General features: G+C 63.7%; 49 protein-coding genes and 1 other RNA gene (1 of these 50 cut by a window edge). 37 read left to right on the top strand and 13 right to left on the bottom strand.

Translation table 11 applies throughout. The features are described 5' to 3' along the window. Positions 1-6 precede the first annotated feature (6 nt). From KJQ96_RS17410 to KJQ96_RS17400, 3 genes are all read left to right on the top strand, one after another. Complete coding sequence (locus KJQ96_RS17410; RefSeq protein ID WP_213287812.1) at positions 7-1062, top strand: glycosyltransferase family 1 protein; 1056 nt, start codon at positions 7-9, stop codon at positions 1060-1062. A gap of 60 nt (positions 1063-1122) precedes the next feature. Beyond that, complete coding sequence (locus KJQ96_RS17405) at positions 1123-1812, top strand: class I SAM-dependent methyltransferase (RefSeq protein ID WP_065749648.1); 690 nt, start codon at positions 1123-1125, stop codon at positions 1810-1812. Between the two features lie 119 nt (positions 1813-1931). Next, entirely contained in the window at positions 1932-2549 is a 618-nt protein-coding gene (locus KJQ96_RS17400; RefSeq protein WP_213287811.1) for a hypothetical protein, read from the top strand. 254 nt (positions 2550-2803) lie between these two features. On the opposite strand, the gene KJQ96_RS17395 is transcribed toward KJQ96_RS17400, so the two are convergent. Further along, positions 2804-4468, bottom strand: coding sequence for an aminotransferase class III-fold pyridoxal phosphate-dependent enzyme (locus KJQ96_RS17395; protein WP_213287810.1), 1665 nt, complete (start codon positions 4466-4468; stop codon positions 2804-2806). 34 nt (positions 4469-4502) lie between these two features. On the opposite strand from KJQ96_RS17395, the gene asd reads away from it, so the two are divergent. Beyond that, positions 4503-5372: an archaetidylserine decarboxylase gene (asd, locus tag KJQ96_RS17390; RefSeq protein WP_213287911.1), complete on the top strand. Its 870-nt coding sequence runs from the start codon at positions 4503-4505 to the stop codon at positions 5370-5372. Positions 5373-5442: 70 nt separating this feature from the next. Next, positions 5443-5955 (top strand): NUDIX hydrolase, encoded by a 513-nt coding sequence (locus tag KJQ96_RS17385; RefSeq protein WP_213287809.1) that lies wholly within the window; start codon positions 5443-5445, stop codon positions 5953-5955. Positions 5956-6113: 158 nt separating this feature from the next. On the opposite strand, the gene KJQ96_RS17380 is transcribed toward KJQ96_RS17385, so the two are convergent. Continuing rightward, positions 6114-6851, bottom strand: coding sequence for a DUF2147 domain-containing protein (locus KJQ96_RS17380; protein WP_213287808.1), 738 nt, complete (start codon positions 6849-6851; stop codon positions 6114-6116). Positions 6852-7141: 290 nt separating this feature from the next. Here KJQ96_RS17380 and KJQ96_RS17375 point away from each other — a divergent pair, with 290 nt between their 5' ends. Then, complete coding sequence (locus tag KJQ96_RS17375; protein ID WP_213287807.1) at positions 7142-7975, top strand: DUF2147 domain-containing protein; 834 nt, start codon at positions 7142-7144, stop codon at positions 7973-7975. Between the two features lie 354 nt (positions 7976-8329). Then, positions 8330-9610, top strand: coding sequence for an extensin family protein (locus KJQ96_RS17370; RefSeq protein ID WP_213287806.1), 1281 nt, complete (start codon positions 8330-8332; stop codon positions 9608-9610). 108 nt (positions 9611-9718) lie between these two features. On the opposite strand, the gene KJQ96_RS17365 is transcribed toward KJQ96_RS17370, so the two are convergent. From KJQ96_RS17365 to KJQ96_RS17345, 5 genes are all read right to left on the bottom strand, one after another. After that, positions 9719-10642, bottom strand: coding sequence for an FAD binding domain-containing protein (locus KJQ96_RS17365; RefSeq protein ID WP_213287805.1), 924 nt, complete (start codon positions 10640-10642; stop codon positions 9719-9721). After that, entirely contained in the window at positions 10639-13329 is a 2691-nt protein-coding gene (locus KJQ96_RS17360; protein WP_213287804.1) for a molybdopterin-dependent oxidoreductase, read from the bottom strand. Before KJQ96_RS17360 ends, KJQ96_RS17365 begins: the two co-directional genes overlap by 4 nt. Next, entirely contained in the window at positions 13326-13997 is a 672-nt protein-coding gene (locus KJQ96_RS17355; RefSeq protein WP_213287803.1) for a TetR/AcrR family transcriptional regulator, read from the bottom strand. The genes KJQ96_RS17360 and KJQ96_RS17355 overlap by 4 nt, the downstream gene beginning before the upstream one ends. Positions 13998-14157: 160 nt before the next feature. Next, positions 14158-14430: a KTSC domain-containing protein gene (locus KJQ96_RS17350; RefSeq protein WP_213287802.1), complete on the bottom strand. Its 273-nt coding sequence runs from the start codon at positions 14428-14430 to the stop codon at positions 14158-14160. 53 nt (positions 14431-14483) lie between these two features. After that, positions 14484-14831 (bottom strand): hypothetical protein, encoded by a 348-nt coding sequence (locus KJQ96_RS17345; protein WP_213287801.1) that lies wholly within the window; start codon positions 14829-14831, stop codon positions 14484-14486. A gap of 191 nt (positions 14832-15022) precedes the next feature. Here KJQ96_RS17345 and KJQ96_RS17340 point away from each other — a divergent pair, with 191 nt between their 5' ends. After that, positions 15023-16156: a mandelate racemase/muconate lactonizing enzyme family protein gene (locus tag KJQ96_RS17340; protein ID WP_213287800.1), complete on the top strand. Its 1134-nt coding sequence runs from the start codon at positions 15023-15025 to the stop codon at positions 16154-16156. A gap of 212 nt (positions 16157-16368) precedes the next feature. Here the strand turns inward: KJQ96_RS17340 and KJQ96_RS17335 are convergent, their stop codons facing one another. Next, positions 16369-16878, bottom strand: coding sequence for a ferritin-like domain-containing protein (locus KJQ96_RS17335; RefSeq protein WP_213287799.1), 510 nt, complete (start codon positions 16876-16878; stop codon positions 16369-16371). Here KJQ96_RS17335 and KJQ96_RS17330 point away from each other — a divergent pair. After that, positions 16828-17178 carry a hypothetical protein gene (locus KJQ96_RS17330; protein WP_213287798.1) on the top strand — a complete coding sequence of 117 codons (351 nt, stop codon included), beginning with the start codon at positions 16828-16830 and terminating at the stop codon, positions 17176-17178. The genes KJQ96_RS17335 and KJQ96_RS17330 overlap by 51 nt on opposite strands. A gap of 84 nt (positions 17179-17262) precedes the next feature. After that, positions 17263-19524, top strand: coding sequence for a TonB-dependent siderophore receptor (locus KJQ96_RS17325; RefSeq protein ID WP_213287797.1), 2262 nt, complete (start codon positions 17263-17265; stop codon positions 19522-19524). A 26-nt stretch (positions 19525-19550) separates the two neighbouring features. On the opposite strand, the gene KJQ96_RS17320 is transcribed toward KJQ96_RS17325, so the two are convergent. Further along, the gene (locus tag KJQ96_RS17320; protein WP_213287796.1) at positions 19551-20192 is read right to left on the bottom strand and encodes a TetR/AcrR family transcriptional regulator; all 642 of its coding nucleotides are present in this window, start codon (positions 20190-20192) and stop codon (positions 19551-19553) included. A 187-nt stretch (positions 20193-20379) separates the two neighbouring features. On the opposite strand from KJQ96_RS17320, the gene KJQ96_RS17315 reads away from it, so the two are divergent. The 3 genes from KJQ96_RS17315 (at position 20380) to KJQ96_RS17305 (ending at position 25438) form a co-directional block, all read left to right on the top strand. Continuing rightward, on the top strand, positions 20380-21678 hold the full coding sequence (locus KJQ96_RS17315; RefSeq protein ID WP_213287795.1) for an HlyD family secretion protein: 1299 nt from the start codon (positions 20380-20382) through the stop codon (positions 21676-21678). Between the two features lie 50 nt (positions 21679-21728). Then, positions 21729-23312 (top strand): DHA2 family efflux MFS transporter permease subunit, encoded by a 1584-nt coding sequence (locus KJQ96_RS17310; protein ID WP_213287794.1) that lies wholly within the window; start codon positions 21729-21731, stop codon positions 23310-23312. Between the two features lie 323 nt (positions 23313-23635). Continuing rightward, a complete protein-coding gene (locus KJQ96_RS17305; protein ID WP_213287793.1) occupies positions 23636-25438 on the top strand; it encodes an ABC transporter ATP-binding protein in 1803 nt (600 codons plus the stop codon). Positions 25439-25520: 82 nt separating this feature from the next. Here the strand turns inward: KJQ96_RS17305 and KJQ96_RS17300 are convergent, their stop codons facing one another. Continuing rightward, positions 25521-26453, bottom strand: coding sequence for a DMT family transporter (locus KJQ96_RS17300; RefSeq protein ID WP_213287792.1), 933 nt, complete (start codon positions 26451-26453; stop codon positions 25521-25523). A gap of 72 nt (positions 26454-26525) precedes the next feature. After that, the gene (locus KJQ96_RS17295) at positions 26526-27269 is read right to left on the bottom strand and encodes a sulfite exporter TauE/SafE family protein (protein WP_213287791.1); all 744 of its coding nucleotides are present in this window, start codon (positions 27267-27269) and stop codon (positions 26526-26528) included. A gap of 210 nt (positions 27270-27479) precedes the next feature. Between KJQ96_RS17295 and KJQ96_RS17290 the strand changes: the two genes are divergently transcribed. The 3 genes from KJQ96_RS17290 (at position 27480) to KJQ96_RS17280 (ending at position 30090) form a co-directional block, all read left to right on the top strand. Beyond that, positions 27480-28193 carry an alpha/beta fold hydrolase gene (locus KJQ96_RS17290; protein ID WP_213287790.1) on the top strand — a complete coding sequence of 238 codons (714 nt, stop codon included), beginning with the start codon at positions 27480-27482 and terminating at the stop codon, positions 28191-28193. Positions 28194-28296: 103 nt separating this feature from the next. Beyond that, positions 28297-29262, top strand: coding sequence for an AraC family transcriptional regulator (locus KJQ96_RS17285; protein WP_213287789.1), 966 nt, complete (start codon positions 28297-28299; stop codon positions 29260-29262). A gap of 99 nt (positions 29263-29361) precedes the next feature. Beyond that, positions 29362-30090, top strand: a complete 729-nt coding sequence (locus KJQ96_RS17280; protein WP_213287788.1) for an alpha/beta hydrolase — start codon at positions 29362-29364, stop codon at positions 30088-30090. Positions 30091-30162: 72 nt separating this feature from the next. Here the strand turns inward: KJQ96_RS17280 and rnpB are convergent. Next, an RNA gene (rnpB, locus tag KJQ96_RS17275) (RNase P RNA component class A) lies at positions 30163-30585 on the bottom strand. A 140-nt stretch (positions 30586-30725) separates the two neighbouring features. Here rnpB and KJQ96_RS17270 point away from each other — a divergent pair. The 3 genes from KJQ96_RS17270 (at position 30726) to KJQ96_RS17260 (ending at position 32914) form a co-directional block, all read left to right on the top strand. Beyond that, positions 30726-31157, top strand: coding sequence for a PAS domain S-box protein (locus KJQ96_RS17270; protein ID WP_213287787.1), 432 nt, complete (start codon positions 30726-30728; stop codon positions 31155-31157). Between the two features lie 153 nt (positions 31158-31310). After that, positions 31311-31661: a YciI family protein gene (locus tag KJQ96_RS17265; protein WP_213287786.1), complete on the top strand. Its 351-nt coding sequence runs from the start codon at positions 31311-31313 to the stop codon at positions 31659-31661. Between the two features lie 14 nt (positions 31662-31675). Beyond that, the gene (locus KJQ96_RS17260) at positions 31676-32914 is read left to right on the top strand and encodes an RNA polymerase sigma factor (protein WP_213287785.1); all 1239 of its coding nucleotides are present in this window, start codon (positions 31676-31678) and stop codon (positions 32912-32914) included. A 34-nt stretch (positions 32915-32948) separates the two neighbouring features. Here the strand turns inward: KJQ96_RS17260 and KJQ96_RS17255 are convergent, their stop codons facing one another. Then, the gene (locus KJQ96_RS17255; protein WP_249734148.1) at positions 32949-33734 is read right to left on the bottom strand and encodes an N-acetylmuramoyl-L-alanine amidase; all 786 of its coding nucleotides are present in this window, start codon (positions 33732-33734) and stop codon (positions 32949-32951) included. Between the two features lie 545 nt (positions 33735-34279). Between KJQ96_RS17255 and rsmH the strand changes: the two genes are divergently transcribed. From rsmH to lpxC, 18 genes are all read left to right on the top strand, one after another. After that, positions 34280-35275, top strand: a complete 996-nt coding sequence (rsmH, locus tag KJQ96_RS17250) for a 16S rRNA (cytosine(1402)-N(4))-methyltransferase RsmH (protein WP_213287783.1) — start codon at positions 34280-34282, stop codon at positions 35273-35275. Between the two features lie 2 nt (positions 35276-35277). Then, the gene (locus tag KJQ96_RS17245) at positions 35278-35670 is read left to right on the top strand and encodes a hypothetical protein (RefSeq protein ID WP_213287782.1); all 393 of its coding nucleotides are present in this window, start codon (positions 35278-35280) and stop codon (positions 35668-35670) included. After that, positions 35667-37418 carry a penicillin-binding protein 2 gene (locus KJQ96_RS17240; RefSeq protein WP_028350382.1) on the top strand — a complete coding sequence of 584 codons (1752 nt, stop codon included), beginning with the start codon at positions 35667-35669 and terminating at the stop codon, positions 37416-37418. Before KJQ96_RS17245 ends, KJQ96_RS17240 begins: the two co-directional genes overlap by 4 nt. Positions 37419-37581: 163 nt before the next feature. After that, on the top strand, positions 37582-39039 hold the full coding sequence (locus KJQ96_RS17235) for a UDP-N-acetylmuramoyl-L-alanyl-D-glutamate--2,6-diaminopimelate ligase (protein ID WP_213287781.1): 1458 nt from the start codon (positions 37582-37584) through the stop codon (positions 39037-39039). Continuing rightward, positions 39036-40418 carry a UDP-N-acetylmuramoyl-tripeptide--D-alanyl-D-alanine ligase gene (gene murF, locus KJQ96_RS17230; RefSeq protein ID WP_213287780.1) on the top strand — a complete coding sequence of 461 codons (1383 nt, stop codon included), beginning with the start codon at positions 39036-39038 and terminating at the stop codon, positions 40416-40418. The genes KJQ96_RS17235 and murF overlap by 4 nt, the downstream gene beginning before the upstream one ends. A gap of 157 nt (positions 40419-40575) precedes the next feature. Then, positions 40576-41682: a phospho-N-acetylmuramoyl-pentapeptide-transferase gene (mraY, locus tag KJQ96_RS17225; protein WP_213287779.1), complete on the top strand. Its 1107-nt coding sequence runs from the start codon at positions 40576-40578 to the stop codon at positions 41680-41682. A 4-nt stretch (positions 41683-41686) separates the two neighbouring features. After that, positions 41687-43087: a UDP-N-acetylmuramoyl-L-alanine--D-glutamate ligase gene (gene murD / locus KJQ96_RS17220; protein ID WP_213287778.1), complete on the top strand. Its 1401-nt coding sequence runs from the start codon at positions 41687-41689 to the stop codon at positions 43085-43087. Positions 43088-43465: 378 nt separating this feature from the next. Beyond that, a complete protein-coding gene (locus KJQ96_RS17215; RefSeq protein ID WP_213287777.1) occupies positions 43466-44131 on the top strand; it encodes a nucleotidyl transferase AbiEii/AbiGii toxin family protein in 666 nt (221 codons plus the stop codon). A gap of 75 nt (positions 44132-44206) precedes the next feature. Further along, on the top strand, positions 44207-45643 hold the full coding sequence (locus KJQ96_RS17210) for a DUF5107 domain-containing protein (protein ID WP_213287776.1): 1437 nt from the start codon (positions 44207-44209) through the stop codon (positions 45641-45643). A 117-nt stretch (positions 45644-45760) separates the two neighbouring features. Then, on the top strand, positions 45761-46912 hold the full coding sequence (ftsW, locus tag KJQ96_RS17205; protein WP_213287775.1) for a putative lipid II flippase FtsW: 1152 nt from the start codon (positions 45761-45763) through the stop codon (positions 46910-46912). Between the two features lie 38 nt (positions 46913-46950). Further along, the gene (murG, locus tag KJQ96_RS17200) at positions 46951-48051 is read left to right on the top strand and encodes an undecaprenyldiphospho-muramoylpentapeptide beta-N-acetylglucosaminyltransferase (RefSeq protein WP_213287774.1); all 1101 of its coding nucleotides are present in this window, start codon (positions 46951-46953) and stop codon (positions 48049-48051) included. 175 nt (positions 48052-48226) lie between these two features. Further along, positions 48227-49630 carry a UDP-N-acetylmuramate--L-alanine ligase gene (murC, locus tag KJQ96_RS17195; RefSeq protein ID WP_213287773.1) on the top strand — a complete coding sequence of 468 codons (1404 nt, stop codon included), beginning with the start codon at positions 48227-48229 and terminating at the stop codon, positions 49628-49630. Between the two features lie 79 nt (positions 49631-49709). Continuing rightward, the gene (murB, locus tag KJQ96_RS17190) at positions 49710-50630 is read left to right on the top strand and encodes a UDP-N-acetylmuramate dehydrogenase (RefSeq protein WP_213287772.1); all 921 of its coding nucleotides are present in this window, start codon (positions 49710-49712) and stop codon (positions 50628-50630) included. 133 nt (positions 50631-50763) lie between these two features. Then, a complete protein-coding gene (locus tag KJQ96_RS17185; protein ID WP_213287910.1) occupies positions 50764-51777 on the top strand; it encodes a D-alanine--D-alanine ligase in 1014 nt (337 codons plus the stop codon). Between the two features lie 282 nt (positions 51778-52059). Then, positions 52060-53049: a cell division protein FtsQ/DivIB gene (locus KJQ96_RS17180; RefSeq protein ID WP_213287771.1), complete on the top strand. Its 990-nt coding sequence runs from the start codon at positions 52060-52062 to the stop codon at positions 53047-53049. Then, positions 53046-54365, top strand: a complete 1320-nt coding sequence (ftsA, locus tag KJQ96_RS17175) for a cell division protein FtsA (protein WP_213287770.1) — start codon at positions 53046-53048, stop codon at positions 54363-54365. Before KJQ96_RS17180 ends, ftsA begins: the two co-directional genes overlap by 4 nt. A gap of 87 nt (positions 54366-54452) precedes the next feature. Further along, entirely contained in the window at positions 54453-56249 is a 1797-nt protein-coding gene (gene ftsZ / locus KJQ96_RS17170; protein WP_213287769.1) for a cell division protein FtsZ, read from the top strand. Between the two features lie 351 nt (positions 56250-56600). Next, positions 56601-57113: the 5' portion of a UDP-3-O-acyl-N-acetylglucosamine deacetylase gene (gene lpxC / locus KJQ96_RS17165; protein WP_213287768.1), read on the top strand. 447 nt of this gene lie beyond the right edge of the window; only the first 513 of its 960 coding nucleotides appear in the window; the start codon lies at positions 56601-56603; its stop codon lies beyond the right edge, outside the window.

The raw sequence follows: 57113 nt of genomic DNA, 5'->3' as shown, positions 1-57113 counted from the left end.
CCGTACATGAAGATATTGATTGCGACCGATGCGTGGCATCCGCAGGTGAACGGTGTCGTCCGCACGCTGACGTCGTTGGCGCGCAGCGCCTCTGCGCTCGATGCCGATATCAGCTTCCTGACCCCGGACGGGTTTCCTTCCCTCGGCGTGCCGACCTATCCCGGCTTGCGCGTCGCACTGCCGAACCGGCGCGAGATCGCGCGACGGATCGAAGAGGCGGCGCCCGACGCCATTCACATCGCAACCGAGGGGCCGATCGGCTGGATGGTGCGCGCCTATTGCCGCCGCCGAAAGCTTTCGTTCACCACGTCCTATACGACGCGCTTTCCCGAGTATATCGCCGTCCGCACCGGACTCCCGGCCGCCGTCGGTTATGCAGTGCTGCGGCACTTTCATGCCGCGTCTTCCACGGTCATGGTCGCCACCGACTCGCTGCGGCTGGAACTTTCCGCGCGGGGCTTTCGGAAACTCGGCTTCTGGACGCGCGGCGTCGACACCGAATTGTTCAACCCGCATAATCCAGCGGCGCTCGATCTGCCGCGGCCGATCTTTATGACCATGGGCCGCGTCGCGGTGGAAAAGAATCTCGATGCGTTCCTGTCGCTCGATCTGCCGGGATCGAAAGTGGTTGTCGGCGACGGACCGCAGAAGGCGCAGCTTGCGCCAAAATACCCTGACGCAATTTTCCTCGGCGAGAAGAAGGGCGCGGAGTTGACCGCGCATCTCGCTGCTGCCGACGTCTTCGTGTTTCCGAGCCTTACCGATACGTTCGGCGTCGTGCAGCTCGAGGCACTGGCGTGCGGCACGCCGGTTGCGGCATTCCCGGTCACCGGCCCGAAGGACGTCATTGCCGATCATCCGATCGGCGCAATCGACACCGATCTGCGCAGCGCGTGCCTGCGCGCGCTGACGATGTCGCGCGAGGCCTGCCGGAATTTTGCGCTGGCGCGCTCCTGGGAAAACAGCGCGCGGCAGTTCCTCGGCAATCTGACCGCGCTGCAGCCGAGTCGCGTGTTGCGACCGGTGCGCCGGGCGCCTGCCGCGAGCGCCGTGCAGGGCTGAACCGAAAAGTTCGACCATCAACACAAGTCATACGCGTGAGACGAGAAGGCAGAACCAACCATGGCAGACATCATCAAGCTTGACGGTACCAGATCCCTGGATTTCGACCGCGAAACGGTCGAGCAGGCGTACGATCGCTGGGCACCGGTTTACGACCTCGTGTTCGGGGGCGTGTTCAGCAAGGGCCGCAAAGCGGCGATCCAGGCGACGAACAAGATCGGCGGCCGCGTGCTCGAGGTCGGCGTCGGCACCGGCATTTCGCTACCGCTATACGCGCCGCATCTGCGCATCTTCGGCACCGACATTTCGGAAGCGATGCTGCAAAAGGCGAAGAAGCGCGTCGATGAACTCGGCCTGAAGAACGTTGAGGGCCTCGCCGTCATGGACGCCGAAAACCTCGAATTCCCCGATGATTGTTTCGACGTGGTGATGGCGCAATATGTCGTCACCGCGGTGCCGAACCCGGAAAAGGCGCTCGACGAATTCGCCCGCGTGCTGCGGCCGGGCGGTGAACTCATCATCCTCACCCGCGTCAGCGCCGACGCCGGCATGCGCCGCTTCATCGAGCAGCGGCTGCAGCCAGTGGTGCGTCCGCTCGGCTTCCGCACCGCCGAGTTCGCCTGGTCGCGCTATGCGCAATGGCTGGCGGGCGCGCGCGGCATGGAGCTGGCGGAGCGCCGCCTGGTGCCGCCGCTCGGCCATTTCTCGCTGGTGCGCTTTCGGAAAATCGACGTCGCCGCGGCTGCCTGACGCCCTGATCGCCGTTGCGCCATCGCGCCGCTGCGAACTGTCACATGTCATTATCATGATGTCACATGCCGGACATCGAATCTCAGTAGACCCGATCCCATCGGAATTTGGGGGAGAACATGATCAAGAACTTTCTGCAGGAACTGCGTACCCAGCGCTGGGACGACCATCGCTACTATCACCACAGCCGCATCAACCAGTCGCTGCACTTCGTCAGCGCGGCGAGCTTCCTGTTCGCCTACGCGATGCTGTTCTTCGATCCCGTGGTTTCGGCGCTGGTCGGCTGGCTGGTCTCGATGACGACGCGGCAGGCCGGCCACTTCTTCTTCGAGCCGCGCGGCTACGACCACGTCAACCAGGCGACCCACGAGCACAAGGAAGAGATCAAGGTCGGCTACAATCTGCAGCGCAAGATCGTTCTGATGACGATCTGGGCGCTGTCGCCGCTGGTCCTGTATCTCGACCCGACCTTGTTCGGCCTGTTCACGCCCTGGACGTCGTCTGCGGACTTCATGCGGCAGGTCGCCAAGATCTGGCTTGCGGTCGGCATCGGCGGGCTGTTGTTCCGCACCGTGCACCTGTTCTTCATCCGCGACGTCGAGACCGGTTTGGTCTGGATGACCAAGATCCTCACCGACCCCTTCAGCGACCTGAAGCTGTACTACAAGGCACCGCTGGCTCTGATGAAGGGCGAGCTGATCGATCCGGGTCTGGAGAAGCACGTCAAGCACGCGTGATTGTTGCGGCTTGATCCAGCGAAGCGTCATGGCCGGGCTTGTCCCGGCCATCTACGTCTTGAACGTCAGACGAACTAAGACAGCAATTGTGAGGTCGTTATTGCGAGCGAAGCGACTCGTCCGCCGTAGCTCTAGCGAAGGCGGAAGCAATCCATCTCTCCGTGCGGGGACAGATGGATTGCTTCGTGGCTTCACTCTCGCAATGACGGCAGCCAGCCAGGGCTATGACGGTAAATAGAAGAACGCGAACGCCCTCAGCGCCGAAACCGCTTCCGCAGCATCTCTCTCAGAATCCGCCGCTTGATATTCTTGTTGGTCAGCGAGCCATCATGCCACCACCAGCCATCGCGCTTCATCTTCTCGCTGGCCGCGACAAATCGGTCGGCGACTTCATTGAAATCCGCATCCGTGTAGTTGAGGCTGAAGATCAGCCGGCCGGTGCCGACCCAACTCAGCGCCAGTCCTTCGGCGCGCAGGTAGTATTGCAGCATCCAGTTGTAACGGGATGGCTCGGTATATTGCACCATCCAGATCGAGGAGATGTTGCTGACGCGGACCGGCAGATCCTGCGCGGCCAGCCGCTCGTTCAACGCCTTGGCGCGGCCGTTCCAGGTCTCGTCGAGTCCCTGGTAGACGGCATTGAAGTTCGGGCTGGCGAGGCGGCTGAGGAATTCGTCCATCGCCGTCATCACGTAAGGATGCGAATTGAAGGTGCCGCGGGCAAAGCAGACGTCGGCGGGGCGATCGTCGCGGAAGCGCCGCATCAAGTCCTTAGCGCCGCAGACCACGCCGACCGGCAAGCCGCCGGCGAGGCTCTTGCCGTAGGTCACCATATCGGCGCGGACGCCGAAATATTCCTGCGCGCCGCCGGCGGCGAGGCGGAAGCCGACGAAGACTTCGTCGAAGATCAGAACGATGCCGCGCTGGGTGCAAACCTCGCGCAATTTCTTCAGCCAGTCGGTATAGGCCGCACGATCGAACGCGCCCTTTCGCGAACTGTCGACGAGTGCGGAATCGCCCGGCGCGTTGGCGTTCGGATGCAACGCCTGCAAGGGATTGACCAGCACGCAGGCGATGTCCTTACGCGTTCGCAGCACATGCAGCGTGCGCTCCGACATGTCGGCCAGCGTATAGGTCTCATGCGGCGATACCGGATTGCCGACGCCGGGCTGCACGTCGCCCCACCAGCCGTGATAGGCGCCGGCAAAGCGAACCAGGTGCGTGCGCTTGGTGTGGTAGCGCGCCAGCCGCACCGCCTGCATGACGGCTTCAGTGCCGGACATGTGGAACGAGACTTCGTCGAGGCCGGAGATCTCGCACAGCCGGCGGACGTTGTCGGTGATGACGGGGTGATAGGGGCCGAGCACGGGGCCCAGCGCGCGTGCGCGCTTTTCGGCTTCCGTGATGCACTCCTTGTAAAAGTCGTTGCCGAAAATGTTGACGCCGTAGGAGCCGGTCAGGTCGTAGAAGATGTTGCCGTCGACATCGGTGACGGTGACGCCGGCGGAAGACTGCATGAAGGCACCGGTGCCGAGATTTTCGCGCACCAGCCGGCTGTACTGGAACGGCACCCGGTAGGTTTCCGTAAACTGCAGGTCGGAGATGTGCGTCGCGGCCTCGGCCGTCATCTGCCGGCCCTTGGCGTAGCGCTCCTCGTAGAGGCAGGCGAGCCGGAAGAAGGCGTCCTGCCGCTGCATGGCGACATCGCTGGGCGCGCCGTCGGACGCGAAGAAATCGTCGATATCGAATTCGTAATGCGGCACCAGCCGCGCGACCATTTTGGACATTTTGGAATGCCCGGTCAGCGAGCGGTGTTTGGCGCGCGACAGCGCCAGCCGCGCTTGCAATTTGGGGAACACTGCCGCGGCGCTGGCGACCGCAGCGGCGGACAGGGAAAGAATCGGAAGGGACGAATCCATGCCTGAAGCGCTAGCCAATCCTGCTGACAGATTGATGACAATCCGGCGCCTGATCGCCCGCTTCACCCAGCAGGAAGACCTCAACTTCCTCCTGACCAACCGGGTCCCGCGGGCGGCGCTGACGCGCTTCATGGGCTGGTTCAGCAAGATCGAAAATCCGCTCGTGCGCGATTTTTCGATTGGCTGCTGGCGGCTGTTTTCCGATCTCGATCTGTCGGAAGCGAAGAAGACCGAGTTCAAGAGCCTGCACGATTGCTTTACCCGCGAGCTGCGTCCCGGGCTGCGGCCGGCGGATCCCGACCCGCACGTCGTCGCCAGCCCCTCCGACGGCATCATCGGCGCGTTCGGCAAGATCGCCGATACCGAGCTGTTCCAGATCAAGGGCGCGCCTTACTCGCTGATCGACCTGCTCGGCGATCCCGCGCTGGTCGAGCAGCATCGCAACGGCCGCTTCCTGACGCTCAGGCTGACGTCGAGCATGTATCACCGCTTTCACGCGCCGTATGACGCCACGATCACGAGGGTGACATTCATCCACGGCGATGTCTGGAACGTCAATCCGATCGCGCTGAAGCGGGTTGAGCGTCTGTTCTGCAAGAACGAGCGCGCCGTGCTGCAGGCGCGGTTGCCATCGGGCGAGGCGCTTACGCTGGTACCGGTTGCCGCCATTCTCGTCGCCAGCATCCGCCTGCATTTCCTCGATGTCACACTCAACGCGCAGAGCAGGGGACCGGTGGACTTCGCCTGCCTTGCGCGGGTCAAGAAAGGCGACGAGCTCGGCTGGTTTGAGCACGGCTCGACCATCATCGTGCTGGCGCCGGAGAATTTCGAATTTTGCGACAACGTCGCGGAGGGCGGGCGTATCCGCGCCGGTGAACGACTGTTGCGAAAGCCGCAGGTTTAATCTCGATTCTCCGGGCTATTGCCTCTATATGCTCGCGGTCGCAGTCGCAGTTGCGAAAACGCGGGAAGAGATGGCGAGAGCGCCTGTTATGGCGGCGGGAGGAATCGTGTTGCGGCAGGCGGAGCCGCCGCTGATCGCCGTGGTGCGCCTGCGCAAGCGCAATGAATGGGTCTTGCCGAAGGGCAAGCTCGACGACGGCGAGACGCCGCGCGCCGCTGCCGAACGCGAGGTGATGGAAGAAACCGGCCACGACGTTGCCGTGCATGAATTTCTGGGCACGCTGGCCTATGAATCGCGCGGCGGCGCCAAGGTGGTGCATTACTGGCGCATGGAGGCGGGTGATCTGCCCACGCGCATACCGATGCGCGACGTGAAGGCGGTGGACTGGCTGCCGCTCACTGAGGCCGTCGAACGGCTGTCGCGCGGCTATGAGCGCGCGTTTCTGGAAAATGTCGGACCGATCGCAATGGCGGCGGCGAATGGTGTGGAAGGCGTGGCGTTGCCGATAGCCGCGCAGCCTGTTGAAGTGCCCAAGGCTGGGCGCGTAGGCTTTCTTCAAAATCTGCTTCGGTTGTTCCGCTAACTCTTGTCCCGGGCGCGATGCAGCGCACTCCCGGCGATGCGAAGCATCGTCCGGTAGCGCTGCTTCGCAGAACCGGGATCCAAGCCTCGGCAGATAGTGGACCCCGGCTCTGCGGTGCACCACTGCGTGATGCACCGCGTCCGGGGAATGACGAGCAATCAGCTCACGCGCTTCCAGGTCTGGCCGCCGCAGAACATGCCGCCGAACGCGCAGCCCTGGACGCGCAGTGAGCTGGCGCCTTTCAGCGCGATCGTCGAGTCGTAGTTGCGGCCGCTGTCGGGATCATGAATCCGGCCGGTCCACTTGCTGCCCTGCGGCTTCATGTTGATCAGGATCCTTTCCCCGGTGTTGACGGAATAGCCGCACAGATTGGCGCCGCATTGCTCGATGCGCACGTTGCCCTTGTTCTCTTCCGTCGCCCAGACGCCGATCGGCGAGTCGGCAGCGGGCGCTGCGGCCGCAGCCGGCTGCGGTGCAGGCGCGGCGGCTGGGGCGGGCGGCGGAGGCGGAGCGGGCGGTGCGACTTCGGCTTGTGCAGGTGTTGCGGCCGCGACGGTGGTTTGAGGGGGTGCAGACGTTGCAGTTGGTGCTGCCGCGGGAGTCGCAGGCTGCGCCGCGCCGGCCTGGGCGGGTGCAGGAGCGGGTGTCGCGGGTTTGGCCGGCGCGGTCGCGACGACCTCATCGTCGTCCTTGCTCTTCGAGCCCAGCCCTTTGAGGTCGATATTGCCGAGCGTCCCGTTATAGCCGGGCGCGGTAATCTTGATGCAGGAAATGGCGTTGCAGTTGCGCGGCGATTCGACACGAATGCGCTCGCCATTGATCTGGAGGGTAATGCCGCCCGCATGCGCCGAGGTGGTGGCCATCAACAATGCGGCGAGGATGTACAGCTTCTTCATGAGAGCCTCCTGAGCGGCCTGTGAGCGGGTGGCGGTGAATGTGGGCAGACCCTACGCGGGCGCAGGGACGCGCTCTATGATGCAGGTCACGAAGCGCTAGAGCCTTTTCGGTTCTGATTGAATCAGAACCGGGCTCTAGATTCTTGTTTTGACGCGTTTTCTTGACGCGAACCGGCGTCCACTTCGCTTGAAAACGCTCTAGGCAGCGCCGAAGTGGCTCGGTGATTCAAATCACATCCAGCCGAAGTTCCCCGCGACTAGTTTTCCGCGATCATCCGCGGGAGGCTTCGATGAAACAGCTTTGTTTTCTCGGCATGCTGATGCTGCTTGGTTCTTCCGCCCATGCCGGCGCGATTTCATTCAAGATCGGCGGCCATCGGGTGCACATCGAATCCTCCAGGCATTGCCGTTCGACGTCCTGTACCTCGATGTCGGTCTCCAGAAGCCTCAACTGGCGCCACAAACGCGACCGCCATGACGATGATCGCGATGGGGCCGTGCCGGCGAAGCCTGCACCACAGACGGTTTCGCCGCCTGTGCCGCCATCGGAGCCGCCCAAGGCCATCGTCACCGTGCCCCCGCCGGCCGTCTACACCCCGGCGGCATCGATGACGCAAATCGTCGCTGCGCCGCCGCCACCGCCAACTCCGCCGCCTGCGTCCCCGCCGGCTCAGCAGGTTTCGATTCCGTCGCCGCCGCCACGGCCTGCGAAACCGGCCGAAGCTGTCCAGCCTGCGCTACAGGCTGAACGCGTCTCGCGTCAGGCCGAGGAGGAGCCATCGGATTCGCCGATCGGCGACTGGCAGACGGAAGGCAAGGGTAGGGTGCGGATCGGAAAATGTGGCAGTGCGCTGTGCGGCTATGTGCTCAATTCATCGTCGAACGAGAAGGGTGAGGCTATTCTGATCAACATGAAGCCGAAGACGGAAAGGCAATGGACCGGCGGCGTCTACAGCCAGGACAGCGGCGAGACGTATTACGGCACGATGTCGATGAAGGAGGGCAATACGCTTCGCGTCGAGGCCTGCGCGCTTCTCCGCTTCTACTGCTCCGGCAACAATTGGAGCCGCATCACGCGTCGCGCCGACAGCCTGACGATGGTGTCTGCCGAGCCGCGCTCATGAATGGCTCGCGAAAACGCCCGGTGACTTGGCCACCGGGCGTTCGGGTCCATTGTCTGGACGGGAAGTCTAGAACACGCCAAGCACAATCGCGCCGACGAAGGCGATTGCAACATACGCAGTTACAATGCCAAGTCTGCTGACGAGAGGACTTACGAAATCCATTGGGAAGGCTCCCTGGGTTCACGTCTGCCCGCACCTAACGCTTAAGGTTAGCAAAACGTTCCCGGCCCAAAAAGTCAGCGCCGCTGTCCATCCACGGACTCTGCACCGCCGGCACCCCCGGCAACGTGGTAAAAAAATCGTTAAATCAACATGTTGAAGAGTCTTTAAATAAATTAGTTGAACGTGCGCGGGATGACGCGCGGAGTTCGTTTGTATCTCGTCGGCTCCTTCGTCCTCGTCTCGCTAGCGGGTTGTGGCCGCGGATTTTTTCAGTCCGCTGAGCGCGAACCGTGGCGTACCGAGGCCGAGGTCGCTTGCCTGAAGTCCGGCGCGGTCAAGGAGAGCCCCGACCTGGTCCGGATCGATCCGATTTCCGGTCCCGGCGTGTGCGGCGCGGAATATCCGCTGAAAGTGGCGGCGCTCGGCGAAAACATCACCTCTTTCGGCTTTGCCGACCAAAGCCTGCGGCCGCCCGCCAATATCGGCAATCAGCCGCGCTGGCCGATCGCGCGCGCCCCGGCGGCTCCGCCCCAAGGGGACTATTCTGGGAACTCTTCAGGCAGCTATTCTGGAAACTATCCTGGGAGCCATTCAGGAAACTATCCGAATCCGGCGCCGCGCCAGCCGAACTATGCCGCGCCGTCGAACGGTCCGATCTCGCTCTCCGCGCCGGGTGTCGCCCCGCAGCAGGATGATATCGATCTGCCGCCCGAAGGGGCGCCGACGCCGCACGGCGGCGGTTACGCGGCGCCACCATCCTATCCACCGCGCGACCGGTACACCGCGCCGTCTTCTGCGCCGTACTCGCCGCCATCCCATTCGCCATCGCCGGCTGCGCCGCGGCTCGGTCCCGCGCAGGGCAATTCCGTCAGTGCCTTCGGCCAGGTCTCGATGAAGCCGACGGCGACGCTGGCGTGTCCGATCGTCTCCGCGCTCGACCGCTGGCTCACCGATTCGGTGCAGCCGGCGGCGATGCGCTGGTTCGGCGTGCGCGTCGTCGAGATCAAGCAGATCTCCGCTTATTCCTGCCGCGGCATGAACGGCAATCCGCATGCGCATATTTCCGAGCACGCGTTCGGCAATGCGCTCGACATCGCAGCCTTCACGCTGGCCGACGGCAGGCGCATCACGGTCAAGGGCGGCTGGCGCGGCGTGCCGGAAGAGCAGGGCTTTCTGCGCGACGTGCAGGCGGCCGCCTGCCAGCAGTTCAACACCGTGCTGGCGCCGGGCTCCAACTCCCACCACGAGGATCACCTTCATGTGGACCTGATGCGCCGTCCCTCCCGCCGCACGATCTGTCAGCCCGCCGCGGTATCAGGCGAACAAGTCGCCGCGCGCGCCCAGCGTAACCCTTACGCGTCACGCGATCCCTATTCGACGGGATCGCTCGGAGCCAAGAAGTCGATCTCGCGCTGGTTCAGGGGCAACAGCAAGGTCAACGAGGAAGACGAGTATGAGGATCATTCGCATTGAGCGAATGCCCAACGCGTAGGATGGGTGGAGCGAAGCCATACCCATCAATGCCGACATGCGTAACGATGGGTTTCGCTTCGCTCTACCCATCCTACGAGATCTTCACGCTCACTCTGCAATCTTCTCCAATAAATCCCGCACTACGCCCTTCAGCAGATCGAGCTTGTAGCCCGTCATCGGCAACGGCTTCGCGCCCACCGTCGCCTGCTCGGCGGCGCTAGCGATATTCGCTGCGCTGGCCTGCTTGCCCTGCAACGCAGCTTCCGCAGCCGCAAGCCGTAGCGGCACAGGGGCGATGCCGCCGGCGGCGAGGCGGACGAACTGGAATGCGCCGTCTTTCACCACGGCGCGGGCGCAGACTTCGACCAGCGGCCATTCGGAATGTGTGCGGCTGATCGCGCGCTTGTAGAGCGCGCGCTCGCCTTGTAGCGGTGAAGGAAGCTCGACGCTCTTGATCATCTCGCCCGGCAGCAGCGCGTTGTCGGAGCCGCCGTTGCGGCCGTCGCCGAGGAGCTCGCCGATCGTCAGGGCGCTCCGTTGGTCGGTCATCACTTTCGCATCATAGGCAAGCAGTGCCGCGGCCATCGTCGAGGGATGCGGCGCCACGCAGGGGCCGAGGTCGAACGCGACGTGGTAGAGATGATTGCCGGACCGCGCCGGACAATCCGGTCCGCCCTTCCTGAGACAGGCGATGTGCGGATTTCGGAAATACCAGCAGCGCGAACGTTGCGCGAGATTGCCGCCGAGGGTCGCGAGATGACGGACCTGCGGCGTCGCCAACCCTTGCGCGGATGCGGCGATGCCCGGATACGCCGCGGCGAGGCGTGCATCGGCCGCGATGGCGGCAATGGTGGTGAAGGCGCCGAGGCGCACACTGCCGTCGGCGCCCCAATGCATGCCGATCGTATCTGATGTGGCGGCAATATCGATCAACGGCCCCGTCGAGACGCCGCTGCGGCGCCGCTCGGAGAGGTCGGTGCCGGCGGCGCGGAATTCGCCGGCTTGCGTCGAAGTCATGGCTGATGCTGTCATGCGGCGGCCCTCCCTTTGAGCGCGGCGACGAGACGGTCAGGGCGGATCGGCAACTCGGTCAGCCGAACGCCGGTGGCGTGGTGAATGGCATTGGCGACTGCGGGCGAAGTCGGCACGGTTGCGACCTCGCCGATGCCGACACTGCCGCCGAGCACGTGATCGAATCCGCCCTGGTCGAAATGCACGTCGATCATGGGCGTGTCCGCAATGCCGGGAATGCGATAGTCCTCCATGCCGCCGCTGAGCACGTCGCCGGTGCGGGAATCGACCTCGCGTGCTTCATAGAGCGCGTAGCCGATGCCTTGAATGACCGCGCCGGTGGCCTGGCTTCGCGCCAGCGCCGGCGCTGCGATCTTGCCGACCGCGATGCCGGTATGAACGTTGACGACGCTGACATGGCCGAGCCAGGTATCGATTTCGAGTTCGACAACCTGCACCGAGCTCGGCACGCCGGCGCCGATCGCAAGATTGGAAAAGCGCCGCATCATCCAGCCGAAGATCCAACCCATGAAGCCGGCCTGCTTGAGCGGCGACTGGATGCCCGGCGCCATCCGCCTGGAGTCTTCCGGCCGCACGCCTGATGCGGAGAGGTCGGGCGAGGCCGCGAGCATTTCGCGCCATGGCGCGTTGGAGCCGGGGACCGGTTGCCGTTTTGCGTTCTGCTGGATCGCGGCTTTCAACTGCTCGATCGCCAGCAGCATCGGCGGGATCACCGAAGCGGTGACACGGCTGCCGCCCGAGCCCGGCCCTTCCGGCAGCTTTGAATCGCCGATCCGGACCTCGACCTCATGCGGCTCCAGCCCGAACTCGCGTGCGAGCGTATTGGCGATCACGGTGCGGGTGCCGGTGCCGATGTCCTGCGTCGCGGTACTCGCGATCAGGCGTCCACCCTTCACGGCTACTTCGACCTTCGAGCCAGGCTGCCATAGATAGAGCCAGTAGCCGGTGGCGACGCCGACGCCGCGGCGATAACGGCCGCTTTGCGCGGCGACCGGCTTGCGGTTGCGCCAGACCTCGAGGCTCGAAGCCCAATCGTACAGCCGCTGACGGTTGGGATCGGGATCCCAGCGTTTACGCAGCGCAATCGGATCAATGTTCATGCGCACCGCCGCTTCGTCGATCGCCTGCTCCAGCGCAAACGCCATTGGGGGCCCGCCTGGGCCGCGGAAGGGTGCGCCTGCCGGCAAATTGCTGATGACGTCGAAATCGGCGAGCTCCTTTCCTTCCGCCGGATAAATCAGGCGCGCCAGTGCCGCGATGGTTGAATTGGTCGCAGCTCCCGTATCGGCATAGGCGACGAACGAAAGCGCTTTCAATTTACCCTGGTCGGACGGCAGCAGTGCGACCTTCATCTCCGCCGCCGGTCGATAACCGGTGACCGAAAGCTCCTCGTGCCGATCGTAGGCGACGCGTACCGGCGCCTTGGCGTCGCGTGCCAGTTCAATCGCGGTGGTAGTTTCCACGCCAAGCGCAGCCTTCGAACCAAAGCCGCCACCGACATGGTCGGCAATTACGCGCACCTTGTCGTGGTCGAGCTTGTAGCGCTTGGCGATCAGCTCCATCAGGTGAAACACGGCTTGCGTCGAGACATGCACGGTGAGCCGGTCGCCGTCGAACCGCGCGACCGCCGCATGCGGCTCTAGGCAGGCATGCTGTTGCGTGCCGGTGCGGAAGGTGCCCTCCACCAGCAGCGGATTGTTTGCGGAGCGCGCGCTGTCGATCCAGCTTCGCACCTTCTTCGGCTTCTTGGAGAACGCCGCCGAGGGGCCGCGGATGTTGCCTTTCCAGGAAGCCGGCGCACCGGCTCCTTCGGAGACGTTGCCGGCCTTCTTGCGCGTGGATTTTTCGAACACGACGGGCGCATCGGCCCTGCGCGCTTCATCGAGCCCGATCACCGACGGCAGGCGTTCGCTTACGAGGTTGATGGCAGCGATGGCGGCCAGCGCCGTCTTGCGATCTCTGGCCGCGACCGCCGCGATCGGTTCGCCGACGAAGCGGACGATCCGGTCGTCGCCGAGCAGCGAGATCGCCGCGCTTACACCCGGCATGGCGCGCACGGCGGTGAGATCGAGCTCACCGATGCGCGCATGCGCGAACGGTGAGCGCAGGATCACGCCTTCGAGCTGGCCGTCATGATGGATGTCGACGGTATACTTTGCCGATCCCGTCACCTTGTCGCGCGCTTCCATGCGGGGCGGAACGAACTCCTCGCCGTCGAAGCGGCCGGCGCAGGCATCCGCCACGGCGCGAAAGATTCCGTCATAGGCCCCGCAGCGGCAGAGATGCCCCGACAGCGCCGCGCCGATTTCCTCGCGCGAGGGCACCGCCGTTCCCTTGGCCGCACGCCAGGAATCGTGAAACGCCGCGGCCTCGACGATGAAGCCCGGCGTGCAGAAGCCGCATTGCAGGGCGTCGTGCGCCATGAAGGCCTTCTGCACCGGGTGAAGTTTTTCCGCGCCGATGCCTTCGACCGTGGTCACGTTTCGATCCGCGGCTGATCGAGCCGGCATCAGGCAACTCACGGCAGGCTCGCCGTCGACCAGCACCGTGCAGGCGCCGCAGACGCCGGCCCCGCACACAAGCTTGGTGCCGGTGAGGTCGAGCGCGTCGCGCACGACGTCGACCAGCAACGCATCGGGATCGTCGGGGAGGGGAGCGAGCTTGCCGTTGATCGTCATGGTGCTCATCTGCGATCTCCAGGTTTGCGGGCGGATTTCTTGTCGGATTTTTTGGCTGGCTTCGGTTTGGCCCCGCGCGGCGGCTTCGCCGGGCCGACGGCCCCGGCGATCAGCGTGCGCAACATGACTTCCAGATCCTTCAGAAAGGCATCGGCCGGCTGCATCGCGGGGTAGGCGGATTTGGCGCCGTTGACCGCCATCTCCACGCATCGCGCAAGATCGCGTGGCGTCATGCCCGCGTTGAGAACGAGGCCCTGCTTGCGGCAAACGCGTGTGATCGTCGCGTCGAGCTGATCCGCATAGGCGGCGGCATATTTCTGATAGAGGTCGCGCGCCTGCAGGAGATGCTCGGAGAACAGCTCCTCGACATGCGGCGAGCCGTCGAGCGAAGCGGCCAATTGCCCGAGCTTGGCGGAGACCGATGCGACGAGAATATCGGCAAGGCTGCCGCCTTGCTTCTCGGCGGCGCCGGCCGCGGCGACTTCGGCGGCGAGCGCCTCCTCATGCAGCCGTTCGATGACGGCGCGAAACAGCGCTTCCTTGGATTTGAAATGATGGTAGAGCGCCTGCCGCGTCAGCCCGGCGGCTTCCGCCGCCTGTTCGATCGACGAGCGCCGAAAACCGTGCCGGCGAAACACCAGCATCGCGGCATCGAGAATGCGGGTACGCGGGGCCATTTGACGAATTTGACAAAAGTAGATGAATTGTCAAATCACGGAGGCGCGAGGACACGCGGGCCACAATGGGCAGGCGGGACGTCACTGAGATGACGGCGCTTTGCCGGGCCGACAGCCGTAAGGCCGGTTGCCTTCGCGGCCGGCCGTCTCAATGCTTGCGTTAAAAGTGGCGGCCCACCGAAGGCGCGTTCAGAAACGCATCGATGGTGTCCTTCGGCACATCGCAATATTGATGATAGACCGCGTGGCGCTGGATGAGCATGTGCCGGCTTTCGCCGTCGTAGCATACGCGGCTGATGACGCTGCTGCGGGTGACGTCCTGGCAGGTGAACCGCGCGAGGTCGACGGGGCCTCGATCTTTCACCTCAACGATTTCGGCTGCTTCCCAGGGCGCGGTGAAGAGCAAGACGAGAATGAAGGCGATACGGGTCATTTGGCGTCAACATCCTTCATGCGTCCGGGGCACGAGCCGCAGGTTTCGAGAGGTCAACAACCTGATCGCATCCGTCCAAGAAGCAGTTCGTATTGCGCTGCGGAGGTGTCGCCGAACGCCTCCTGTCGGTTGCTCGGGAGGTCATCATAGCCGATCGGGCTATCGAACTGGCTCATGGTGAAATCGACGCGCCGCCCTTCGATCTGATTGTAGAAGTGCCAGGCGCCGTTGACGTCTGTTTTCAGTATCTCGCCGCCCAATTCGTCCTGGACCACCAGCGCCGTCACGGAACATTGTCCAGCCGCGGGATTGTCGGACCGCCACTTTCCGCCCGTCTCCGCCGACCAGGCCTCGCGCAGTCTGTGATAGAGATCGATCAGCGATGGGCGGCCTGCCGTCATCGATATACCCGTGGGATAGCGTTTGCCGGCTGCCGTTCTAGCAGGTTGTCCGCCACCGCTCCATCGCGCGACCCGCGGTCCGGCCGACAGCCCGCACCTCGCGTTGCGCCGTCGGGGGTTTTCCGCTTTGACCGGTCCGCTATTGTTGTATCCAAGCGGGCTGCATCGGAAGTCCCGCGGGGAGAGCAGTCATGAAAATCAGGAGCGTTCGCGCCCACGTCCTTGAAGCGGCCCTCTCAGAGCCATTTGCTTACTCGCGCGCCTGGTACGATACGCGCACTGCCATGGTGGTCGAAGTCGAGACCGAGGACGGCCTGACCGGCTGGGGCGAATGCTACGGCCCGGCACGGATCACCGCAGCCGCGGTCGGTAGCGTGATGCCCTTGCTGGTCGGCGAGGACCCGCTCAGGACCGATTTTCTATGGCAGAAGGTCTATTCCGCGCTGCGCGATCACGGCCAGAAAGGCGTCGTCATCGAAGCCTTGAGCGGCATTGATATTGCACTCTGGGATATCAAGGGAAAACATTTCGGTGTTCCCGTCCACCAATTGCTCGGCGGTGCGAGCCGGAGCCAGGTACAGTCCTATGCGACGGGACTGTACCGGCGCAAATCCGGCGATCCGCTGCGCTATCTGCCGGATGAGGCGGCAGGTTACGTCGCCGACGGATTTAAGGCGGTGAAGCTGAAGGTCGGCTTCGGCGTGCAAGAGGATGCCGCCGTGACGCGCGCGGTGCGCGAGGCGATCGGCCCCGGCATAGCGCTGATGGTCGATGCCAACCACGCCTACGATGCGACGGCGGCGATCAGTCTCGGCAGGATGATCGAGCGTTACGACATCGGATGGTTCGAGGAGCCGGTGCCGCCGGAAGACATCGCGGGGTACCGCGAGGTGAAATCGGCGATTTCGATTCCGGTGGCGGGCGGCGAATGCGAATTCACGCGGTTCGGCTTTCGAGATGTGCTGGTTTCACGCGCGATGGACATCATCCAGCCCGATACCTGCGCGGCGGGCGGCCTTTCCGAATGCAAGAAAATTGCCGACATGGCGGAGGCGTTCGGCGTCAGGTACAACCCGCATGTCTGGGGTACCGGAATTGCGATCACCGCATCGCTTCAGCTCCTTGCCGTTCTGCCCTCCCACACCCCGCGCTCGCTGGTGCCGCTCGAGCCAATCCTGGAGTTCGACCGGACCGAGCATCCGATCCGCCAAGCTATCCTGACCCGGCCGATCGAACACACAGGCGGGGTCGTGGCCGTGCCCGACGGGCCTGGGCTCGGCATCGAAGTCGACCGCGATGCCTTAACGCGGTCTGCCGTGAGGTGAGGGGAGTCGTATGCTGGTTGAGGTGACGACGCACCGCATCGAAAACCCCGGCATCTGACGCGTTGCTAACGAACGCGTCAGCCGGGATGCAGGAAGAGTGCGAGCAGCAGAATGATCGACAGCGGAACGCCGGTCATCCAAAGAAGTGCACCCTTTGCGGACATCATCCCTGCCTCCGAGCGAGAGACAACTATCCAGCGGATTTTTGGTTCCTAGGCCACGGCCTTCTTGTTGACGCCCTTGCGAAGCGCGACCGTGTTGAGCTTGGTGTTGGCGGCCTTCTCTTCGTTGAGGTTGGTCGTGAGGAAGCGAACGACGTCGTCATGGCCGAGCTCTTCGGCCCAGGCAATCAACGTGCCGTATCGCGCGATCTCGTAGTGCTCGACCGCCTGCGCGCCTGCCACGATCGCGGCGTCAAGCACGGCGTTGTCGTCGATTTCCGCCGTGATCGTCTCGGCTTCCTTGATAAGCCCGTCGATCGCCGGACAGTCCGCTGCCTTGGGTTGCTTGCCGAGCTTCTGAAACACCTTCTCCAGGCGCTCGATCTGGGTGTTGGTTTCTTCGAGATGCGATTTGAGGCCGGCCACGAGATCACGGTTGGTGGCCTTCTCGATCATCTTCGGCAACGCCTTGGTGATCTGGTGCTCGGCATAATAGATGTCCTGCAGGCCATGAACGAACATGTCTTCCATGGTTTTGATGTCTTTCGTGAAAAGTCCCATCTGAACCTCCTGGGTTTATGGATTCCTGACGCAGGACGACATCATTTTGTTCCGGATGCTTTGGTCGTTCCTGATGCTTTGGCCGGTTCCCTGCGACTGCTGCTGCACCACAGCATGATGGCGGACGGCACTCTTGCTGTTGTGTCAGGTGATCGGCAACAATCACGTCGCTCAGTGTACTCGCGCGAAATCATCCATCGCGCGTCATCACAATTTTTTGCGCTGTTTGCTTCGACTGATTCTAATTTGGTTGATCGCCGCATCCAGCAGACTGGAGCAATACTAATTCTAAACGCGTGATTGACCCGCCGTTGTATCTTTCTCGCACTTCATCGCAGTGGTCACGCTTGTTACTGGTCCCGCGCAAAGCGATGAGGACTGGAAATGACTGCAAGTTTGAAGACCGCGGGATGGCTCGGCGCCGCGCTGCCGATTCTCGCCGCGATGATCGACGTAACGCCGGCGCAGGCGCAATCGTCCGCGCGAGAATTGCCGGCGGTCGTCGTCGACCAGCCCTCACGTCCGCCGGCCGCGCGATCGCGCCCCGCGCCCAGGCAAGCCAGCTCTGCGGCGAGCCGCCGCGCGGCGCAGCGCGCGCAGACAGCGCCCGATGCCGCGGCTGCGGCCGACGCACGCGCGGAAACGGGCACCGGCCCGGTGCGCGGCTATCTCGCCAACCAGAGCGGCACCGGCACCAAAACCGACACGCCGCTGCGTGAAACGCCGCAATCGATCACGGTGGTTACCGCCGATCGCGTCACCGATCAGGGTGCGGTCACCGTGCAGGAATCGCTGCGCTACGTGCCCGGCGTGTTCGCCGACGCCTTGGGGCCGGATTCCCGCGGCGACTACCCGCGCATCCGCGGCCAGGACCCGAATATCTATCTCGACGGCACCCGCATGGTGAACACGTGGCAGTTCAACGAATGGCGGCCCGAGCCCTACACGATCGAGCGTATCGAGGTTCTGCGTGGCCCGTCGTCGGTGCTCTATGGCGACACCTCGACGGCCGGCCTTCTGAACTTGATTTCGAAACGTCCGCAGGCGGAAAGCTTCAACGAAATAGGCGTGCAATTCGGCAGCTTCAACCGCAAGCAGGTGCTGATGGATTCGACCGGCAAGCTGACCAAGGACGGTGAGTGGCTGTATCGCTTCATCGGCGTGCTCCGCGACAGCAATTCGCAGACCGATTACGTGCCTGATGATCGCATCGTGCTGGCGCCATCGCTGACCTGGCGGCCGACCAACAACACCAGTTGGACCGTGCTCGGCACGTATCAGAAGGACAACACCGGCGTTTCCACGGCATTCCTGCCGCATGAGGGCACGCTGTATCCCGGGCCGAACGGCCTGATCCCGGTGCGGCGCTTTGCCAGCGATCCGAACTTCGAGAAGTACCAGACCGAGACCGGCGCGGTCTCCAGCCTGTTCGAGCATAGGGTCAACAACGCCGTGAAGATCCGGCAGAACGTTCGCTTCGCGCATGTCGAAGGCATTCACCGGTCGGCCTACCCGAACGTCTATGGCGATCCGTACGATCCGCCGAATCCGAATTTTCCGTTTCTCGATCCGACGCGGCGCACCGTGGAGCGCTTTATCTACAGCCGCGAAACCAGCAAGGACAGTTTGACCTCGGACAGCAATATCGAGCTGAAATTCGGCACCGGCCCAGTGCTCCATAAGGCGCTGGTCGGCCTCGACTACCGCGTTCTCAAGGAGCGCGCGCGATCCGGCTCCGGCTACGACACCACACCGTTCGATCTCTACGCCCCGGTTTATACGGCTGTGACCCCACCAGTGCTTTCGCCGGAGCCTGACCTGCGGCAAAGCCAGCTTGGGCTTTATGCGCAGGACCAGATGCGACTCGGACCGTGGCTGGCCGTTCTCGGCGTTCGTCAGGATTTCGTTGGGAACAATGTGCAGGGATCGCCGAGTGAGGACACCAAGGCGACCACCGGCCGCGCGGGACTGATGTACGAACTGCCGTTCGGGCTGACGCCCTACGTCACCTATGCGCAGTCGTTCACGCCGGTCTTCGGCTCCGCCTGCGTCGGCGGTACCTGCAAGGCGCAGCAGGGCGAAATGGTGGAACTGGGGTTCAAGTACAATCCAATGCCCGGCACGGCGATCAACGGCGCGATTTTCGACACCACCGAGAAGAACCGGCTGGCGAGCGATCCCGGCGGCTCCGTGTTCTCGGTCCAGACCGGCCAGGTGCGGATTCGCGGCGCCGAACTCGAGGTGATCAGCCGCGTGACGCCGGATCTCGATCTGATCGGCGCCTATTCCCACCTCGACGCCCGGGTGGAAAGCGGTGACAATGCCGGCAAGCGTGTCGAAACCGTTCCCGAGCACCAAGCCTCGCTATGGGCGAAATACCGTCTCACCGCGCTCGGCCTGCCGGGCGTCACGATCGGCAGCGGCGTGCGCTATATCGGCGAGTCCTGGGACGGCGCCGACGCCATCCGCACACCCGACTATACGCTGTTCGACGCTATGATCCGCTATGAAACCCGCCCGTGGCGGTTTCAGGTCAATGCCAGCAACATCGCCGACAAGCGCCATGTCACGACCTGCCTGGCGCGCGGCGACTGCTTCTTCGGCATCGGCCGCACCGTGCTGGGGAGCGCTACGTACAGGTTTTAGGACATGACGGGAAGGCGAGGCCGGCCTTACGCAGGCTTCGCCCGATATGTCGCCAGAAACATCCGCGTCGCGCTGTCGACCACGTGCGCGATGCGCTCTGCCGATGGCGCCGGCTCGGCCTGAAACACGAACGGCAGAAACAGCGTCGCCTGGCACATCTGCAGGAATTGCGCGGCGGCGAGGCCGCAATCGTCGATCGCAAGATCGTTCGATCGGACATGGGCCTGCAGATATTCGGCGAGGCGGTTGACCGTCTTTGCCAGCACGTTGCCGTAGAACTGGCGTCCGACCTCCGGCATCCGCTCGGCGATTGCCATTACCGTGCGGATCGAAGAACCGCCGCCCGGCCGGCAGATCGAACCGATATAGGTTCGGCCGAATTCGCGCAGCGTGGTTTCGACATCGCGTTTGGGATCGAGATTGTACGCGATCTTGCTTTTTTCGAGCGCGTCATCCTCGACGATGGCCTCGAACAGCCGGCTCTTGTCGGCGAAGTAAACGTAAAGCGTGCCTTTGGAGACGCCGGCCGACCGCGCGATCTCGTTCATGCTGGCCCCATCAAAGCCCAGATCCATGAACACCTTTCGCCCGCCGTCCAAAATCTGGCGGCGCTTCGAACTGTCCTCCTCACCTAAGGGATGAAACGTGTTTGCCGTGGGTGCAACCATTGGTTTATCTTCTCCCGCAGGAATTCAACCCGGGATATAGCAGGAAGTCTTTTCTCGCTTTATGATCGGTACGGTAGCAACCTAGCTTGACCGAACCGTTCGGTCAATGATATTTTGAGTTTGAGGCGCCACTGCGGCGGGTTTCTGTGGCCTCATGCATCGCGACATTTGAAATGGGAGGCCGGTAATGGCCGCAGCGAGAGACCAGGCCGCACGCGTCGTTCGCGCCGAACCGGACGGGGCTCAGGACGAAGCCGCGCCTGAGGCGAGCTCTCAGCTCGCCGATCAGTTGCGGACTTACGTCGCGGAAGAAACCAGGCGTCGTCCCGCGGAGCCGCCCGGCGCTCCCGCAACTGAAAAGCCAGCCGCGGCGTCCGTCGATGCACCGGCGGCGAAACCGGGCAAGCGCAAATTCGTCATGATCGGCGCGCTCGGCTTGCTCGCGCTGGCCGCGATCGGATACGCCGTCTACTTCGTTCTCGTCGGGCGCTTCTATGTCTCGACGGACGATGCTTACGTTCGCGCCAACAACACCACGCTGGGCGCCCGGGTATCGGGCCATGTCGCGGCTATCCTGCCCCGCGACAATTCGCTCGTTCGCGCCGGTGACGTGATCTTCAGGATCGACGACGGCGACTACCGCATCGCGGTGGAAGCCGCGCGCAGCAAGATCGCGACCCAGCAGGCCACCATCGACCGTATCGGCCGTCAGGTCACGGCGCTCGAAAGCGCTGTCGAGCAGACCAGGGCGCAGCTCGCTTCCGCGGAAGCGGCGATGAAGCGCGCAGGCCTCGACTTCGATCGCCAGCAGGCGCTGAGCACCAAGGGCTTTGCCTCACGCGCCGCCTTCGAGGTCTCCGAAGCCGGCCGCGACCAGAGCCTCGCCGCGGTGAAATCGGCGCAGGCGGCCTATGACGCCGCGCGCGACAATGTCGAGGTGACGAAGGCGCAGCAGGCCGAGGCGCGCGCGCAGCTCGTGGAGTTGCAGAGCCAGCTTGCCAAGGCGGAACGCGACCTTGCCTTTACCTCGGTGCGCGCGCCCGTCGACGGCACCTTCTCCAATCGGCTCGTCAATGCCGGCGATTTCATCCAGGCCGGGCAGCGGCTTGCCAATGTGGTGCCGCTCAACGACGTCTTCATCGACGCCAATTACAAGGAAACCCAGCTCAAGCGCATCCGTCCGGGCCAGCCGGTGAAGATCTCGGTCGATGCCTACGGCCATCGCAAATTCGCCGGCGTCGTCGACAGCATTTCACCGGCGGCGGGATCGGTGTTCACGTTGCTGCCGCCGGACAACGCCACCGGCAATTTCACCAAGATCGTGCAGCGGCTGCCGGTTCGCATTCGCGTGCCGAAGGAAGTCGCGAAGCAGAACCTGCTGCGCGCCGGCATGTCCGTCTACACCACCGTCGACACCCGCGAGGGCGCAGCCGACGCCGACAGCGAGGCCGACCTCGATGCGCCCGGGATGGTTCAACCGCAGTAATTATTCTTGAAGCCCCCGGGCGAAAACCCGGCGCCTGTGCCGAGCTGACCATGGCCGACGCCACCACCGCAGCGCCTTCTCTGATGAACGCAGCGGCCGACGAGCGCATCCCGCGGCGGCGGCTGTTTGCGTTTCTCATCATGGTCTTCGGGATGTTCATGTCGATCCTGGACATCCAGGTCGTCTCGGCATCGCTGCAGCAGATTCAGGCCGGCCTTTCCGCCAGTTCCAGCGAAGTGTCGTGGGTGCAGACCTCGTACCTGATCGCCGAGGTGATTGCGATCCCGCTCTCCGGTTTCCTGTCGCGCGCGTTCGGCACGCGTCTGCTGTTTGCGATTTCCGCCTCGGGCTTCACCATCGCGAGCTTCTTCTGCGGATTTGCCTCGACTATCGAGCAGATGATCGTGTGGCGCGCGATCCAGGGATTTTTGGGCGCGGGCATGATCCCGACCGTGTTCGCATCCGCCTATACGGTGTTTCCGCGTTCGAAAATCCATATCGTCGCTCCGATCATCGGCCTGGTCGCGACACTGGCGCCGACGATCGGGCCGACGGTCGGCGGTTTCATTACAGACACGATGTCGTGGCACTGGCTGTTCTTCATCAACATCGTTCCCGGCATCGGCATCACCATCGGCGTGTGGGTGCTATGCGATTTCGACAAGCCGAATTTCGCGCTGCTCGAGCATTTCGACTGGTGGGGCCTGCTGTTCATGGCCGGCTTCCTCGGCACGCTCGAATATGTGCTGGAGGAGGGACCGCAGTCGCAATGGCTGGAAGACACCTCGGTCGCGGTCTGCGCCGCGATCTGTGCGATCTCGGCGATCGCCTTCTTCTGGCGCGTGCTCAGCGTGCGAGAGCCGATCGTCGACCTCAGGACCTTCACCGACCGCAATTTCAGCCTCTGCTGCCTGATCTCGTTCTGCGTCGGCGTCGGCCTTTACGGCCTCACCTATATGTATCCGCGTTACCTCGCCGAAGTGCGCGGCTACAGCCCGATGATGATCGGTGAGACCATGTTCGTCTCTGGTATCGCCATGTTCCTCACTGCCCCGGTCGTGGGGCGGCTGATGGCGAAGTACGACGTGCGCTACCTGATCGCGATCGGTCTTGTGCTGTTCGCGCTCGGCTCGTACCTGATGACCTGGATGACGAAAGAGTATGATTTCTACGAATTGCTGCTGCCGCAGATTTTGCGCGGAGCCGGCTTGATGCTGGTGATAGTGCCGACCAACACGATCGCGCTCGGCACGCTGGCGCCGGAGCGGGTGAAGAACGCCTCGGGCCTGTTCAACCTGACGCGCAATCTCGGCGGTGCGGTGGGCCTCGCCGTCATCAACCAGGTGCTGAACCAGCGCACCGACCTGCATATCTCGCGTCTGCACGACCGCGTCACCTGGGGCAACGCCGCCGCGGTCGATACTCTCAACATGTTCATCCAGCGCATGCAGGGCATGGGTGACGCCGCGCTGATGGCGATGAAGCAATTGTCGCAGATCGTGCACCGCCAGGCCGTGGTGATGGGCTATGGCGACGCCTTCTTCATGCTGGCCGTGTTCTATTTCGGCCTGAGCCTGCTGGTGATGGTTCTAAAAAAACCTTCCGCAGCGGCGCTTGGCGGCGACGCGCATTAAAAGCGGCGTAACAACGCCGCTCACGCCCTTGTCATGTTGCAAATCACCCGCGATGCATTTATAAGCTGCGCATTGTCGCTCGAACCGGGGAGATTTGCATGATTTTGATGTATTCGCAGATCGCGCCCTCGCGTCCGATGCTTGTGCTGGTTTTTCGGTCGCGTCGCTGAGCGCGATCTCTGCCGGGCCTGACGCCCAATCTTTCCAAACTTCCCAACGACTTAACGACAGTTTTCAACGACGCATGCGTTCGGCCCGAGGCCGCCCCGCGCGTCAAAACCAGATGGAGCCGGTTTGCGCCATTCGCGCAGCCGGATGACGCCATGACCTTTCAAACAGACAAACGTCCCGCGGCGATACGCGTGGTGATCCCGTTCGTGTTCCGCCACTGGCTGCAACAGCCCGGCCGCGCCGCCGTCGTAACCGGCGGCCTGTTGGGGGCAACGGCGGCCGACCTGTTCATGCCGATCTTCTCCGGCCGGCTGGTCGATGCGCTGACGCTGGGCACCTCCGATCCGGGCGCGCGACAGGCTGCGTTTGCAGCCTTCGGCGGGATCGTCGCGCTCGGATTCGTGTCGATAATCCTGCGCCTGACCGGCCTGCAGGCGATCGTGCCGTTCACGCTCACGACCATGTCAGACGTGTCGCGCGACGCTTTCGCGCGCGTGCAGCGCTTCTCGACCGACTGGCACGCCAACTCGTTTGCCGGCTCCACCGTGCGCAAGATCACGCGCGGCATGTGGGCGCTCGACCTGCTCAACGACACCATCTTGATGGCGCTGCTGCCGTCGCTATTTGTGCTGGTCGGCTCGATGATCCTGCTCGGGCTGCACTGGCCGGTGCTAGGCGCGGTCATCGCGGTCGGCACCGTCATCTATGTCTCGATGACGATGGCGTTCTCGGTGAACTACATCGCGCCGGCTGCGCGCGTCTCCAACGCTTGGGACACCAAGGTCGGCGGCACGCTGGCGGATGCCTTGACCTGCAACGCGGTGGTAAAGTCCTTCGGCGCGGAAGCGCGCGAGGATGCGCGGCTGGCCGGCGTCGTCGGACGCTGGCGCACGCGGGTGCGTCGGACGTGGTACCGCTATAACTACACCTCGACGGCGCAACTTGCCGTGCTGTTGTGCTTTCGCGGCTCGGTGATCGGCGGGGCGATCCTGCTGTGGATCGCCGGCCGCGCCACGCCGGGTGACGTCACCTACGTGCTGACCAGCTACTACATCATTCATGCATATCTGCGTGACGTCGGCATGCACATCAACAACCTGCAGCGCTCGGTCAATGACATGGAGGAGCTGGTCGCGATTCACGACGAGCCGATTGGCATCGCCGATGCGCCGGATGCCAAGCCGATCGACATCCAGGGCGGCCGAATCGTGTTCGACGACGTGACGTTCCATTACGGCGGCCACCGCGCGCCGCTCTATGATGGACTGTCGGTCGAGATCCGCGCCGGCGAACGGGTCGGTCTGGTCGGCCGCTCCGGCTCCGGCAAGACCACGTTCGTCAAGCTGGTGCAGCGGCTCTACGATATCGGCGGCGGGAAAATCCTGATCGACGGTCAGGATGTCGCGAAAGCCACGCAGCAATCGCTGCGCAGCCAGATCGCGATCGTGCAGCAGGAGCCAATCCTGTTTCACCGCACGCTGGCCGAGAATATCGCCTATGGCCGGCCGGGCGCCAGCATGGCGGCGATCGAGCAGGCGGCGCGGCTCGCCAACGCGCATGACTTCATCCTGCGGCTGCCGAAGGGCTACGGCACGCTGGTCGGCGAGCGCGGCGTCAAGCTGTCGGGTGGCGAACGGCAGCGCGTCGCGTTGGCTCGCGCGTTCCTGGCGGACGCGCCGGTGCTGATCCTGGACGAGGCAACCTCGAGCCTTGACTCAGAGTCAGAGGGCCTGATCCAGCAGGCGATGGAGCGGCTGATGAAGGGACGGACCTCGATCGTGATCGCGCACCGGCTGTCGACGGTGCGCAGCCTCGACCGCATCCTGGTGTTCGACCGCGGCGAGATCGTCGAGCAGGGCACGCATGCGGCGCTGACGGCGCGCCCCGGCGGCATCTATCGCGGGCTGTTCGAGCTGCAGGCCACCGAGTTCAGCCGCATTTCGGCGGCGGAGTGAGAGCCGTATTGTTGCGAACCCGATCGATGTCGGAATATGTTTTCTGGCACCGAGAGGGGCTCGCGCGATGCGCTGGTTTCGATCAGGACGCCGCGAGCTGAGGCGGCTCGCGATCTCGCTGCGGCAGTGACGGCGCCGGCTTGGCCCGCGTGCGCGTCGAAATGGCGACCGTCACCACGACGGCAGCAGCGAACAGCAGGATCTGCAGCGTGATGGTCTCGCCGTTGAAGAACGCCGCGAGCGCAAAGGTGATGAAGGGTTGCAGCAACTGGATCTGCGAAACCCGCGCGATGCCGCCCATCGCTAACCCCGCATTCCACGCGAAGAAGCCGATCCATTGCGAGAACAATGCGACGTAGAGCAGCCCGAGCCAGGGTTTCAGCGCGATGTGAGTGATATCGGCGGGCATGGTCAGCACGGCTGCCGGGATCGACAGCGGCAGCGCAATCACCAGAATCCAGCTTATGACCTCCCAGCCCGGCATTTGCGAGGTGAGCCGGCCGGAGAATGCGTAGCCGATCGCGGCGACGACAACCGATGCGAACAGGAATAAGTCACCGGCGACAAGCGCGCCGCCGCCTTGCCGCAATGCGAATGCGATCACCAGCGCGGCGCCGGCCACGGAGGCGATCCAGAACAGCGGCCGTGGCCGCTCATGAGTGATGGCGACGGCGACCAGCGCGGTGGCGATCGGCAGTACGCCCAGCACCACGCCGCCATGCGAGGCGTCGACCCGCTGCATGCCCATCGACATCAACAGCGGAAAGAGGATCGCGACGCAAAGCATCGCAATGATCAGTTGCAGCCACAGCGCGCGCGGCGGCAGCGGTCGGCGTAGCACCAGAAGGAGCGCCAGCGAGCACAGCCCGGCGATCGCGGTGCGCAGCGCGGTCAGTGCAATCGGATCAATTTCCGCAACCGCAATCCGCGTCGCCGGCAGCGTGCCGCCGAAGATCGCCATGCCGATGAAGCCCAGCAACAGGCCGAGGCGCTCGCGCGAAGCAGGGGAGCTCATGACGCGATTGGTTAGCCGCTTTGCAGGTCAGCGTACAGCAATCTACTCGGAGCACATGGCGGCTATGCGCGGCTATCTCGGAGCAATGCTGCTCCACACCAATCCGACCCCGGAAAGAAACAGCAGAGCCAGCACGACGTCGTAGAAGTTTCGATCATTGAGGGCGTGATAGGTGCGCATGCCAAGACGGGCACCGATCAGCGTGCCGGGCAGCGCCAGCATCGCCAGCCAGAACACGTCGAATTCAACAAAGCCGCTGGCGATCTGCAGCATGAGCGCGGCGCCGAGCACGCTGCCGTTGAAGATCTGGAAGACGCCGCGGCGCTGGTCCTTGGTCCAGCCGCGGATGCTGGCCCACAAGGTCGGCAGCGGGCCCGATAGGCCGGCGAGGCCGCCGAGGATGCCGCCGGCAAATCCGACGGCTGCGTCTGCCGGCCGGCCGCCGAAGCGGAAGGCCATCGGCTTGCGGATGAAATAGAGTCCGGTGGGAAATACCAGCAGCATCACGCCGACGCTGAGCTTGAAGTTTTGCGGGTCGGCGCGCGCGACCAGCAGCGCCCCGATCGGCATGCCGACAAGGCCGCCGGCGACGAACGGCCACGCCAGCTTGAAGTCGAGAACTTTCCACATCGACGGCAGCGTCGAGATTTGCGAACTGACCGAACAGATCAGGACTAGCGGCACGGCAATGGCCGGCGGCAAGATATAAAGCCAGATCCCCAGCGCCATCAGCGCCGTGCCGAAACCGGAAAGTCCGGAGACAAAACCGCCAGCGAGCGCGCCGGCAAGTAGGATAACGTAGGTGGTTAGATCCACTCTTCTCTTTCCCTCACGTCATTCCGGGATAGTCCGAAGGACCAGACCCGGAATCTCGAAATTCTCAGGGGCGCAATGGCGCCCCATAGTTCGATGCTTCGCATCGCTCCGGAATGACGACATGCAATTTGTACCGACGTTTACACGACGCGGCGGACAGGTACTATCGCAATCCAAGCCTTCAACAATAACTTGGTGGGAAACGGGCCGATGAGCGTAACTCCAAAAACCTTCCTCGTTTGTCACGGCGCGTGGTCCGCGGGCTGGGCCTGGAAGAAGATGCATCCGCTGATGCAGGCCGCCGGGCATCGCCTGATCACGCCAACCTACAGCGGTCTCGGCGAGCGCGCGCATCTGGCGCATCCGGGGATCGATCTCAATTCGCATATCGAAGACATACTTGCCGTCATCGAGTATGAAGATCTAAGGGACTTCGTGCTGATCGGCCACAGCTACGGCGGCATGGTCGCGACCGGCGTCGCCGACCCCGCCCGTGATAAAATCAAGCAGCTCATTTATATCGACGCCTTCGTGCCGCAGGACGGCCAGTCGCTGCTCGATTTGAATGAGGCGGGGCGGGCGCGGATGCAGGAGCTTGCAAAGAGCGGCGATGGCTGGCGCGTGCCGCCAAACCCGACGCCGCCAGATACGTCGCCCGCCGACGTCGAATGGCTCAACGCGCGTCGCGTCGACATGCCGATCAAGTGTTTCGAGACCAAGCTCAAGCTGCAGGGCGGCGCGCTGACGCTGCCGCGCAGCTACATCTACGCCACCCGCATCACGCCCGCTGACACCTTCGGACCATTCGCCAGGATGACGAAGGTTGATCCCGCCTGGAGCTATTACGAGATCGACGCCAGCCATGCGCCGAATGTCACCGCGCCCGTGGCGCTGATGGCGCTGCTCCAGAAGATCGCGGCGTAGTCCCGTTACCCCATCCACGGGATGTTGCCGGCGGATTGACTCTCCACCATCCGCCCAACAAGCTAGCCAACCGGGGTCGACATCGATCGCAGAGGGCAGGGCCATGGCGGCCAGAACGACTTCAGTCATCGAGACATGGTCGACCGGCCTGGTCGAACCGGAACGGCGCCTCGACTATTGGATCGGCGCCGTCTGCGAATGCTTTCTTGAAATGGACATCACGACGCCGGTGCGGTCGGGATTTGATTGCTCCGTTCAGCGCGGGCAACTCGACACGATCGGTATCAACCGCGTCGAGGGCTCGGCGCAGCACGTCTACCGCAGGAAAGCCAGCCTCGCGCGCAGCGCGTCGAACTACTATTACCTGCTGTGCAAGACCGACAATGACTGGACCGCCATGCAGAACGGCCACGCGTCCCGCCTGCAGCCCGGTGATCTCGTGCTGCTGGATTCGCGGCGCTGCTACGAGTTCAACTTCCCGCTGACCTCGAACACGCTATCACTGGAGCTGCCGATCGCGTGGGTCGAATCCTGGATCACCGATCCGGAGCGACGCATCGGGCGGCGCATCGACGGACGCGCCGGCTGGGGCGCGGCGCTCAGCGCGTTTGCTTGCCAGTTGACGCCGCAACTGGCGATCGAGCGACCCTTGCCTGCCCAGGTTCTGACCGACCAGCTCGGAGCGCTGCTGGCGCTCGCATCCGGAAGCGAGATTCCGGCCGCGCCCTCCGAGCAACGCGATGCCGCGAAGCTGTTGGACCAGATCGGCCGCGTCATCCGGCTGCGCTATGCCGAACCCGGGATGACGGCTGCGACCGTCGCCGCACATCTGCGTGTCTCGGAACGAACCCTGCATCGCTGTCTCAACAAAGCGGGCCTGACGTTCAGCGGGTTGCTCAACGATTGCCGCATGGCGGCGGCGCGTAGGATGCTGAGCGAGCCGCGGTTCGATCGCATCAGCGTCGGCGGGATCGGGCTGCGGGTCGGCTTTTCCGATCCGTCCCACTTCATCCGCCAATGCCGCAGATATCTCAGCATGACGCCGGGCGCCTTCCGGCAGCAGCGCTAGAGGTTGGCGCAATCAGGCGATGGTGGTGGCCGAATCCGGCCATCCGGGAATAGCCGTCCCCATCAATGTCTGATCTCCAAAAAATCAGGGGGAGACGGAATGTCAGACATTTACGTTCTTGTTCACGGCGCGTGGCACACTGGCGCCGAGATGGAAGCGGTGGCCGAACATCTTCGCAAAAGCGGCCATGTCGTGCATTGCCCGACGGTCGCCGGCAACAACAAGGATGACGATCGCGAGAAAACAGGCCTCGAACAGGCGATCTCGTCCGTCGTCACTTACATCGAAGCGAACAATCTGCGCGAAGTCAGGCTGGTCGGCCACTCCTATGGCGGGATGGTGATCTCGGGCGTCGCCGACCGTTTGACGGACAGGATCAAGCGCCTCGTCTACGTCAATGCCTTCGTGCCCTTGGATGGGCAGTGCCTCAACGACATGGTGCCGCCGCACTATATCGGCCTGTTCGATGCTGTGGCCGCTGCCAAAAACAACGCCGTGATGCTGCCGTTCGAAATCTGGCGCGATGCCTTCATCAATGATGCCGATCTCGAACTGGCAAAGTCGGCCTATGCCAGGCTCAACCTGCATCCGTACAAGACGTTCACCGACAAGATCGCGCTGAAGCGTCCACTGGCAGAGCTGCCGATCGGCAAATCCTATGTCAATTGCCGGCAGGACATTGCCCTGCCGCACGGCCTGCCATGGCATCCGCGATTGTCGGAGCGGCTGGGGCTGTTCCGACTGGTCGAATGCGACGGCAGCCATGAGATGTTCTTCAGCAACCCCGCGCGGCTGGCGCAGGCGATCGGGGAGGCGGGGCGCGACTGAGAGTGGTACGCGCGACGTCAAACAAAATGGGCGAGGGGCCCGGCGTGTTCGCGCCGAGCCCCTCATTCACAAGATATCAGCCAGCCTGTAAGCCGGGTTCTGTAGGGCACCATTCTTTCGAATGATACGTGACGGCCATTCCTCTGGGACCATGTTCGCACATGGCCTCGAGCAACCTACCCGGACGGCGAGCCTGACATAGCCCTGCGGCGTTATCGCTTTCGCGAACAGCCCGCGTTGCCGTCCCTATTCGGTTTTGCTCCCGGTGGGGTTTGCCATGCCGTCTCCGTTGCCGGAGACGCGGTGCGCTCTTACCGCACCTTTTCACCCTTACCCTCCGAAGCCCGAAGGCGAAGGAGGGCGGTTCGTTCTCTGTGGCACTTTCCCTAAGGTTACCCCCGCCGGACGTTATCCGGCACCGCATGTCGATGGAGCCCGGACTTTCCTCCCCCGCAGCCTTTCGACCATAGCGGGAGCGGCCGTCCGGCCGACTGATGCCTTACGAATGGGGATTCCGGGCCGCCGCGTCAAGCGATCACGATGTTAATCGGGTTCCATATGCGCGATTTTGACAGACGTGGCCCGGCGGCATTTGATGCTGGCTGGTCGATTTGAGGATCGGTAGCGGAGGCGCGATGAACATTCCTGCCGGTCTCGGCGAAGCACTGCTGCAGAGCGTCTCCGACGCGATCATCGCGACCGATCGCGAGGGGCGTATCACGTTCTGGAATCCCGGCGCCGAGCGGATCTTTGGATTCACGGGCGGGGAGACCATCGGCCAATCGCTCGACCTGATCATCCCTGAGAATTTGCGCGCGCGGCACTGGGCGGGCTTTCGTCATACGATGGCGACTGGAACGAGCCGCTACGGCCAGGGCGATCTGCTGTCGGTGCCGGCGTTGACCAGGGATGGACGCCGCATCTCGGTTGAGTTCACCATCGCGTTGCTGCGAAACGCGTCGCAGGAGGTGGCGGGCACCGTGGCCGTCATGCGCGACGTGACGAAGCGGTTTGAGGAAGTCAGGGAGCTGAAGCGGAAACTGGCGGAGGTTGGCGGGAAATCCTGAATATCCGGTGGCAAATGTTCATGTTTCTTGTATCCCCGCTTGCCGGAACGGGCCGCCCTGTCGCCAAAAATAAACTTCCGTGACGATGTCGTTTTGCGGGAAGCCCATTCGACTGGGTGTCGGCGATCCAGCCGGTAAGAAGGAGTTTCCAAGATGCAGTATCTGTTGTTGATTTATCGAAACGAAGCCGAGGAGGCAAAAAGGAACTCTTCCGAACTCCAGAAAACCACGGCGGAATACCGCGCCTTCACCCAATCCATCATCCAGAGCGGCAATTTCAAGGCCGGCGACGCGCTGCAGGCGACGACGACCGCCACGACAGTGCGCGTTCGCGACGGCAAGATGTTGACGACGGACGGTCCGTTTGCGGAGACGCGCGAGCAGCTCGGCGGCTATTATCTGGTCGAGGCCAAGGATCTCGATGAGGCGCTGGGCATTGCCGCCAGAATTCCCACCGCCAGGGTTGGCTCGATCGAGGTCAGGCCGATCATGGTCTATGATTGACGTCCAGCGATGGCATGACACCACGCGAGATCGAAAAAATCTTTCGCGACGAGGCGGGGCGGGCGCTGTCCACGCTGATCCGCCACGTCGGCGATTTCGATCTGGCCGAGGATGCCTTGCAGGATGCGTTTGCGGTGGCGCTGGAACGCTGGCCCGCCGCCGGCCTGCCGTCCAATCCACGTGCGTGGCTGGTCAATGTCGGTCGCAACAAGGCGGTGGATCGCGTCAGGCGCAACATCGCGTTCCGCGGCAAGCAGCAGGAATTGACGCATGAGTTGTTGCTGAATGCGTCCGAGTCGTGCGAGCCATCCGACGGCGGGGTCGTCGACGACGACATGCTGCGGCTGATCTTTACCTGCTGCCATCCGTCCTTTGCTATCGAAGTGCAGGTCGCGCTGACGCTCAAAACGGTATGCGGCCTCACCACGGCCGAGGTCGCGCGCGCATTTCTGGCCAGCGAGGAAGCGATGGCGCAGCGCCTGCTGCGTGCCAAGCAGAAGATTCGCCTCGCCGGCATCCCTTATGAGGTTCCGGAACGCGAAGCGCTGGAGCCGCGCCTGCGCGGTGTGCTTGCGGTCATTTATCTCGTCTTCACCGAAGGCTATGCCGCCACCTCCGGCGCGGATCTGATGCGGCCGGATCTGGCGCGCGAGGCGATCCGGCTGGCGAGGTTGCTCGATGCGCTGATGCCAGCGCGTGGCGAGATCAAGGGGTTGCTCGCCCTGATGCTGTTGCACGATGCCCGCCGCGCCGGCCGCGAGACCGCCGGCGGCGACATCGTGCTGCTGGAAGAGCAGGACCGCAGCCTGTGGGACCAGCGCCAGATCGCCGAGGGCTTGGTGCTGGTGGAGGATGCGTTGCGGATACCGGGGCGGCCGCAATCCTACGCGGTGCAGGCGGCAATCGCCGCATTGCATGCGCGGGCGCCGAGCTATGAAGATACCGATTGGCCGCAGATCGCCGGGCTGTATGAAGTGCTACTGCGGATCAGTCCGTCGCCGGTGATTGAACTCAATCACGCCGCTGCCATAGCGATGGTCGACGGCCCGGCACGCGCGCTCGATCTGGTCGATGCGCTGGAGGCGCGGGGCGGACTGAAAGGCTATGAACTGCTGCCGGCCGTGCGCGCCGATTTGCTGCGCCGGCTGGACCGGCGCGATGCGGCGCGCGAAGCCTATCTGGCCGCGACCGCGGCAACGCAGCTTGAGCCGCTGCGGCGATATTATGCGCGGCGGATCGCTGAGATGGGCTGAGACCGACGGAGGTCATTCCGTCATTGCGAGAGAACTACCGCGCCGCCACCGTCGTCATCGCCTCCGCCGGCAGGCTCGCCAATAGCGCGTGCAGCGTGCTCATGGTCGAGTGATCGGCGATGCCGTCAACACGCGCGGGTCGGAAGTGGCGCTGGAATGCGGTGACCACTTCCATGGTCGGACCGTCGAACTTGCCGTGGGTCGGGATGTTGTAGCCGTATTTGGCGAGCGCCGCCTGCATGTTGGCGACGCCGTCTGAGATGCTGCCGAGCTTGAGCGTTTCACCGCGCACGATCGGCGCCGGCTGCACCCAATGGCCGACGCCGGAATTCGCCAGCAAGTGCCACGGGAATTTTTCGCCGGGATCCTTCTTGCGCGCCGGCGCGACGTCGGAATGTGCGAGCACGCGATGCGCAGGTATCTTGCGGCGGAGCATGATGCCGCGGCACAGCGCGATCACGGCGGCGATCTGGCGCGATGGGAAATCCGGATAGCCCCAATCGTGGCCGCTGTTGATGATCTCAACGCCGATCGAGCAGGAATTGATGTCTTCCTCGCCCGCCCAACAGGACACGCCGGCGTGCCAGGCGCGCTTGGCTTCCGGCACGCTCTGCACGATGCGGCCGTCCTCCAGCACGATGTAATGTGCTGAGACGTCGGTGCCGGGGGTGCAGAGCTGGGCGATCGCGCCTTCCACATCCGGCATGCCGGTGTAGTGCAGCAGGATCATATCGGCGAGGCGGCCGTCGTTGCGGTCGCCATAGTTCGGCGACGGGATGATGTCGGATGCGATCGAGGAATCCGGGGTAAAGGTCTTCATGTCGGCGTTGGCCCTGGGAACGGGAAGGGCGCGTTGACGCCTCGAATCAATACCAGCAGATGTGAACGAACCAGAAGCCATTTTTTAAACCCAAACCGGGCGGCAGAGCGGCAACATCGTGTTCGAACGGCAATATCGTTTACTATTCATTTACCGCGTGCCCGCGCAATGCGGCGGCCGAGTTCCCTCTCGTATTTTGACCAGGTGTGGGCGAGGCGCATCACTCTTTTTCGATGTCTCGAAAGCGCGGAAAACCCGCGGCCGACCATCAACGCTTTCTTAACGCTAAGTGCCGTTACTAAGTGGTGAATAGCCGAACCGGGTTGGGGCGGCCGAGGCCCTCTTTCACGCTCGAAATTGCCATGGCAACCCAGCAAATTCCGTCTGGAAATGAGGGGTCGCGGGGCCGGGCGAGAGGCGGCAATCCCACCTGTTCGCGGCCATTTGGCCGGAAAAGCCCGGCGAAGCGCAGAGATTTGAGGCGCAATGGGCCCGTTCGCGTCGAGTTTTCGTACCACAGACTGGAAAACGCCAGAGGACGGCGCATGACCCCGGCTGCGCCGCGCCACATCTCGGTGCTTGGCCGCGAGGCGATCGAGATGCTCGATCCCCGGGGCGGCGGCATCTATGTCGACGCGACCTTCGGCGCCGGCGGCTACAGCCGCGCGATTCTCGATGTTCCGGGAACGCAGGTGATCGGCATCGACCGCGACCGGTCGGCGGTGGCCGGCGGGTTCGACCTGGTCGAGCAGTCCGGTGGCCGGCTGACCCTGGTCGAGGACCGATTCTCCAACCTTGCCGAAATCTGCGCGGCGCAAGGTGTGCCTGCGGTGGACGGCGTCGTGATGGACGTCGGGGTTTCCTCGATGCAACTCGATCAGGCCGAGCGCGGCTTCTCGTTCCGGCTCGGCGGCCCGCTCGACATGCGGATGGGTCACGACGGGCCGACGGCGGCCGATGTGGTGGCGAAGGCCTCCGAGAGTGACCTCGCCAACATCATCTATATCTTCGGCGAAGAGCGCCATTCACGCGCGGTGGCGCGCGCCATCGTGGCGGCGCGGAAAGAGGCGCCGATTACGACGACCCAACAACTGGCCGATATCGTCGGCAGGGTGGTGCGCTCAAAGCCGAACGAAATTCATCCGGCGACGCGCACGTTTCAGGGCTTGCGGATCTTCGTCAACGCCGAGCTCGACGAACTGCATCTCGCACTTGCGGCGGCGGAGCGCGTACTGAAGCCCGGCGGGCGGCTGGTGGTCGTCTCGTTCCATTCGCTGGAAGACCGCATAGTCAAGGATTTCCTCAACGCGCGCGGCAAGGCTGGCGGCGGTTCGCGGCATTTGCCCGAAGTGGCGCAGGCGGCGCCGAGTTTTCAGATCCTGACGAAGCGTCCGGTGATCCCCGGTGAAGCCGAGCTTGCCGCCAATCCGCGCGCGCGTTCGGCAAAACTTCGCGCTGCCGAGCGCACCGCAGCGCCGGCGCATGCAGCAGGCCGCCTGCCGGCGTGGCCGACCCTTGCCGACGTGATGAGGGGAGGCTGATCATGCGGATCATCCACTTCCTCGTCATCGGCGTGCTGGTGTTCGCAGCCGCCTATGTCTACCGGATCAAGATGGAATCGACCGCGCGCGTCGAGCGTGTGCTGCGGCTCAACGCCGAGATACGCGAGCAGCGCGATGCGATTGCGGCGCTGCGCGCGGAATGGGCCAAGCTCGATGCGCCGCTGCGGCTGCAGGGGCTTGCCGAGCGCCATCTCAGCCTGAAGCCGCTGGTCGCCACGCAATATGACCAACTGAAGAACTTGCCGGAACGGCCGCCGGCTTTTGCGCGGCCGGGTGCGCCTGATCCGATCGGCGCGATGATCAACACCATCGAGGCTGCCGCCGAGGCGCCGTCCACGACCGGCTCCGTGCCCGCACCGGGAGATCGGCAATGACCGGCCGCGCGCTTGCCAACTCCAGAAGGCCCGCGGAACCGTGGCGGCGGCGGCTGATCCGCAGCCTGCTCTATGGGCGCAACGTCGACCGCGCCGTCAAGGCGCGGGCGCGGGTGGGCCTTGCGATCCTGCTATTTGCGGCAATTTATGCTGTGCTGGCCGGACGTCTGGTGATGTTCGCCGTCGGCGCCGACAGCCACGGCGGCCGCCGCGCCGCCTCGCAGGACGCGATTGCAACCGCGCGGCCCGACATCGTCGATCGTAACGGCGAGGTGCTGGCGACCGACGTCAAGGCGCCGAGCCTGTTCGGCGAGCCCAGGCGCATCATCGACAAGGACGAGGCAATCGAACTCTTGACCGCCGCGCTGCCGGACCTCGACACCGCGGAGGCGCGCACGCGCCTGTCGTCGCGCAAGGGATTTGTGTGGCTGAAGCGCGAGATCACGCCAAAACAGCAGCACGACATTCACAAGCTCGGCATTCCCGGCATCGGTTTCCTGCGCGAGAACAAGCGCGTCTATCCGACCGGCGCCGCGGTCGCGCACCTGATCGGCCTCGTCAACATCGACAACGCGGGCATCGCCGGGATGGAGAAGTGGCTGGACAATAACGGTCTGGCCGACCTGCACCGCGCCGGCTTCGCCACCGATCGGCTGCAAAAGCCGGTGGAACTGTCGATCGACCTGCGCGTCGAGCACGCGCTGCGCGACGAATTGTTGAAGGCGAAAGAGAAGTACAAGGCCAAGGCAGCTTCCGGCCTCGTCTCCAATGTCAGGACCGGCGAGATCGTAGCCCTGGTGTCGCTGCCGGATTTCGATCCGAACAATCCGAAAGAAGCGCACGATCCCGAGCGCATCAACCGCCTCACCACGGGCGTGTTCGAAATGGGCTCGACCTTCAAGGCGCTGACGCTGGCGATGGCACTGGATTCCGGCAAGGCCAACCTCAACACGCTCTATGACGGGCGCGGGACGCTGAAGTTCGGCAAGTTCACCATTCACGACACCCATCCGGTCGGCCGCGCGATCACGCTGTCGGAAGTGTTCACCTTCTCCTCCAACGTCGGCGCGGCCAAGATCGCGCTGGCGCAAGGCGTGGAAGCCCACAAGGCATTCCTGAAAAAGCTCGGCCAGATGGACCGGCTGCGCACCGAGTTGCCGGAAAGCGCATCCCCAATCGTGCCGAAGCGCTGGACCGAGCTCAACACCATCACGGCTTCCTTCGGCCATGGCATCGCGGTGGCGCCGCTGCAGGCGGTGATGGGCATCAATGCCTGCATCAATGGCGGTCTTTTGATTCCCCCGACCTTCCTCAAGCGGTCGGAAGAAGAGGCGCGGGCCATCGCCAAGAAGGTGCTCCGAACCGAAACCTCCGAGAAGATGCGCTATCTGATGCGGCTGAACGCCGAGATCGGAACCGCCAAAAAGGCCGACGTGAAGGGCTACTATATCGGCGGCAAGACCGGCACCTCGGAAAAGGTGGTCAATGGCCGCTATTCCAAGAAACAGGTGCTCAATTCCTTCACCGCGATCATCCCGGCTGACAATCCGCAGTATCAGTTGCTGGTCATGCTGGACGAGCCGAAGGCGTTGCCGGAAACCCATGGCTTCATCACCTCGGGCTGGAACGCGGTGCCGACCGGCGGCAAGGTGATTGCCCGCATCGGCCCACTCCTGGGCATTGAGCCGCGCTTCGACCTGCCGCCGTCCGACCGCCTTATTCTTGCAGCATCGAAGACAACCCAGTAAGGCGTAGGAGGAGCATGATCCGGAAAAGTGGAGACCGGTTTTCCCTCGCGATAAACGCGAAGCGTTTGCGCGGAGATCATGCTCCCAAAATAGAGATGGATCATGATCCAAATCGGATCATGATCCACGCGCGCCAAACTGCGCCGGGCCGGACTGGAACAAGATGAAACTTCGCGACCTCTTCAGCGATGACGCTGCGATCGAGCCGCAGGCGGAAGCTGTCGATGTGAAAGGCCTTAGCGCCGACAGCCGCGCGGTGAAGCCCGGTGATCTGTTCTTCGCGCTCGCGGGGACCAAAACCGACGGCGCGCGCTTCATTGATTCCGCGGTCAAGGCGGGCGCGGTAGCGATCGCCGGCGAGCGTGTCTCTTCGCACGCTCGCGTTCCCTTTGTCGTCACGCCGAACCCGCGCCGCGCGCTGGCGCTGGCGGCGGCGAGATTTTATCCGCGTCAGCCGGCGACCATCGCGGCGGTGACCGGGACCAGCGGCAAGACCTCGGTCGCGGCGTTCACGCGCCAGATCTGGGAACGGCTCGGTCATGCGTCCGCTAGCATCGGCACCATCGGTCTGGTGTCGCAAAAGCGCACGGTCTACGGCTCGCTGACGACGCCGGATCCGATCGCGCTGCACAGGCAACTCGACGAGATCGCGGGCGACGGCGTGACGCATCTGGCTTTCGAGGCCTCCTCGCACGGGCTCGACCAGTTCCGGCTCGACGGCGTGCGCATCGCCGCCGGCGGCTTCACCAATCTCTCGCGCGACCATATGGACTACCATCCGTACGAGGCGCATTACCTCGCCGCGAAACTGCGACTGTTCCGCGATCTCGTCGTGCCGGATGGCGCGGCCGTGATTTCGGCCGATCATGATTGTTCGCAGCAAGTGATCGAGGCGGCGCAGGCGCGGGGTTTGCGGATCATTGCCGTCGGCGGCAACGCAGATGGCGCGGGCGAAGGCATCCGCCTTGTCGGCGTCACCGTCGAAGGATTTGCGCAAGATCTCGCGCTCGAACACCGCGGGCGCAACTACACGGTCAAGCTGCCGCTGGTCGGCGAATTCCAGATCGAGAACGCCCTGGTCGCCGCAGGACTTTCGGTCGGCACCGGCAGCGACCCGGCCGCGGTGTTCGACGCGCTCGAGCATCTCGAAGGCGCCAAGGGCCGGCTGGAGCGGGTCGGCGAGCACAATGGTGCGCCGATCTTCGTCGATTACGCGCACAAGCCGGATGCGCTGGCCAAGGCGCTGCAGGCGCTGCGGCCTTACGCGAAGCGCAAGCTTGTCGTCATCTTCGGCGCCGGCGGCGACCGCGACGCCGGCAAGCGTCCCATCATGGGCGCGATTGCGGCCGAGAATGCCGATCAGGTCATCGTTACCGACGATAATCCGCGTAGCGAAAATCCGGCTGCAATCCGCGCCGCCATTCTGGCTGCGGCGAAGGGCGCAACCGACATCGGCGATCGCGCGGAAGCGATCCGGGCAGGGATCGCGGCGCTACAGCCTGGCGATGCATTGCTGATCGCCGGCAAGGGGCACGAGACCGGCCAGATCGTCGGCGACAAGGTTTTGCCATTCAGCGATCACGAGGCGGTGGCGGCCGCGCTCGCAGCGAGGATGGCATGAGCGCGACACCATTGTGGACGGTTGCCGAGGTTGCGCGCGCGCTGGGGCTGTCGGGCGAATATCCGGACACGCCGACTGATTTCGTCACGCAGGACAGCCGGCTGGTGAAGCCCGGAAGCCTGTTCGTGGCATTGAGCGGCACGCCGAGCGGCGGCTTCATCTCCAGTTTCGCCAGCGCGCGCGACGGCTGGGAATTCGCCGGCAAGGCCGAGGCGGCCGGCGCGGTGGCGATGATCGTTCCACACGCCGTCGACGGCGTCCGCGTTCCGCAGTTGATCGTCAAGGATACGCTGATCGATGGCCTGTGGGCGCTGGCGCGCGCGGCGCGGGCGCGCTTTGCCGGTCCGGTGATCGGGCTCACCGGCAGCGCCGGCAAGACCAGCACCAAGGAATTCCTCGCTGCCTATCCTGCCGCCTACGCGAGCCCGAGCAGTTTCAACAATTTTTGGGGCGTGCCGCTGACGCTGTGCAATGCCAGCCCGCGAGCGAGCGTGTGGGTGGTCGAGATGGGCATGAACCAGACCGGCGAGATCGCGCGGCTGAGCGAGCTGACAAAACCGACGGTCGCGCTGGTGGTGAACGTGCAGCCGGTGCATCTGGAAAAGCTCGGCAGCCTGGAGGCGATCCGGCGCGAGAAGGTGAGCATCGCGCAGGGCCTGCCGAAAGATGGCGTGCTGGTATTGCCTGAAGATGTCGCGGCGCCGGAATGGAACGGCAAGGTCGTTCGCTTCGGCGAAGGTTCGGATATTCACGCATTGAGGCATACGCCGGAAGGCGAGAGCTGGAACGTCGCTGCGCAGGTGAACGGCAGCCGGATCGAATTCGGCCTGACGCCCGGTGCGCCGCATCGTCTGCAGAACGCGTTGGCCGCGCTGGCGTCGATCCATGCCGCGGGGCTCGATCCGGTGGCGCTGGCGAAGGAACTCGGCGATGTCGGCATCATGACCGGCCGCGGCGTGGAGCAGAAGGTCCACGGCGTGACCGTGATCGACGACAGTTTCAATGGCAATCCGGCCAGTATGGTGGCCGCGCTCGGCAGCCTGAAGGCGCGGCCGGTGACATCAGGCCGGCGTGTTGCCATTCTCGGCGACATGCTGGAATTGGGCGCCGATGCGCCGGCGTATCACGAGAAACTCGCGAAGGACCTGCCGGGCCTCGACGGCATCTACTGCGTCGGCCCATTGATGCGCCATCTATACGACCTCGTGCCGGCAGAGCGGGCGCTTGGCTGGCACGAAGATCCGACGACGCTCGATCCCCAACAAATCGCCGCATTGCTGCGGGACGGGGACGTGGTGGTGGTCAAGGGCAGCAAAAAAATGTTCTGGGTGAACAAGTTTGTGCCCAGGCTGCTGGCTGCCTTGCAGGCAAAAGCGTAAATTGGCGCGCTCGTTGCTTCCGCGAGAGGCGATTCGTCAATACCTTATGCTTGACCAAGATTTGCTTGGTTTGAGGATGAAAACGATTATCAAGGCGTTTCCGGAGCGCTTCCCGCTAAAGACGGCGCAACCAAGCCGCGTGATAGGGCCTACCTGAATGTTTTACTGGCTGATCGAGCTTTCCAATACTGTTCCCGGTTTTGGCATCTTCCGCGGCTTCTTCAACGTGTTTCGCTACATCACCTTCCGCACCGGCGGGGCGATGGTGACGGGCGCGCTGTTCGTATTCCTGTTCGGGCCTTGGATCATCGATCATTTGCGGCTCAGGCAGGGCAAGGGCCAGCCGATCCGCACCGACGGCCCGCAGTCGCATCTGATCTCCAAGAAGGGCACGCCGACGATGGGCGGGCTGATGATCCTGTCGGGCCTCGTGGTGGCGACGCTCTTGTGGGCCAATCCGCTCAACCCCTATGTCTGGATCGTGCTCGCGGTGACGCTCGGCTTCGGCTTCGTCGGATTTTACGACGACTATCTGAAGGTGACCAAACAGAGCCATAGCGGCTTTGCCGGCAAGCTGCGGCTTTTGATCGAAGCGGTGATTGCGCTCGCGGCCTGCTACGCGCTGGTGCGGCTCGGCCGCGATGCGACATCGACCTCGCTCGCAGTGCCCTTCCTGAAGGATGTCGCGATCAATTTCGGCTGGTTCTTCGTGATCTTCGGCGCCTTCGTCATTGTCGGCGCCGGCAACGCGGTGAACCTGACCGACGGCCTTGACGGGCTTGCGATCGTGCCCGTCATGATCGCCGCCGCCAGTTTCGGCATGATCTCGTATCTGACCGGCAATGCGGTGTTCTCCGATTATCTGCAGATCCGCTACGTCGCCGGCACCGGCGAGCTCGCGGTGCTGTGCGGCGCGGTGCTTGGCGCCGGCCTCGGCTTCCTCTGGTTCAACGCGCCACCGGCCTCGATCTTCATGGGCGACACCGGCTCGCTCGCGCTCGGCGGCATGCTCGGCGCGACCGCGGTCGCGGTGAAGCACGAGATCGTGCTCGCCGTGATTGGCGGATTGTTCGTGCTGGAGGCCGTCTCCGTGATCGTGCAGGTGACCTCGTTCAAGCTGACCGGAAAACGCGTGTTCCGGATGGCGCCACTACATCATCATTTCGAGCAGAAGGGCTGGACCGAACCGCAGATCGTGATCCGGTTCTGGATCATCTCGGTGATGCTGGCGCTGGCCGGCCTCTCAACGCTAAAGCTGCGGTGATAGCTTGATTCCCATCACTTCTTTTGCAGGCAAGACGGTCGCCGTCTTCGGCCTCGGCGGTTCGGGCTTGGCGAGCTGCCACGCGCTCAAGGCCGGCGGCGCGAAAGTGATCGCGGGCGACGACAGCGCCGACAATGTCGCCAAGGCGGCGCAGGCCGGTTTCACCACGGCCGATCTGCGCACCGTATCGTGGTCGAATTTCTCGGCCCTGGTCCTCACCCCCGGCGCGCCGCTGACGCATCCGGCGCCGCATTGGTCCGTACTGATGGCGCGGCAGGCCGGCATTGAGGTGATCGGCGACATCGAACTGTTTTGCCGGGAGCGCCGCCGTCACGCGCCCGAGGCGCCCTTCGTCGCCATCACCGGCACCAACGGCAAGTCCACCACGACGGCGCTGATCGCGCATCTGATTGATGTCGCGGGCTACGATACCCAGATGGGCGGCAATATCGGCACCGCGATCCTCTCGCTGGAGCCGCCGCGGATGGGACGCGTGCATGTGGTGGAAATGTCGTCGTACCAGATCGACCTCGCGCCCTCGCTCGATCCCTCCGTCGGCATTCTCCTCAATGTCAGCGAAGACCATATCGATCGCCACGGCACGTTGGAAAACTATGCCGCGGTGAAGGCGCGGCTGGTTGCCGGCGTGCAGCCGCAGGGCACCTCGATCGTCGGCGTCGACGACATCTGGTGTCGCAACATCGCCGACCGGCTCGACCAGGCGGGAAAGCGCGTGGTGCGGATCTCCGTGAAGAATCCCTTGCCCGACGGGGTCTATGTCGAGCGCGAGATCATCGTGCAGGCCTCCGGCGGCGCGCGCAACGAGATCGCAAGGCTGGGCGGCATCGGTTCGCTGCGCGGCCTGCACAACGCGCAGAATGCGGCATGCGCTTCGGCCTGCGCGCTGGCGATGGGCATCTCCATCGATACACTGCAAAACGGTCTGCGCAGCTTTCCGGGGCTGGCGCACCGCATGGAGCAGGTCGGCCGCCGCGGCAACGTGCTGTTCGTTAACGACTCCAAGGGCACCAACGCCGACGCCGCCGCGCATGCGCTGTCGTCCTTCTCTGACATCTTCTGGATCGCCGGCGGCAAGCCGAAGCAGGGCGGCATTACGGGGCTGACCGAATACTTTCCGCGCATCCGAAAAGCCTATCTGATCGGCGAAGCCGCGCAGGAGTTTGCGGGAACGCTGGGCGAGCGCGTGCCACACGAGATTTCGGAGACGCTCGACGTGGCAGTGGCCAACGCCGCTCGCGACGCCGAAGCGTCAGGGCTCGTCGATCCCGTGGTGCTATTGTCCCCCGCCTGCGCCTCGTTCGACCAGTACCGCAATTTCGAAATCCGCGGCGCTGCGTTCCGCGATCTGGTGACCGCGCTGCCGGGTGTGAAGCCGGTGGTGTGAGGGCCGAACCGTCGGCTCCACTTGGGCCCGACTGGCTTAGTTTGGCGGCTCGTGCTAAACTTACTGCCATGGAAACTTCACCGACCCGCGACCTCCCCAAGGAATTCTTGTCTGATCTGGAGAGGAAGTTTTTTTGGTGGGAGCCTGTTGGTCCTCAGCCCCGCTCGGATATCAGGATTCTCGCCCAGGCGATGAGCCTGGCGGGTTTTGAGGAGGTGAGGCGGTTGGAGCAGGTGGTTGGCTACGATCGACTTGCCGAAACGATGCTTCAGGCGCAGCCGGGATGGATCGATGAGCGGTCATGGGAATTTTGGCGTGGCCGCTTGATGCACGCAACCGGCCGCCGGATACCCGACGCCGCTCCGGTGAGATCGTTCGATGCCGGATCCGTTTGAACCTCGCATCGAAATCCTTCCGTCGGCCCAGAAGGAAATCTGGCCTCAACTGGCTCCGGCACCCGATCTGTCATTCGTGTTGTATGGTGGCACTGCCGTTGCGCTCCACTTGGGTCATCGCGTCTCGATCGATTTTGATTTCTTCAAGGCCGAACCCTTGGACAAAGCGCGTATCGAGACAAGTTTTCAATTTGTCCGGAATGCACGGACGATCCAGGAAGACAAAAATTCCCTGGTCATGGACGTGCCGATGTCGTCCGGATCGGTCAAGGTATCCTTCTTTGGCGGGCTCGCGCTTGGGCGGATCAACGATCCGCTTCGAACACGGGATTCGGTACTTTTCGTAGCCTCGCTCGAAGACCTGCTTGCCACCAAACTGAAGGCGATTCTGGATCGCGCTGAAGCCAAGGATTATCGCGACATTTCTGCAATGCTCTCCGCGGGTGTTTCGCTGGAAAAGGCGTTGGGGGCGTTTGCGGTAAACTACCGACGAGATCCCGCAGTTCCTCTCAGGGCTATGGGTTTCTTTAAGGACGGTGATTTGCCGTCCCTTCCTAAAGCCGATCAGGATCTGCTTCGCGCGGCGCGAGACCGGGTTTCCGACGTGCCGGAGGTGCCTATGTTGAAGGGATTGCTCTCGGCTGAATGAGCCGGCATGCCGCAATTTCGAAATTGTCGCGGGCGTACTGGATGGTCGCTCCTGCTCATTCGAAGAGCGTCGTAAATGGCACTCGTGTTCCCGCACGCACCCGGGTTCGTTTCGCGGCTGCACTATTGGCGGCCTTCGTTTCATTCCGCCGTGGATGCGGCGTCGCCGATATCCGACAGTGTGACTCTCAGCGAGTCGACGATTTCGTGGAGCACCGTCCAGTACGCGACCTCTGCGGAAAGCGGATTCGTCAGCGGGTCGCTCGACAAGAAGACCATCGTCGATCGCACGTTCAAGACCTACGTGATCGAGAATCGTTATCTGAAGGTAACGCTCTTGCCTGAATATGGCGGACGTATTCTTTCCATCATTTACAAGCCGACTGGCCATGAACAACTTTATCGCACCGAAGTAGGCGTGCCTTACGGCATCAACGCCAGCAATTTCTATTACGACTGGCTGATGGTGTATGGCGGCATCTTCCCGACGTTTCCCGATGCCGAGCACGGCAAGGCATGGCTGAAGCCGTGGAATTTTAAGGTCTTGAAGGAGAGTGCCGGCGAAGTGACGGTATCGATGTCGCTCAAGGATGATTTTGCGTATTCGGCAGCGCCAACGCAGTTTCTCAAGGGATCGACGGGTGTCGAAGCGACTTACTACGTCACGCTGAAAGCGGACCGCGCCGCTCTTGATGCGCGCGTGGTGCTGAAGAACCCGCAACCCTACGCGATCGATTACGAGTACTGGACGTGCACGACACTCGCACCGGGCTCGGACCCGAAGAACCCCAAGACGACCGGCGGCGCCGAAATCATCGCGCCGATCGAGGCCTACAGCACGCCTGCCTGGTCGGCCAACCTGTCTGAAGGTGATGAGAGCTTTGGTCCAGGCAAGAGCCGTTTCGAAAAACTGCGCTACTTCAAGAACTGGCCGACAATGGGTATCGCGTACGCGGCGCCCGATATGCAGGGCGGAAACTTCTGGGGTGTGATCAATCACGACAACGAGGAGGGGATCATCCGCATCGCGGACAATACCGTCACGCGGGGTTTGAAGATGTGGACGTGGGGATTTCCGTCGTTCACGAATGAAACCGACGCACGCAAGGACCCGAGCGAAGCGCGGCCTTACGTCGAATTGTGGGCGGGCGTGTCGGACCAGTTCTTCCACCGCGCCAAACTTCCTGCAGGGAGCGAAGTGTCTGTTACGGAGACCTACAGCCCGATCGTCGGCATGAGCAACGTGACGGATGCGAACGAGAATATCCTGATCAATCTCTCGGCCGCGGCCCCAGATGTGAAGCTTCAGTTCTTCAGCATCGAGCCGGCCACGCCGTTGCGCGTAACATTGAAGCGCGGCGATGCGATATTGTTCAACGACGCCGTGGAAGCCGACCCGAAGAACGGAAATCGCATTTCCGCTGCGCTTCCTCTCGGCGCCGGCGGCGAACAGGTGCGGCTGACGATCACGACCATGGACGGCAAAGAGCTGATCGCGGCCGAGACAAGGTAATTTGACTGTCGGATGGGTGGCGCTGCCGGATTTCTCAAAAGTTACCCGTCCCATTAACCCCCCATAAACCATCCTGCCCCACCAATGGGCGTTACCTCTGCCATTTTGGGAACGCCCATGCTCGCCCGTGACCAACGCACCCCGTTTTCGGACTGGTGGTGGACCGTGGATAAGCTGCTGCTTGGCGCGATCATGGCGCTGATGCTGGGCGGCGTCATCCTGTCGTTGGCGGCGAGCCCGCCGGTGGCGACGCGGATCGGGCTTGATCCGTTCCACTTCTTCAGCCGGCACATGCTGTTCCTGCTACCGTCTCTCCTGGTGCTGATTGGGGTATCGTTCCTGCCGCCCAGGCAGATCCGCCGTCTTGCGCTATTGGTGTTCGTGGTGAGCGTTCTCTTGATCGTCGCGACGCTCGTCTTCGGTGCGGAGGTGAAGGGATCGCGGCGCTGGATCACGCTGCTCGGAGTCAACATCCAGGCTTCCGAATCCGCCAAGCCCGCCTTCGTCGTGGTGGCGGCCTGGCTGTTTGCGGAATCGACCAAGCGGCCGGAAATGCCGGCGACCTCGATGGCGATGGTGCTGCTGCTGACGCTGGTGTCGCTGTTGGTGATGGAACCGGATTTCGGCCAGACCATGCTGATCCTGATGGTGTGGGGCGCGCTGTTCTTCATCGCAGGCATGCGGATGATCTGGGTAGCCGGCCTGGCCGGCGTCGCGATGGCCGGGTTGTTCAGCGCCTATCTGCTGGTTCCGCACGTCGCAGGCCGCATCAGGCGCTTCCTGAATCCGGCATCCGGCGACACCTTCCAGGTCGACATGGCAATGGAAGCTTTCTGGAACGGCGGCTGGTTCGGGCTCGGGCCCGGCGAAGGCATCGCCAAGCGCAGCCTGCCGGACAGCCACACCGATTTCGTGTTCGCGGTGGCGGCGGAAGAATTCGGCATCATCCTGTGCCTGGCGCTGGTTGGGCTGTTCGCCTTCGTCGTAATCCGCACGCTGACACGAGCCTACGCGAGCGAGGACATGTTCTCGCGCTTTGCGGCGTCGGGACTTGCGATCCTGTTCGGCATGCAGGCTGCCATCAACATGGCGGTCAATCTGCAACTGATCCCCGCCAAGGGCATGACGCTGCCCTTCATCTCCTATGGCGGCTCGTCGATTATCTCGCTGGCCTATGGCGTTGGCATGATGCTGGCGCTGACACGGCAGCGCCCGCGCACCGAGGTGGAATCGATGAACGCGGCCGGCGTGGCGCGCGGCTACGCCTGAGGGCGTGACTAGCGCTGCGGCGTCGGCTATTTGAAGCCATGGACAACATTCCTCTTATTCTGCTGGCTGCCGGCGGCACCGGCGGCCATTTGTTTCCCGCTGAAGCGCTCGGGGTTGAACTCATCAAGCGGGGCTTGCGCGTGCGGCTTGCGACCGATGCCCGCGCGCTGCGCTATAGCGGGCTCTTTACCCGCGACAATATCGACGTGGTGCCGAGCGAGACCGTGCGCGGCCGTAATCCGTTGTCGCTGGCGCGAACCATTATCATGCTCGGCTACGGAACGGGCGTAGCGTTCAGCCTGGTGCGGCGGCTGAAGCCCGCGGCCGTGGTCGGTTTCGGCGGCTATCCGACGCTGCCGCCCTTGATCGCGGCACGGCTGCTCGGCGTGCCCGGCATCATTCATGATGCCAACGCCGTGCTCGGCCGCGCCAACCGTTTTCTCTCCAAGTGCGTCAATGCGATCGCGACCTCGCTGCCCGGCGTGCTCGATCGCGATCCCTCGCTCGCGGGAAAGACGACCACGGTCGGCACGCCGATGCGCCCGGCGATTCTTGCCGCCGCCGCGCAGCCGTTTGCGTCTCCGGAACCTAACGGGCTGCTGCGCTTGCTGGTGGTCGGCGGCAGCCAGGGCGCGCGGGTGATGAGCGACATCGTGCCGGGCGCGATCGAACGGCTCGAGCCGGTGCTGTGGAGCCGCATCGCCCTGACGCAGCAGGTACGCGAGGAAGACATGGCGCGGGTGCGTGCAGTCTACGACCGGCTCAAGATCGAGGCCGAGCTCGCGCCATTTTTTACCGACCTGCCGGCGCGGCTGGCGTCCAGCCATCTCGTGGTCTCGCGCTCCGGCGCCGGCACCGTGGCGGAACTCGCCGCGATCGGCCGGCCCTCGATTTTGGTGCCATTGCCAGGGGCGATCGACCAGGACCAGTTCGCCAATGCCGGCGTATTGGCGAAGGTGGACGGCGCTTTGCGGATTCCGCAAGGAGAATTCACCTCCGACCGGCTGGCCGCCGAAATCTCTGCCTTTGCCGCCGAGCCCGCCCGGCTGACCGCGATGGCCGCCGCCGCCCGCCAGGTCGGCCGGCTCGATGCCGCGGAACGGCTGGCCGACTTGGTGATGAAAACGGCAGGAATTTGACGTCCACGTCGGCCCAAAAAGCGCTTGTCATGCCCCGCGAAAGCGGGGCATCCAGTAAGCCGCGGCGCCTGATTTGAGCCTTGGCTCTAGGAATACTGGCTTCGCGGAATACTGGATCGACCCGCCCAATGCGCAATTGCGCACAAGGCGGGCGACGACGGCCAAGGACAAGCCCATGAGACTGCCGCGCGAGATCGGACCCATTCACTTCGTCGGGATCGGCGGCATCGGCATGAGCGGCATCGCCGAAGTGCTGGTCAATCTCGGCTACACCGTGCAGGGCTCGGACGCCTCCGAAAGCGGCAATGTCGCGCGGCTGCGGGATAAGGGCGTTAAGGTTTCGGTCGGCCACAAGGCCGAGAATGTCGACGGCGCCGACGTGGTCGTCGTCTCGACCGCGATCAAGCGCGACAATCCCGAGCTGATGGCGGCCCGCGCGCAGCGCATCCCGGTGGTGCGTCGCGCCGAAATGCTGGCCGAGCTGATGCGGCTGAAAAGCTGCGTCGCGATTGCCGGCACCCATGGCAAGACCACGACGACATCGATGGTCGCGGCGCTGCTCGACGGCGGCAATCTCGACCCGACCGTCATCAATGGCGGCATCATCAACGCGTATGGCACCAATGCGCGGCTGGGAGCGGGCGACTGGATGGTGGTCGAAGCCGACGAGAGCGACGGCACGTTTTTGAAACTGCCGACCGACGTCGCCATCGTCACCAATGTCGATCCTGAGCATCTCGATCACTTCAAGACTTTCGAGGCAATCCAGGACGCGTTCCGCAATTTTGTCGAGAACGTGCCGTTCTACGGCTTTGCGGTGATGTGCATCGATCACCCGGTGGTGCAGAGCATCGTCGGCCGGATCGAGGATCGCCGCATCATCACCTACGGCGAAAACCCGCAGGCCGATGCGCGGCTGATGGACCTGACGCCGATCGCCGGCGGATCGAAGTTCAAGATTGCGATCCGCGACCGCAAGACGGAGGCCACGCACGAGATAACGGACATCGTGTTGCCGATGCCGGGCCGGCACAACGCGTCGAATGCGACCGCGGCGATCGCGGTGGCGCACGAACTCGGCATCTCCGACGAAGCGATCCGCAAGGCAATCGCGGCATTCGGTGGCGTCAAGCGGCGCTTCACCCGCACCGGCGAGTGGAACGGCATCACCGTGATCGACGACTATGGCCATCACCCCGTCGAAATCGCTGCAGTATTGAAGGCCGCGCGTGATTCCTACGCCGGCAAGATCATCGCCGCGGTGCAGCCACACCGCTTCACCCGCCTGCAGTCGCTGTTCGAGGAATTTTGTACCTGCTTCAACGATGCCGATGCGGTCATCGTTGCGGAAGTCTATCCGGCCGGCGAGGCGCCGATCGAAGGCATCGACCGCGACCATTTTGTGCTCGGCCTACGCGCGCATGGCCATCGTGAAGTGATCCCGCTGCCGAGTTCGACGGAACTGGCAAAAGTCGTCCGCGGCATCGCCAACCCCGGCGACCTCGTCGTCTGCTTAGGGGCCGGCAACATCACGCAATGGGCCTACGCACTGCCCGGCGAATTGAAGGCGTTGGGGTGATGGGCGCGTTACTTCCAGCCCCGTCATGGCCGGGCTTGTCCGGGCCATCCACGTCTTCGTTGGAGTTGAGAGAGCTTTCGTGACCTTTCCCGACATCACGCCCGATCTGAAAGCCGCGATGCCGCAATTGCGTGGGCGGCTGTTGGCTAACCAGGCGCTGGCAGAATTGACCTGGTTTCGCGTCGGCGGGCCGGCGCAGGTGCTGTTCACGCCGGCGGATGAAGACGATCTCGCGTATTTCCTAAAGCTGCTTCCGAAGGAATTGCCGGTCTATGTCGTCGGCGTCGGCTCCAATTTGATCGTGCGCGACGGCGGTATGCCGGGCGTGGTGATCCGGCTGTCGCCGCGGGCGTTTGGCGAGACCAGGGCCGAGGGCGATATCGTAAGCGCGGGCACGGCTGCGCTCGACAAGCGCGTGGCGGAAACGGCGGCGGCGGCCGGCATCGGCGGCATGGAATTCTTCTTCGGTATTCCCGGCAGCATCGGCGGCGCGTTGCGGATGAATGCCGGCGCCAATGGAAGTGAGACCAAGGACGTACTGGTCGAGGCGACCGGCATCGGCCGCGACGGCACGAAGCATGTCTTCTCCAATGCCGACATGAAGTTCGTCTATCGCAACAGCGGAGTCGACCCCTCAGTCATTTTTACCTCCGCGCGCTTTCGCGGGCAGATCACGGACGCCGAAACCATCCGCGCCCGGATGAACGAGGTGCAGAGCCATCGCGAAACCGCGCAGCCGATTCGCGAAAAGACCGGTGGCTCCACCTTCAAGAATCCGCCCGGCAACAGCGCGTGGAAACTGATCGACGCCGCCGGTTGCCGCGGGCTTCGCGTCGGCGGCGCACAGGTCTCGGAAATGCACTGCAATTTCCTCATCAACACCGGCAACGCCACCGGGCATGATATTGAAACGCTGGGCGAAACCGTGCGCGAGCGCGTTAAAGCGAATTCTGGAATCGAGCTCCACTGGGAAATCAAGCGGATCGGGATTCCGAGATGACCGTCATTCCGGGGCGTGCGAAGCGCGAACCCGGAATCTCGAGATTCCCCGATGCGCAATTGCGCATCTGAGGTCTGGTCCTTCGGACCGTCCCGGAATGACGAAGCAGCGAAGTAGCGAGGCAGCAAGGCTGATGCGAACGACCATTCTCTTTGGCGGCACCAATAAAGAGCGGCTGGTTTCGGTGGCGACCGCGCAGGCGCTGCACCGCGCGTTGCCGGAAGCCGATCTCTGGTTCTGGCATGTGGCAGACACCGTTCACGAGGTCAGTTCGAAGGCGCTGCTCGAGCATTCGCGTCCCTTCGAGGATGAATTCAAGCCGGGCAATCGCGGCATCGCGCTGGAAGCGGCGCTCGACAAGGCGACCGCGGAAGACCGTGTGCTGGTGCTCGGGCTGCACGGCGGCCGTGCCGAAAACGGCGAACTGCAGGCGATGTGCGAAATGCGCGGCATTCCCTTCACCGGATCCGGCTCGGCGTCTTCGAACCTCGCTTTTGATAAGCTTGCGGCGAAACGGTTTGTGGCGATTGCAGGTGTCGCGGCTCCGGCCGGCGTCGCCTTGGAAAACCTTGACGCAGCGTTTGCCGAATACGGCAGGCTGATCGCAAAGCCGGCGCGAGACGGTTCGAGCTACGGCCTGATCTTCGTCAACGCCAACCAGGACCTGGTCGCAGTCCGCAACGCCGCTAGACTCGAAGAATATCTGATCGAGCCCTTCATCGACGGCGTCGAAGCAACCTGCGGCGTGCTGGAGCAATCGGATGGCACGGTGATGTCGCTGCCGCCGATCGAGATTGTGCCGGGGGAGGGCACCTTCGACTACACGGCCAAATATCTGCTCAAATCGACTCAGGAGATCTGCCCGGGGCGCTTTTCCCCTGACATCACTGCACAACTGCAGGATCAGGCGCTGCGGGCGCACAAAGCGCTCTCCTGCAGCGGCTATTCCCGGACCGACTTCATCGTCTCGGCGAATGGGCCGGTTTACCTCGAAACCAATACCTTGCCGGGGCTGACTGCGGCCTCGCTCTACCCGAAGGCGCTCAAGGCGCAGGGGATCGAGTTTCCGGATTTCCTGCGTGATCAGATCGCCTTGGCCGAACGGCGCAGCCGGGAGCGGGCGTGGCCGGCCCCCGCCGATCATTAACGGGGAACCACGGCCCGACCACTAAAATTGTTTCAAAATCCTAACAGTTGGCCGGCAAACTACTCAAAAGACGCACCAAAACGCGCCCGCGTCCCCGCGTTTTTACACTTTGTTTACCAGTAAGTCCGAAGGTTAACGCTGGCGGCGCATGTGGCGCTTGGCTGCCGGGGTGTGCGCTGTTCCGAGTTCCGGTCAGCCCTTAAGTCCGGCAACGCCGAGACGTCATCTGGGCCAGGACCCGCAAAAAAGCTTGCGGGAACAACACTTGGACAGGCTCGTGCAATGGATGGTGCAGGACGCCTCACGCGGTCGGTGAGATCGGTGGGGCCCCAGGCTGACCTGAAAGCAGCCGCTATCGGAGCGGTCGTGCTGCTGCGCGAGCGGCTGGGCCGTCGCGCCCGGGTCCCGGCGAAGCCCACGATCGATCGCGAGCCGCCGAATCGCCTGGTCCGTCTAGTTGAGCGTTATCTGCCGAATCGTCTCGGCGTTACCCTGACCGTGCTGATGCTACTCGGCAGCGCCGGTCTTGGGATCGTCAAGGGCGGTCATGTTGACGAATTCATGGTTGCAGTCAGCGATACCCGCAACGCGCTGGCCAATTCAGCCGGGTTCCGCATCACCGAAGTTGCCATCAACGGACGCAAGCAGTTGAGCCAGGACGAGGTGCTCGCAATCGGCGGCGTCAATGGCCGCTCATCGCTGCTGTTCCTCGATGCCGCCACCCTGCGCGACAAGCTCAAGGCGAACCCGTGGATCGCGGACGCGACCATCCTGAAGCTTTATCCTGGCCAGTTGCAGATCGACATCGTCGAGCGCACGGCGTTCGCGCTGTGGCAGCAGGACGGCCGGCTGTCCGTGATCTCCGAGGACGGCGCGGTGCTGGAGCCCTATGTATCGCGCCGCTTCGTGACGCTGCCGCTGGTGGTCGGCAAGGGCGCCGATGTCAGGGCCCGTGATTTCCTCGCGCTGCTCGATCGCTATCCGCAGGTCCGATCGGTGACCAAGGCTGCAATCCTGGTCGGCGAACGGCGCTGGAATTTGCGGCTGAAGGACGGCCTCGACATTCGCCTGCCGGAGAACGACGTCGGCAACGCGCTTGCCATGTTGAGCAAGCTCGACAAGGAGGACAAGCTGTTCTCGCGCGACATCGTCGCCATCGACATGCGCCTGCCGGACCGGCTGACGGTGCAATTGTCGGAAGACGCGGCCAAGGCTCGCGAAGAACTGTTCAAGGACAAGAAGACCAAGAAGAAGGCCGGTGATTCAGCATGACCGGCCTCGATCGCAACCAGACCCCGAAGACGCGTCCCGTCGACCACAAGCGTACGGCGATGGTAGCCTCGCTCGATATCGGCACCAGCAAGATCGCCTGCATGATTGCGCGGCTGAAGCCGTCGCCGCCGAGCGACGCGCTGCGCGGCCGTACCCACGCGGTGGAACTGATCGGCTACAGCCAGATCCAGTCGCGCGGCGTCAAGGCGGGCGCCGTGGTCGATCTCGCCGAATGCGAGCAGGCGGTGCGGCAGGCGGTGGCGCTGGCCGAGCGCATGGCCAAGGTCCGCGTTGAATCAATATTGCTGTCGGTTTCCGGCGGCCGGCTGCAGGGGCAGCTTGTCGAGGCCGCTGCTGACATCAGAGGCGGCGCGGTTACTGCCGATGACGTTACTCGGGTGACCTCCACCGGCATGCGCCACGCCACCGGCGAGGGCCGCACGGTGCTGCACGCGCTCCCGGTCGGCTACGCGCTGGACGGCGTCAAGGGCATCCGCGATCCCCGCGGCATGGTCGCGCGGCAGTTCGGCGTCGACATGCAAGTCGTGACGGCGGATGCCACCGTCGCTCGCAACCTGATGCTGGTGGTCGAGCGCTGCCACCTCAATGTCGAGGCCATGGCGGCGAGTCCTTATGTCGCAGGCCTGTCCGTGTTGACCGACGACGAGGCTGATCTCGGCGCCGCCGTGGTCGAAATGGGGGCCGGATCGACCACGATTGCGACTTATTCCGGCGGCCGCTTCGTGCACGCGAGCGGATTTGCGCTCGGCGGGCAGCACGTTACAATGGATCTTGCACGCGGCGTCGGCGCATGCATTGCGGATGCCGAGCGAATCAAGACGTTATATGGCACCGTGCTGACCGGCGGGTCTGACGCGCGCGAGCTGATGTCTGTACCGACTGCGGGCGAGGAGCACGATGCGCCGCAGATCGTATCGCGCGCCACGATTGCCAACATCGTCCGGCATCGCGCCGAGGAGATTTTTGAAATGGTCCGGGACCGGCTCGCGGATTCCCCCTTTGCGGCAGAGCCGAGGGCGCGGGTTGTGTTGAGCGGCGGGGCTTCTCAACTCACCGGCACCGTCGAACTCGCCACGCGCATTCTCAACCGGCCGGTCCGGATCGGCCGTCCGCTCGGTTTCGGCCGACTGCCCAACGAGGCCAAGAGCGCTTCGTTCGCGGTTCCCACCGGCCTCCTGGTCTATCCGCAATACGCTCATCTTGAACACGTCGAACCGCGGCATACGCGGCAGCTCAAGACAGGGACAGACGGCTATTTTGGAAAGGTCGGACGATGGCTTCGCGAGGGCTTCTGATGACCGGTCCTGTGACCAAACGATTTTCACCAAATCCCGCGGCCGCCGGCCGGGGCGAACCAACGCGCGCGTCGTAGAGAGGCAACCATGGCACTCAATCTGACCCCCCCAGACATCAGCGAGCTGAAACCGCGGATTACCGTCTTCGGCGTCGGTGGAGCAGGCGGCAATGCCGTCAACAACATGATCACTGCCGGGTTGCAGGGGGTCGATTTCGTCGTCGCCAACACCGACGCGCAGGCGCTGACGATGTCGAAGGCCCAGCGCATTGTGCAGATGGGCACCCAGGTGACGCAGGGCCTCGGCGCGGGGTCCCAGCCTGATGTCGGCGCGGCGGCGGCGCAGGAAGTGATCGACGAGCTGCGCGACCATCTCTCGGGCGCCAACATGGTGTTCGTCACCGCCGGCATGGGCGGCGGCACCGGCACCGGCGCCGCTCCGGTGATTGCCAAGACCGCGCGCGACATGGGCATCCTCACCGTCGGCGTCGTCACCAAGCCGTTCCATTTCGAAGGCCAGCGCCGCATGCGCACCGCCGAGTCCGGCATCGCCGAGCTGCACAAGGTAGTCGATACGCTTTTGATCATCCCGAACCAGAACCTGTTCCGGGTCGCAAACGAAAAGACCACCTTTGCCGACGCGTTCGCGATGGCCGACCAGGTGCTCTATTCAGGCGTCGCCTGCATCACCGATCTCATGGTGAAGGAAGGCCTGATCAATCTCGACTTCGCCGACGTAAGGGCGGTGATGAGGGAAATGGGCAAGGCGATGATGGGTACCGGCGAGGCCACCGGCGAGAAGCGCGCGCTGACCGCGGCCGAAGCCGCGATCGCCAACCCGCTGATCGATGACAGCTCGATGAAGGGGGCGCGCGGCCTGTTGATCTCGATCACCGGCGGCAAGGACCTCACGCTGTTCGAAGTCGACGAAGCCGCGACGCGGATTCGCGAGGAAGTCGACCAGGACGCCAACATCATCGTCGGCGCCACCTTCGACGAATCGCTCGATGGCATCATCCGCGTCTCCGTCGTCGCGACCGGCATCGACCAGTCGCAGATTGCGCGCAACGCGGGCACCACCGCCGCTGCCACCACCACCGCAACCGCCGCCTCTGCCACGCCGCCTTCGCCGGACAACCGGCTGGCCGAACTGACCGCTCGCCTGCGCGCCGACAATGCGCGCCTGGCCGAACGCGCCCAGAAGCTCGAGCCGGCGGCCGCGCCGCAGGCGGTGGCTCCGGCACCGGCACCTGCCGCTACGCCTGCGCAGCGCGGCAATGTCGAGCGCGCGGCGCTCGCCGCGATCGCCGCGGCGGTTGAGACGCCGCAACAGGCCCCGATCCAGCCCGCCTCCTATGGCGACGTCACGGTTCGGCCGATCGCGCAAAAGCCTACGCTGTTCCCGGACCACAAGGAGGCCGCCCGCGTCGAGCCGGAGGCGCCGGCGCCGGAAACCTTCATCCCGCAGGCGGCCGAACGTCCGCCGGCCCGCACGCCGCGGATGCCGAAATTCGAGGACCTTCCGATGCCCGCCCAGGCCGAGATCCGGCACGCCCGCGGCGAGCCTGAGGAGGAGCACCCGCAGAAGACGCGGCTGTCGTTATTGCAGCGGCTGGCCAATGTCGGCCTCGGCCGCCGCGACGAAGAGACCGAGCCGCCGATCGCGGCACGTGCCTCCGGCCCGTCGATGGCGCCGCTGCCCGAACGCAAGCCGCAGCGCACGGTCGCCCAGCAAATGGCGAATCACGAGCCGGTATCGGAGTATGCAAAGCGCTCGGCGCCGCAGGGTCTGGACGCCCATGGCCGCCCGGCACCTGTTGCGCCGGCGCCACAGGGCGACGACCATCTTGATATCCCGGCCTTCCTCCGACGCCAGGCCAACTGAGCTTTTGTTACAATCGAGGTGATCCAAGGGGCCCCGGCTGGAACAGTCGGGGCTCTTCTCTTTGCCCTGGTGCCGAGGTTCAGCGAACAGGCCAACCATCTGATTTTAAATCATTAATTATTCATTTCGTGATCAGGTATCGAGGCTCGAACAGCGTCTGGCCGTGTCGGAGTTTGGTTAACCCTTGGCGCGAATGCGGCAGAGATAGGGTAACAATCCGTAAAGAAGCGTGAGTTGTGCACCTTAGGGCAATGACTATGGTCTGCCGTGACTTGGGGATGCCTAGAACGCGAATCGGCGCTAGCGCGCGGTTCCTGTCTTTAGGTTAAGTCGGGTAGTGGGCAGTTATCGATGAAATTCAGCCGCCAAACCACGCTTCGGTCGCAAGCCACCGTAACGGGCGTTGGCGTTCATTCCGGATTACCTGTCAACCTGACGCTTGGACCTGCTCCTGTGGATGCGGGTTTTGTTTTCGTCCGTACCGGCCTGGATGAGGCCGATCGCGAGGTCCTCGCAGTAGCCGCCTCCGTAATCGCCACCGATCTTGCTACCGTTCTTGGCGACCGCGAGGGGCCGCTGGTTTCCACCGCCGAACATGTCCTTGCTGCCCTGCGCGGCATGGGTGTCGACAACGCCGTCATCGAACTCGACGGCCCCGAAGTTCCGATCATGGACGGCAGCGCGGCGGCTTTCGTTGCCGCTATCGACCAAGCCGGTATCGTCACCCAGTCGGCCTCCCGCCGCTTCATTCAGGTGCTGAAGCCTGTGCAGGTCGCGATCGGCGACAGTTTTGGCGAGTTGCGCCCGCATGGCAACGGGTTCCGCGTCGAGGTCGAGATCGCCTTCGACAACGCCATGATCGGC

Origin of the sequence: Bradyrhizobium sp. sGM-13, from assembly GCF_018398875.1 — a bacterium.
Classification (GTDB): domain Bacteria; phylum Pseudomonadota; class Alphaproteobacteria; order Rhizobiales; family Xanthobacteraceae; genus Bradyrhizobium.
The sequence above is the reverse complement of the archived record's forward strand: the minus strand, read 5'-3'. Positions and strand labels throughout refer to the sequence as shown.

Excerpts from the sequence above, each read along its gene's own strand:
- KJQ96_RS17410 (WP_213287812.1), top strand. The coding sequence starts at position 7 with ATGAAGATATTGATTGCGACCGATGCGTGGCATCCGCAGGTGAACGGT.
- KJQ96_RS17405 (WP_065749648.1), top strand. The coding sequence starts at position 1,123 with ATGGCAGACATCATCAAGCTTGACGGTACCAGATCCCTGGATTTCGAC.
- KJQ96_RS17400 (WP_213287811.1), top strand. The coding sequence starts at position 1,932 with ATGATCAAGAACTTTCTGCAGGAACTGCGTACCCAGCGCTGGGACGAC.
- KJQ96_RS17395 (WP_213287810.1), bottom strand. The coding sequence starts at position 4,468 with ATGGATTCGTCCCTTCCGATTCTTTCCCTGTCCGCCGCTGCGGTCGCC.
- asd (WP_213287911.1), top strand. The coding sequence starts at position 4,503 with ATGACAATCCGGCGCCTGATCGCCCGCTTCACCCAGCAGGAAGACCTC.
- KJQ96_RS17385 (WP_213287809.1), top strand. The coding sequence starts at position 5,443 with ATGGCGAGAGCGCCTGTTATGGCGGCGGGAGGAATCGTGTTGCGGCAG.
- KJQ96_RS17380 (WP_213287808.1), bottom strand. The coding sequence starts at position 6,851 with ATGAAGAAGCTGTACATCCTCGCCGCATTGTTGATGGCCACCACCTCG.
- KJQ96_RS17375 (WP_213287807.1), top strand. The coding sequence starts at position 7,142 with ATGAAACAGCTTTGTTTTCTCGGCATGCTGATGCTGCTTGGTTCTTCC.
- KJQ96_RS17370 (WP_213287806.1), top strand. The coding sequence starts at position 8,330 with ATGACGCGCGGAGTTCGTTTGTATCTCGTCGGCTCCTTCGTCCTCGTC.
- KJQ96_RS17365 (WP_213287805.1), bottom strand. The coding sequence starts at position 10,642 with ATGACAGCATCAGCCATGACTTCGACGCAAGCCGGCGAATTCCGCGCC.
- KJQ96_RS17360 (WP_213287804.1), bottom strand. The coding sequence starts at position 13,329 with ATGAGCACCATGACGATCAACGGCAAGCTCGCTCCCCTCCCCGACGAT.
- KJQ96_RS17355 (WP_213287803.1), bottom strand. The coding sequence starts at position 13,997 with ATGGCCCCGCGTACCCGCATTCTCGATGCCGCGATGCTGGTGTTTCGC.
- KJQ96_RS17350 (WP_213287802.1), bottom strand. The coding sequence starts at position 14,430 with ATGACCCGTATCGCCTTCATTCTCGTCTTGCTCTTCACCGCGCCCTGG.
- KJQ96_RS17345 (WP_213287801.1), bottom strand. The coding sequence starts at position 14,831 with ATGACGGCAGGCCGCCCATCGCTGATCGATCTCTATCACAGACTGCGC.
- KJQ96_RS17340 (WP_213287800.1), top strand. The coding sequence starts at position 15,023 with ATGAAAATCAGGAGCGTTCGCGCCCACGTCCTTGAAGCGGCCCTCTCA.
- KJQ96_RS17330 (WP_213287798.1), top strand. The coding sequence starts at position 16,828 with ATGAACGAACATGTCTTCCATGGTTTTGATGTCTTTCGTGAAAAGTCC.
- KJQ96_RS17335 (WP_213287799.1), bottom strand. The coding sequence starts at position 16,878 with ATGGGACTTTTCACGAAAGACATCAAAACCATGGAAGACATGTTCGTT.
- KJQ96_RS17325 (WP_213287797.1), top strand. The coding sequence starts at position 17,263 with ATGACTGCAAGTTTGAAGACCGCGGGATGGCTCGGCGCCGCGCTGCCG.
- KJQ96_RS17320 (WP_213287796.1), bottom strand. The coding sequence starts at position 20,192 with ATGGTTGCACCCACGGCAAACACGTTTCATCCCTTAGGTGAGGAGGAC.
- KJQ96_RS17315 (WP_213287795.1), top strand. The coding sequence starts at position 20,380 with ATGGCCGCAGCGAGAGACCAGGCCGCACGCGTCGTTCGCGCCGAACCG.
- KJQ96_RS17310 (WP_213287794.1), top strand. The coding sequence starts at position 21,729 with ATGGCCGACGCCACCACCGCAGCGCCTTCTCTGATGAACGCAGCGGCC.
- KJQ96_RS17305 (WP_213287793.1), top strand. The coding sequence starts at position 23,636 with ATGACCTTTCAAACAGACAAACGTCCCGCGGCGATACGCGTGGTGATC.
- KJQ96_RS17300 (WP_213287792.1), bottom strand. The coding sequence starts at position 26,453 with ATGAGCTCCCCTGCTTCGCGCGAGCGCCTCGGCCTGTTGCTGGGCTTC.
- KJQ96_RS17290 (WP_213287790.1), top strand. The coding sequence starts at position 27,480 with ATGAGCGTAACTCCAAAAACCTTCCTCGTTTGTCACGGCGCGTGGTCC.
- KJQ96_RS17285 (WP_213287789.1), top strand. The coding sequence starts at position 28,297 with ATGGCGGCCAGAACGACTTCAGTCATCGAGACATGGTCGACCGGCCTG.
- KJQ96_RS17280 (WP_213287788.1), top strand. The coding sequence starts at position 29,362 with ATGTCAGACATTTACGTTCTTGTTCACGGCGCGTGGCACACTGGCGCC.
- KJQ96_RS17270 (WP_213287787.1), top strand. The coding sequence starts at position 30,726 with ATGAACATTCCTGCCGGTCTCGGCGAAGCACTGCTGCAGAGCGTCTCC.
- KJQ96_RS17265 (WP_213287786.1), top strand. The coding sequence starts at position 31,311 with ATGCAGTATCTGTTGTTGATTTATCGAAACGAAGCCGAGGAGGCAAAA.
- KJQ96_RS17260 (WP_213287785.1), top strand. The coding sequence starts at position 31,676 with ATGACACCACGCGAGATCGAAAAAATCTTTCGCGACGAGGCGGGGCGG.
- KJQ96_RS17255 (WP_249734148.1), bottom strand. The coding sequence starts at position 33,734 with ATGAAGACCTTTACCCCGGATTCCTCGATCGCATCCGACATCATCCCG.
- rsmH (WP_213287783.1), top strand. The coding sequence starts at position 34,280 with ATGACCCCGGCTGCGCCGCGCCACATCTCGGTGCTTGGCCGCGAGGCG.
- KJQ96_RS17245 (WP_213287782.1), top strand. The coding sequence starts at position 35,278 with ATGCGGATCATCCACTTCCTCGTCATCGGCGTGCTGGTGTTCGCAGCC.
- KJQ96_RS17240 (WP_028350382.1), top strand. The coding sequence starts at position 35,667 with ATGACCGGCCGCGCGCTTGCCAACTCCAGAAGGCCCGCGGAACCGTGG.
- KJQ96_RS17235 (WP_213287781.1), top strand. The coding sequence starts at position 37,582 with ATGAAACTTCGCGACCTCTTCAGCGATGACGCTGCGATCGAGCCGCAG.
- murF (WP_213287780.1), top strand. The coding sequence starts at position 39,036 with ATGAGCGCGACACCATTGTGGACGGTTGCCGAGGTTGCGCGCGCGCTG.
- mraY (WP_213287779.1), top strand. The coding sequence starts at position 40,576 with ATGTTTTACTGGCTGATCGAGCTTTCCAATACTGTTCCCGGTTTTGGC.
- KJQ96_RS17215 (WP_213287777.1), top strand. The coding sequence starts at position 43,466 with ATGCCGGATCCGTTTGAACCTCGCATCGAAATCCTTCCGTCGGCCCAG.
- KJQ96_RS17210 (WP_213287776.1), top strand. The coding sequence starts at position 44,207 with ATGGCACTCGTGTTCCCGCACGCACCCGGGTTCGTTTCGCGGCTGCAC.
- ftsW (WP_213287775.1), top strand. The coding sequence starts at position 45,761 with ATGCTCGCCCGTGACCAACGCACCCCGTTTTCGGACTGGTGGTGGACC.
- murG (WP_213287774.1), top strand. The coding sequence starts at position 46,951 with ATGGACAACATTCCTCTTATTCTGCTGGCTGCCGGCGGCACCGGCGGC.
- murC (WP_213287773.1), top strand. The coding sequence starts at position 48,227 with ATGAGACTGCCGCGCGAGATCGGACCCATTCACTTCGTCGGGATCGGC.
- KJQ96_RS17185 (WP_213287910.1), top strand. The coding sequence starts at position 50,764 with ATGCGAACGACCATTCTCTTTGGCGGCACCAATAAAGAGCGGCTGGTT.
- KJQ96_RS17180 (WP_213287771.1), top strand. The coding sequence starts at position 52,060 with ATGGATGGTGCAGGACGCCTCACGCGGTCGGTGAGATCGGTGGGGCCC.
- ftsA (WP_213287770.1), top strand. The coding sequence starts at position 53,046 with ATGACCGGCCTCGATCGCAACCAGACCCCGAAGACGCGTCCCGTCGAC.
- ftsZ (WP_213287769.1), top strand. The coding sequence starts at position 54,453 with ATGGCACTCAATCTGACCCCCCCAGACATCAGCGAGCTGAAACCGCGG.